General features: G+C 70.5%; 50 protein-coding genes (1 of these 50 cut by a window edge). 22 read left to right on the forward strand and 28 right to left on the reverse strand.

Annotated elements, in window-relative coordinates:
* Window positions 1-116 precede the first annotated feature (116 nt).
* The 4 genes from E0E30_RS00005 to ald form a co-directional block, all read right to left on the reverse strand.
* Window positions 117-1,481: a GntP family transporter gene (locus tag E0E30_RS00005; RefSeq protein ID WP_130864541.1), complete on the reverse strand. Its 1,365-nt coding sequence runs from the start codon at window positions 1,479-1,481 to the stop codon at window positions 117-119.
* A 5-nt stretch (window positions 1,482-1,486) separates the two neighbouring features.
* Entirely contained in the window at window positions 1,487-2,374 is an 888-nt protein-coding gene (locus tag E0E30_RS00010) for an NAD(P)-dependent oxidoreductase (RefSeq protein WP_130864542.1), read from the reverse strand.
* A 29-nt stretch (window positions 2,375-2,403) separates the two neighbouring features.
* Window positions 2,404-3,831, reverse strand: a complete 1,428-nt coding sequence (locus E0E30_RS00015; RefSeq protein WP_130864543.1) for a four-carbon acid sugar kinase family protein — start codon at window positions 3,829-3,831, stop codon at window positions 2,404-2,406.
* A gap of 166 nt (window positions 3,832-3,997) precedes the next feature.
* Window positions 3,998-5,113, reverse strand: coding sequence for an alanine dehydrogenase (gene ald, locus E0E30_RS00020; protein ID WP_130864544.1), 1,116 nt, complete (start codon window positions 5,111-5,113; stop codon window positions 3,998-4,000).
* Between the two features lie 610 nt (window positions 5,114-5,723).
* Between ald and E0E30_RS00025 the strand changes: the two genes are divergently transcribed.
* Window positions 5,724-7,241 carry an amino acid permease gene (locus tag E0E30_RS00025; protein WP_130866633.1) on the forward strand — a complete coding sequence of 506 codons (1,518 nt, stop codon included), beginning with the start codon at window positions 5,724-5,726 and terminating at the stop codon, window positions 7,239-7,241.
* A 22-nt stretch (window positions 7,242-7,263) separates the two neighbouring features.
* Here E0E30_RS00025 and E0E30_RS00030 read toward each other — a convergent pair whose 3' ends face one another.
* The 3 genes from E0E30_RS00030 to E0E30_RS00040 form a co-directional block, all read right to left on the reverse strand.
* Complete coding sequence (locus tag E0E30_RS00030) at window positions 7,264-9,528, reverse strand: 6-phosphofructokinase (protein ID WP_130864545.1); 2,265 nt, start codon at window positions 9,526-9,528, stop codon at window positions 7,264-7,266.
* An 80-nt stretch (window positions 9,529-9,608) separates the two neighbouring features.
* Window positions 9,609-11,699 (reverse strand): NAD(+) synthase, encoded by a 2,091-nt coding sequence (locus tag E0E30_RS00035; RefSeq protein WP_130864546.1) that lies wholly within the window; start codon window positions 11,697-11,699, stop codon window positions 9,609-9,611.
* A gap of 74 nt (window positions 11,700-11,773) precedes the next feature.
* The gene (locus E0E30_RS00040) at window positions 11,774-12,733 is read right to left on the reverse strand and encodes a carbohydrate kinase family protein (protein WP_130864547.1); all 960 of its coding nucleotides are present in this window, start codon (window positions 12,731-12,733) and stop codon (window positions 11,774-11,776) included.
* Window positions 12,734-12,891: 158 nt separating this feature from the next.
* Here E0E30_RS00040 and E0E30_RS00045 point away from each other — a divergent pair, with 158 nt between their 5' ends.
* From E0E30_RS00045 to E0E30_RS00080, 8 genes are all read left to right on the forward strand, one after another.
* Window positions 12,892-13,629 (forward strand): L,D-transpeptidase, encoded by a 738-nt coding sequence (locus tag E0E30_RS00045; RefSeq protein ID WP_245306443.1) that lies wholly within the window; start codon window positions 12,892-12,894, stop codon window positions 13,627-13,629.
* Window positions 13,630-13,693: 64 nt separating this feature from the next.
* On the forward strand, window positions 13,694-14,560 hold the full coding sequence (locus E0E30_RS00050) for a PIG-L family deacetylase (RefSeq protein WP_245306444.1): 867 nt from the start codon (window positions 13,694-13,696) through the stop codon (window positions 14,558-14,560).
* Complete coding sequence (locus E0E30_RS00055; protein WP_130864549.1) at window positions 14,557-15,129, forward strand: hypothetical protein; 573 nt, start codon at window positions 14,557-14,559, stop codon at window positions 15,127-15,129. Before E0E30_RS00050 ends, E0E30_RS00055 begins: the two co-directional genes overlap by 4 nt.
* Before the next feature lie 48 nt (window positions 15,130-15,177).
* Entirely contained in the window at window positions 15,178-15,558 is a 381-nt protein-coding gene (locus E0E30_RS00060) for a hypothetical protein (RefSeq protein WP_130864550.1), read from the forward strand.
* A 61-nt stretch (window positions 15,559-15,619) separates the two neighbouring features.
* A complete protein-coding gene (locus E0E30_RS00065) occupies window positions 15,620-16,639 on the forward strand; it encodes a LacI family DNA-binding transcriptional regulator (RefSeq protein WP_167853842.1) in 1,020 nt (339 codons plus the stop codon).
* Window positions 16,640-16,684: 45 nt separating this feature from the next.
* The gene (locus E0E30_RS00070) at window positions 16,685-17,137 is read left to right on the forward strand and encodes a hypothetical protein (protein ID WP_130864552.1); all 453 of its coding nucleotides are present in this window, start codon (window positions 16,685-16,687) and stop codon (window positions 17,135-17,137) included.
* Window positions 17,138-17,278: 141 nt separating this feature from the next.
* On the forward strand, window positions 17,279-17,590 hold the full coding sequence (locus E0E30_RS00075; RefSeq protein ID WP_130864553.1) for a type II toxin-antitoxin system RelE/ParE family toxin: 312 nt from the start codon (window positions 17,279-17,281) through the stop codon (window positions 17,588-17,590).
* A complete protein-coding gene (locus E0E30_RS00080) occupies window positions 17,587-17,880 on the forward strand; it encodes an addiction module antidote protein (RefSeq protein WP_130864554.1) in 294 nt (97 codons plus the stop codon). The genes E0E30_RS00075 and E0E30_RS00080 overlap by 4 nt, the downstream gene beginning before the upstream one ends.
* 127 nt (window positions 17,881-18,007) lie before the next feature.
* On the opposite strand, the gene E0E30_RS00085 is transcribed toward E0E30_RS00080, so the two are convergent.
* Window positions 18,008-18,463: a MarR family winged helix-turn-helix transcriptional regulator gene (locus tag E0E30_RS00085; RefSeq protein WP_130864555.1), complete on the reverse strand. Its 456-nt coding sequence runs from the start codon at window positions 18,461-18,463 to the stop codon at window positions 18,008-18,010.
* Between the two features lie 67 nt (window positions 18,464-18,530).
* Between E0E30_RS00085 and E0E30_RS00090 the strand changes: the two genes are divergently transcribed.
* Window positions 18,531-20,459: an ABC transporter ATP-binding protein gene (locus tag E0E30_RS00090; RefSeq protein WP_245306445.1), complete on the forward strand. Its 1,929-nt coding sequence runs from the start codon at window positions 18,531-18,533 to the stop codon at window positions 20,457-20,459.
* 96 nt (window positions 20,460-20,555) lie between these two features.
* Here the strand turns inward: E0E30_RS00090 and E0E30_RS00095 are convergent, their stop codons facing one another.
* From E0E30_RS00095 to E0E30_RS00135, 9 genes are all read right to left on the reverse strand, one after another.
* Entirely contained in the window at window positions 20,556-20,921 is a 366-nt protein-coding gene (locus E0E30_RS00095; RefSeq protein ID WP_130864556.1) for a YciI family protein, read from the reverse strand.
* A gap of 102 nt (window positions 20,922-21,023) precedes the next feature.
* Window positions 21,024-21,410 (reverse strand): VOC family protein, encoded by a 387-nt coding sequence (locus tag E0E30_RS00100; protein WP_130864557.1) that lies wholly within the window; start codon window positions 21,408-21,410, stop codon window positions 21,024-21,026.
* A gap of 54 nt (window positions 21,411-21,464) precedes the next feature.
* On the reverse strand, window positions 21,465-22,784 hold the full coding sequence (locus E0E30_RS00105) for a glycoside hydrolase family 32 protein (protein WP_130864558.1): 1,320 nt from the start codon (window positions 22,782-22,784) through the stop codon (window positions 21,465-21,467).
* Window positions 22,781-23,662, reverse strand: coding sequence for a carbohydrate ABC transporter permease (locus tag E0E30_RS00110; protein ID WP_130864559.1), 882 nt, complete (start codon window positions 23,660-23,662; stop codon window positions 22,781-22,783). The genes E0E30_RS00105 and E0E30_RS00110 overlap by 4 nt, the downstream gene beginning before the upstream one ends.
* Before the next feature lie 8 nt (window positions 23,663-23,670).
* The gene (locus E0E30_RS00115; protein WP_130864560.1) at window positions 23,671-24,603 is read right to left on the reverse strand and encodes a carbohydrate ABC transporter permease; all 933 of its coding nucleotides are present in this window, start codon (window positions 24,601-24,603) and stop codon (window positions 23,671-23,673) included.
* A gap of 2 nt (window positions 24,604-24,605) precedes the next feature.
* Entirely contained in the window at window positions 24,606-25,985 is a 1,380-nt protein-coding gene (locus E0E30_RS00120) for an ABC transporter substrate-binding protein (protein WP_130864561.1), read from the reverse strand.
* Between the two features lie 160 nt (window positions 25,986-26,145).
* Complete coding sequence (gene ybaK, locus E0E30_RS00125) at window positions 26,146-26,643, reverse strand: Cys-tRNA(Pro) deacylase (protein ID WP_130864562.1); 498 nt, start codon at window positions 26,641-26,643, stop codon at window positions 26,146-26,148.
* A gap of 10 nt (window positions 26,644-26,653) precedes the next feature.
* On the reverse strand, window positions 26,654-27,613 hold the full coding sequence (locus tag E0E30_RS00130) for a PfkB family carbohydrate kinase (protein ID WP_130864563.1): 960 nt from the start codon (window positions 27,611-27,613) through the stop codon (window positions 26,654-26,656).
* Window positions 27,601-28,500, reverse strand: coding sequence for an aminodeoxychorismate lyase (locus tag E0E30_RS00135; RefSeq protein WP_130864564.1), 900 nt, complete (start codon window positions 28,498-28,500; stop codon window positions 27,601-27,603). Before E0E30_RS00135 ends, E0E30_RS00130 begins: the two co-directional genes overlap by 13 nt.
* Before the next feature lie 298 nt (window positions 28,501-28,798).
* Between E0E30_RS00135 and E0E30_RS00140 the strand changes: the two genes are divergently transcribed.
* Both E0E30_RS00140 and E0E30_RS00145 read left to right on the forward strand, forming a co-directional pair.
* Window positions 28,799-29,392, forward strand: coding sequence for a TetR/AcrR family transcriptional regulator (locus tag E0E30_RS00140; protein ID WP_167853843.1), 594 nt, complete (start codon window positions 28,799-28,801; stop codon window positions 29,390-29,392).
* Window positions 29,389-30,714 (forward strand): MATE family efflux transporter, encoded by a 1,326-nt coding sequence (locus E0E30_RS00145; protein ID WP_130864566.1) that lies wholly within the window; start codon window positions 29,389-29,391, stop codon window positions 30,712-30,714. Before E0E30_RS00140 ends, E0E30_RS00145 begins: the two co-directional genes overlap by 4 nt.
* A gap of 7 nt (window positions 30,715-30,721) precedes the next feature.
* On the opposite strand, the gene E0E30_RS00150 is transcribed toward E0E30_RS00145, so the two are convergent.
* The 3 genes from E0E30_RS00150 to E0E30_RS00160 form a co-directional block, all read right to left on the reverse strand.
* Window positions 30,722-33,436 (reverse strand): AAA family ATPase, encoded by a 2,715-nt coding sequence (locus tag E0E30_RS00150; protein ID WP_130864567.1) that lies wholly within the window; start codon window positions 33,434-33,436, stop codon window positions 30,722-30,724.
* Complete coding sequence (locus E0E30_RS00155) at window positions 33,433-34,563, reverse strand: metallophosphoesterase family protein (RefSeq protein ID WP_130864568.1); 1,131 nt, start codon at window positions 34,561-34,563, stop codon at window positions 33,433-33,435. The genes E0E30_RS00150 and E0E30_RS00155 overlap by 4 nt, the downstream gene beginning before the upstream one ends.
* Window positions 34,564-34,874: 311 nt before the next feature.
* Window positions 34,875-35,420, reverse strand: coding sequence for a YceI family protein (locus tag E0E30_RS00160; protein WP_130864569.1), 546 nt, complete (start codon window positions 35,418-35,420; stop codon window positions 34,875-34,877).
* Between the two features lie 44 nt (window positions 35,421-35,464).
* On the opposite strand from E0E30_RS00160, the gene E0E30_RS00165 reads away from it, so the two are divergent.
* A complete protein-coding gene (locus E0E30_RS00165) occupies window positions 35,465-35,950 on the forward strand; it encodes a MarR family winged helix-turn-helix transcriptional regulator (RefSeq protein WP_130864570.1) in 486 nt (161 codons plus the stop codon).
* 148 nt (window positions 35,951-36,098) lie between these two features.
* A complete protein-coding gene (locus E0E30_RS00170; protein WP_130866636.1) occupies window positions 36,099-37,463 on the forward strand; it encodes an amino acid permease in 1,365 nt (454 codons plus the stop codon).
* Between the two features lie 36 nt (window positions 37,464-37,499).
* On the opposite strand, the gene E0E30_RS00175 is transcribed toward E0E30_RS00170, so the two are convergent.
* Window positions 37,500-39,266 carry a chloride channel protein gene (locus tag E0E30_RS00175; RefSeq protein ID WP_245306614.1) on the reverse strand — a complete coding sequence of 589 codons (1,767 nt, stop codon included), beginning with the start codon at window positions 39,264-39,266 and terminating at the stop codon, window positions 37,500-37,502.
* A 388-nt stretch (window positions 39,267-39,654) separates the two neighbouring features.
* Between E0E30_RS00175 and E0E30_RS00180 the strand changes: the two genes are divergently transcribed.
* From E0E30_RS00180 to E0E30_RS00195, 4 genes are all read left to right on the forward strand, one after another.
* Window positions 39,655-40,620, forward strand: a complete 966-nt coding sequence (locus E0E30_RS00180) for a 2-hydroxyacid dehydrogenase (RefSeq protein ID WP_130864571.1) — start codon at window positions 39,655-39,657, stop codon at window positions 40,618-40,620.
* Between the two features lie 193 nt (window positions 40,621-40,813).
* Window positions 40,814-42,448 carry an anaerobic glycerol-3-phosphate dehydrogenase subunit GlpA gene (gene glpA / locus E0E30_RS00185; protein WP_130864572.1) on the forward strand — a complete coding sequence of 545 codons (1,635 nt, stop codon included), beginning with the start codon at window positions 40,814-40,816 and terminating at the stop codon, window positions 42,446-42,448.
* On the forward strand, window positions 42,445-43,782 hold the full coding sequence (glpB, locus tag E0E30_RS00190) for a glycerol-3-phosphate dehydrogenase subunit GlpB (RefSeq protein WP_130864573.1): 1,338 nt from the start codon (window positions 42,445-42,447) through the stop codon (window positions 43,780-43,782). Before glpA ends, glpB begins: the two co-directional genes overlap by 4 nt.
* A gap of 2 nt (window positions 43,783-43,784) precedes the next feature.
* A complete protein-coding gene (locus E0E30_RS00195; RefSeq protein ID WP_130864574.1) occupies window positions 43,785-45,035 on the forward strand; it encodes an anaerobic glycerol-3-phosphate dehydrogenase subunit C in 1,251 nt (416 codons plus the stop codon).
* Between the two features lie 171 nt (window positions 45,036-45,206).
* Here E0E30_RS00195 and E0E30_RS00200 read toward each other — a convergent pair whose 3' ends face one another.
* Window positions 45,207-46,448, reverse strand: coding sequence for an aminotransferase class I/II-fold pyridoxal phosphate-dependent enzyme (locus tag E0E30_RS00200; RefSeq protein ID WP_130866637.1), 1,242 nt, complete (start codon window positions 46,446-46,448; stop codon window positions 45,207-45,209).
* A gap of 66 nt (window positions 46,449-46,514) precedes the next feature.
* Here E0E30_RS00200 and E0E30_RS00205 point away from each other — a divergent pair, with 66 nt between their 5' ends.
* The gene (locus tag E0E30_RS00205; protein ID WP_210115735.1) at window positions 46,515-47,216 is read left to right on the forward strand and encodes a peptidase T; all 702 of its coding nucleotides are present in this window, start codon (window positions 46,515-46,517) and stop codon (window positions 47,214-47,216) included.
* Window positions 47,217-47,361: 145 nt separating this feature from the next.
* Here the strand turns inward: E0E30_RS00205 and E0E30_RS00210 are convergent, their stop codons facing one another.
* The 6 genes from E0E30_RS00210 to E0E30_RS00235 form a co-directional block, all read right to left on the reverse strand.
* Entirely contained in the window at window positions 47,362-48,531 is a 1,170-nt protein-coding gene (locus tag E0E30_RS00210) for a glycosyltransferase family 4 protein (protein WP_130864576.1), read from the reverse strand.
* Between the two features lie 158 nt (window positions 48,532-48,689).
* Window positions 48,690-49,727: an alanine racemase gene (locus E0E30_RS00215; RefSeq protein WP_130864577.1), complete on the reverse strand. Its 1,038-nt coding sequence runs from the start codon at window positions 49,725-49,727 to the stop codon at window positions 48,690-48,692.
* On the reverse strand, window positions 49,724-50,893 hold the full coding sequence (locus E0E30_RS00220; RefSeq protein ID WP_130864578.1) for a peptidoglycan bridge formation glycyltransferase FemA/FemB family protein: 1,170 nt from the start codon (window positions 50,891-50,893) through the stop codon (window positions 49,724-49,726). The genes E0E30_RS00215 and E0E30_RS00220 overlap by 4 nt, the downstream gene beginning before the upstream one ends.
* A 124-nt stretch (window positions 50,894-51,017) precedes the next feature.
* Window positions 51,018-51,500 (reverse strand): GyrI-like domain-containing protein, encoded by a 483-nt coding sequence (locus tag E0E30_RS00225; RefSeq protein ID WP_130864579.1) that lies wholly within the window; start codon window positions 51,498-51,500, stop codon window positions 51,018-51,020.
* A complete protein-coding gene (locus E0E30_RS00230; protein WP_130864580.1) occupies window positions 51,497-52,315 on the reverse strand; it encodes a lysophospholipid acyltransferase family protein in 819 nt (272 codons plus the stop codon). The genes E0E30_RS00225 and E0E30_RS00230 overlap by 4 nt, the downstream gene beginning before the upstream one ends.
* Before the next feature lie 3 nt (window positions 52,316-52,318).
* Window positions 52,319-53,125 carry an SDR family NAD(P)-dependent oxidoreductase gene (locus E0E30_RS00235; protein ID WP_130864581.1) on the reverse strand — a complete coding sequence of 269 codons (807 nt, stop codon included), beginning with the start codon at window positions 53,123-53,125 and terminating at the stop codon, window positions 52,319-52,321.
* 303 nt (window positions 53,126-53,428) lie between these two features.
* On the opposite strand from E0E30_RS00235, the gene E0E30_RS00240 reads away from it, so the two are divergent.
* The 3 genes from E0E30_RS00240 to E0E30_RS00250 form a co-directional block, all read left to right on the forward strand.
* Window positions 53,429-54,598, forward strand: coding sequence for an ATP-binding protein (locus tag E0E30_RS00240; RefSeq protein ID WP_130864582.1), 1,170 nt, complete (start codon window positions 53,429-53,431; stop codon window positions 54,596-54,598).
* A gap of 62 nt (window positions 54,599-54,660) precedes the next feature.
* Window positions 54,661-55,464, forward strand: a complete 804-nt coding sequence (locus E0E30_RS00245) for a deoxyribonuclease IV (protein WP_130864583.1) — start codon at window positions 54,661-54,663, stop codon at window positions 55,462-55,464.
* Window positions 55,465-55,549: 85 nt separating this feature from the next.
* Window positions 55,550-57,406, forward strand: partial view of an AMP-dependent synthetase/ligase gene (locus tag E0E30_RS00250; RefSeq protein WP_130866638.1) — the 5' portion only. It continues 156 nt past the right edge of the window; the window shows 1,857 of its 2,013 coding nt (coding positions 1-1,857); it begins with the start codon at window positions 55,550-55,552; its stop codon lies off the right edge, out of view.

Here is a 57,406-nt window from a genome sequence, read left to right on the forward strand (position 1 = left end):
GCCTGACCCCACCCCGACAGACCCCACCAGAGCCTGCCGACACACACCACACCGTGAGGATTCACCCCCGGAACCCCCGAGAGTGAATCCTCACGGCATTGCTGCGAGCGGACCACTCAGGACACGATCGCCCACAGTACGCAGGTGATGAGGAATCCGGTGAGTCCGCAGATTGTCGACAGGACGGTCCAGGTCTTGAGGCCGTCCTTGACGGTCAGACCGGTGTACTTGGTGACGATCCAGAACCCGGAGTCGTTGATGTGCGACAGGCCGAGCGCGCCGAAGCCGATGGCCATGAGCACGAGGGCCACCTGGAGCGAGCTGTGACCCCCGGTTGCCACGGAGTTCGACAAGAGGCCGGCGGTCGTGAGGATCGCCACCGTTGCAGACCCCTGGCTGGCTCGCAGGGCGAGTGAGATGACGAAGGCCGTCAACAGCAGGGGCAGGTGGGCGGCCACGAGCGCGTCAGACAGCGCCTTGCCGACGCCGCTGGCGACGAGCACTGAGGCCAGGACGCCGCCGGCGCCGGTGACGAAGACGATGACCGCGACATTGGGCAGGGCGGAGTCGAGGATCTGCCCCCGGGTACCCAGGTCCCAGCCCTGTTGGTGACCGATGACGAGGTAGGCCAGCAGGACGGCGACCATGAGGGCCACCAGGGGTGACCCGACGAGGCCGAGGACGTCGGCGGTCAGGGTCCCGGCGGTGGAGAACTGTTTGCCGACCGTCCCGATCATGATGAGCAGGATCGGCGTCAGGATGAGTGCAACGACCGTCCCAGTTCCGGTGTGGCCACTCGCGTGCGTGTCGATGGTCGTCACGTCATGATCGGCTACCTGATTGCCGATCGGGGTGTCCCCTAGGACGATCTCGTCGGTCTTCATGACCTTGGAGGCGAGGTAGCCGACGACGCCGACCACCGCACACACCGGCAGCGCCACGAGGGTGACCAGGCCCACGTCGCCATTGAGGGTCGCGGCAGCTGCCACCGGCCCGGGATGTGGCGGGACGACGACATGCACCGTGAGCATGACGGCGGCCACCGGAAGCGCGATCCGCAACAGCTTCGTGCCGGTCACCGCTGCGAAGCCGAAGACGATCGGCGCGAGGATGATGAAGCCGACGTCGAAGAAGATCGGGATGCCGAGGATGAAGGCGGCGGCCGTGATCGCTGCGGCGACCCGATGGCGACCCAGGACGGCAGTGAACCGCTCGGCGAGCGTCCGGGCACCGTCAGCCGCCTCGATGACTGCGCCGAGCATGGCGCCGAGGCCGACGACGATGGCGACTGAACCCAGCGTCGATCCCATCCCGTCGGTCAGGGTCTTGACGACCTTTCCCAACGGCACTCCGGTGACCAGGGCCAGCAGGAGGGACACGAGCAGCATCGCCACGAAGGCGCTCATGCGCGCCTTGATGACGAGAACGAGCAGCAGGGCGATCGCGGCGACCGCCAGCAGGAGGAGCACCGTTGTCGACACAGCCCTCACCCCTCGTCGGGGGCGACCACCTTGATGACCTGGGAGTCGTCGATCCCGGCCATTCCGCGGCTCGCACCCTGCAGGTAGAGCTGCTCGGCGGCAGCGGCGACCGGGGTCGACAGCCCCACCGACTTCGCGGCCGAGGTGACGATGCCCATGTCCTTGACGAAGATGTCGAGGCGGCTGCGCACCTCCACCTCGGAACCGTCGTAGGCGTGGAGCATCCGCGGCCCCCGGTCGCCCAGCATGAACGACTCGGCCGCGCCGGCCATGAGGGCCCCGAGGGCCTGCTCCGGGTCGAGCCCCAGGGCCCGGGCCAGGGCGAGCGCCTCGCCGGCGGCGGCGATGTGCACCCCGCACAGCAACTGGTTGACGGTCTTCATGGCCTGCCCGGCACCCGGCTCGTCACCCACCCGCACGAGGGTGGACGCCATGGCGTCGAGGACATCACTGGCCCTGTCCCAGGCCGAGTCGTCGGCGCCGACGACGACGAGCAGGTCACCCTTGCCGGCGCGGGTCGGGCCACCCGAGACGGGGGCGTCGACGATGCCGATGCCGCGCTCCTCGAGCCGACGCGCAGCGGAGACCACCGGGTCGCGTCCCACCGTGGAGGTGAGCAGGACGGTGCTGCCGGGGGCCATGACCTCGGCGACCCCGTCAGGCCCGAAGAGCACGTCCTCAAGCTGGGCCGGGTTGCGCACGGCCAAGAGGACGACCTCGCTGGCGGCCGCGGCCTCGCGGGCGCTGGTGGAGGCGAGGACCCCCTCGGCCACGGCCAGGGCGGTGCGGTCGGGGTTGATGTCGTAGCCGTGGACGGTGAAGGTCCTCGACAGGTGGGTGGCCATCTGGAGCCCCATGGCTCCAAGACCGAGGATGGCGACAGTGCTGGTCATGATGATCTCCTTCGATCGGGTTGGATGGGTCAGTCCTGGAGGGTCGCGACGACCGTGGCCAGGGAGGTCTCGTCGCCGACGTTGCCGGCGAAGACGATGTAGGGGATGCCCCGGGCGGGGCCGTCGACCGGCTCCCACATCGAGACGATGCCGGGCAGCATGGGTCCGCGGACCAGGGCGTGACGGACCTGCAGGCCCTTGGAGGCGACGTCGGACGAAGTGATGCCACCCTTGGCAATGACGAACCGTGGCGGACGGGTGGCGAGGATGGTCCGGACCGTCTCGACGAGCGCGTCGGAGACAGACCGGGCGATACGCAGGGAGTCGTCGGCGTCGACCCCGACGACGAGCTCGCCACCGGCCCGGACGATGACGGTTCCCTCGAGCAACCGCTGGGCGGCCTCGGCGGCGACGCGGGCGATCTCCGCCGCGCGGGTCGTCGGCTCGAGGATGGTCGGCACGTCGAGGAGCAGTTCGGGCGTACCGAACTCGTCCTTGAGGGTCTGGACCTGGCGCTTGGTGAGGCCGACGTGGGACCCGACGGCGACGAGGCCGCCCCGGGCGCCGGTGGTGTCCTGGGTCGCGCCGGCCTGCGGGGCGCACTCGGCCGCCGTGAGCGGGGCCCGTGCCTCCTGACCGATGCGGGCGCGCACGAAGGGAGGACCGACGCGGTGCACGTACCTGCGTCCGTTGGCCTCCGCGCCGGCGAGTCCGAGGGCCAGCAGACGCAGGTCGTTCTCCTCGAGACAGTCGACGACGATCGGCTGACGGTCGTGTGCCGATGACAGCGCCGCGACGAGGTCCTCCCGCGGACCGCGCAGGGTGCCCAGGGTGATCGGCAGGACGTCGTCGGCCTTCCATCGGCCCGAGGACTTCTCCTCGACCCACTCGGCGAGGTTGGAGGACCGGTACCCGAAGGAGGCGTCGGCGGCGAACTCGGTCTGCCCGACCGGGACGTAGCCCGTGGCCGGGTTGCCGGCGTAGTGCACCGAGTCGATGGTGATGCGCCCGGCGTCAGGGAAGGCAGGAACGACGACGATTCCGTCGACCTCGATCCCCTCGACGGCGAGGAGGTCACAGATGGTGTCCGGCTCGAGCGGGAAGTGACCGCGCAGGGTCGAGTCGGAGCGGGAGACGAAGGCCACCTCGGCGCCGGTACGGCGAGCGGCCTCCAGACCGTTGCGGACGACCTCCTCGTTGACCCGCTTGGCGTCGCCGGGGGCGAGGCTGCGCGAGTTCGTCATGACGTAGACGGCGCGGGCTCCGGTACCCAGCGCCCAGGCCAGGTCGTCCACCGTCCACCCGGTGATGACGGGCAGGTCATGGACGGACTGGGTCCCGGTGGGGTCGTCGTCGAGGACGACGAGCACCGGGCAGGCGGTCTCCGCCACCTCCTCGGCGGTGACGCGGGGAGCGGTCGGAAGGTTGGCGGTGAGTTGGTCCAGTGGGATGGTCATGTGAGCACTCCTGCGTGATCAGACCTCTGATGACTTCTTCAGAGTAGCTCACGGGATCCTCGTCGTCCAGACACAGCCGTGAGGATTCACTCTCGGGGGTTCCGGGGGTGAATCCTCACGGTGTGGTGTGTGTCGGCAGGCTCTGGTGGGGTCTGTCGGGGTGGGGTCAGGCCATGACTTCCTGGGGGGTGGTGGTGTCGATGCCGAGGGCTTCGCCGACGGGGGCGGACAGGAGCTTGCCGTCGTGGGTGGTCAGGCCGCGGAGCAGGTCGGTGCGGTGCTGGCAGGCGGTTGTCCAGCCCTGGTCGGCCAGGAGGGTGCAGTAGCGCATGGTGGCGTTGGTCAGGGCGAGGGTCGAGGTGTGGGGGACCGCGCCGGGCATGTTGGCCACGCAGTAGAACACCGAGTCGTGGACCTTGAAGGTGGGGTCCGAGTGGGTCGTGGGGTGGGAGTCCTCGAAGCAGCCGCCCTGGTCGATGGCGATGTCGACGAGCACGGATCCGGGCCGCATCGTCGCGACGGTCTGGTTGCTCACCAGGTGCGGGGTCCGGGCGCCGGGCACCAGGACCGAGCCGATGACCAGGTCGGCGCTCCTGCAGGCCGTCTCGACCGCGAGCGGGGAGGAGTACTCGGTGCGGATCCGGCCGCCGCTCATCTCCTCGATGTACCTCATTCGGGCGACGTTGACGTCGTAGACCGTCACCGTGGCGCCCATGCCGTCGGCCACCCGGGCGGCACACAGGCCGGCGGTGCCGCCACCGAGGACGACGACCTCACCCTTGTGGACTCCCGAGGCCCCACCCAGCAGGGTGCCGTTGCCGCCGGCGGGCTGCATGAGGCAGTTCGCCCCGACCTGCACCGACAGGCGCCCGGCGATCTCCGACATGGGAGACAACAACGGCAAGGAGTGATCGTCCAGCTCGACGGTCTCGTAGGCGATCGAGGTGACCTTGCGGTCCAGCAGTTCCCGGGTCAACGGTTCGTCGGCGGCCAGGTGCAGGTAGGTGAACAGGAGCAGTCCCTCATGCATCCGGTGGTACTCGGCCTCGATCGGCTCCTTGACCTTGAGGATCATCTCGGCGTCGTCCCACACCTTGTCGACATCATCGACCATCGTCGCACCCGCGGCCACATACTCCTGGTCCGCAATGGACGACCCCAAACCGGCACCAGCCTGCACGAACACCTCATGGCCATGCGACACCATCGCATGAACACCAGCCGGCGTCGCCGCCACCCGGAACTCATTGTTCTTGATCTCGGTCGGAACACCAATCCTCATAATGCCCTTCTCCCTTGATGAGCGTTCTCCGACAACAACGTCGGCAAGTCACTCGACTCAGCTTCATGCTAACCGCCGCCGTGACGACGGCCAACGCGGCCCCGTCGGCCCCGACTGACATCTTCGTGTTGGCGCTGACAAGCATCGACGTCTGGGTGCGCGGTGTTCCTGGGTCGGGTGGGCAGGCAGAGGACCCCCGGAAACTCGAGACCCTTTCGTCAGGCGAAAAATCCAGTCCATGATATGTGGACACCACCCCACGGAATGTCACGATTCAATATCTTCCATGGCGTCGTTCCGTGGTGCGGAAAGTGTGTCGTCATTCATCGTGACATCGCGAATCCGGGAGTTACAGTGATGAAAAGTCGGGCGTCCTGGCATGGGTTGCATCCCAGGGAGAAAGTGGGCGACGTCCACATCTCAGGGTGTGTCGATGGGTGCCAGGACGAGCGGTCTGGACGTGTTCGTGACCTCACATCGTCGCGGACGCGCCAGTCACCTCATCGTGGAGGGATTCATGAGCACCAACATCAGGGAATCGGCCCCGGACGAGTCGGACGGGTCGGCGTCGACCGAGACTGCGGAGTACTGGACGGCGGAGACGAGTCAGATGATTCGGCCCCACTGCACGGTGGGCCACGAGGCGAAGGAACTGAGCCGGGGGCTCAAGAACCGTCACCTCCAGCTCATCGCCATCGGCGGAGCCATCGGTACCGGACTCTTCCTGGGGTCGGGTCGGACCATTCACCTGGCCGGACCCTCGATCCTTCTCGTCTACCTCATCATCGGGTTCTTCCTGTTCTTCGTCATGAGGGCCATGGGCGAACTCCTGCTGTCCAACCTCGCGTACAAGTCGTTCGCGGACTTCGCGACCGACCTCATCGGGCCGTGGGCCGGCTTCTACATCGGGTGGACCTATTGGATGTGCTGGGTCGTCATCGGCATCGCGGACACGACGGCCATCTGCGGTTACCTGGCCCTATGGTTCCCGAACCTTCCCAAGTGGATTCCCGCGCTCTGCGTCGTCCTGTTGCTGACGACCCTCAACATGGTCGCGGTGAAGCTCTTCGGTGAGATGGAGTTCTGGTTCGCGATGATCAAGATCGTCACGATCATCGCGCTCATCCTGGTCGGCGGCTACCTGGCCGTCACGGGGTTCACGCCCCCGAACGGCGCCCCGACGTCGAGCGTCACCCACCTGTGGGATCGCGGCGGGTTCTTCCCGACCGGGTTCACCGGATTCATCGCCGGATTCCAGATCGCGATCTTCTCGTTCCAGGGCATCGAGATGGCCGGTACGGCCGCCGCGGAGACCGCCGACCCGGAGCAGAACCTGCCCAAGGCCATCAACTCCATCCCGGCCCGCGTCATCATCTTCTACGTGCTGGCCCTGGGGGTCATCATGTCGGTGCAGCCGTGGGACCTCATCGACCCGAACAACTCACCCTTCGTCGAGATGTTCAGCTTCATCGGCGTCCTCATCGCCTTCCACGTCATCAACTTCGTCGTCCTCACCTCGGCGGCGTCGTCGGCCAACTCGGGGGTCTTCTCGACGTCTCGCGTCATGTACGGCCTGGCGAGGGAGAAGAATGCCCCGGGACGATTCGCCTTCCTGTCGGATCGGCACATCCCGCGCAACGCGCTCATCCTCACCGCCTTCTGCATCTCCCCGGCCATCGTCCTCGTCATGCTGTCGGACTCGGTGATGGACGCCTTCAGTCTCGTCGCCGGCGTCTCATCGGTGCTCTACATCTCGGTGTGGGGCCTCATCCTCGTGTGCTACCTGCAGTACCTGCGCAAGTACCCGCAGCGGCATGCCGAATCGGCCTTCCGCATGCCGGCGGGGCGGTTCATGTCCTGGGCCGGCCTGGTGTTCTTCGTCGTCATCCTCATCATCCTCGGATTCGACGAGGAGTCGCGGATCGCGCTCATCGCCGCACCCATCTGGGTGGCGTTCCTGGCCGTCGTCTACCGGATGCTTCGGGAGACGCGCGCCGGCGCCACACCGATCGACTTCGACGCGCAACGAGCCATCGCCGCCGAACGGGTCCGCCAGCACGTCGACGAGTTGAGGTCGTCCGGAGCATCGTCGACGTCACGCCGCGGCCGGCGCCGGCCACGCACCTGAGGGGCGGTGAGGATCTCGCCGCTCAGCGCACCTCGTCGGAGACCGTCCGGGCGATGTCGCGCAGCTGGAGCCACCACTGGTCGCGAGGACGCCGATGCACCGAGTCGACCAGGCCGGGCATGAGGAGCATGTCGCCGGTGCGCACCTGACCGTCCTGGAGCCCGATGAAGGACGCCCCATCGGTCCCGGCGGCGAGTTCGTCGTCGATGAGGTTGAGCGCCCGGTAGGCGAACCGGGTGGCCAGCAGCCGGTCGAAGGGGGAGGGGGACCCGCCCTGCTGGATGTGCCCCAGCACCACCTGACGGACGTCGTAGGCCCCCTGCGACTCCTCCTCGAGCACCTTGGCGATGAAGTCGGTCGTGTAGTTGGCCGACGCCTTCTCGTTGCGCACCGCCAGGAACAGACGCCGGCCGTTGGCGAAGGACTCGCGCAGCCAGTGGACGTCGGCGGCGAGCTTGTCGAGGCTGATCCCGTCCTCGTTGAGGTAGATCCGCTCGGCCCCCGCCGCGATCCCCGACATCATCGCCAGGTAGCCGCAGTTCTTGCCCATGGTCTCGACGACGAAACAGCGCCGTGAGGCGATGCCCGACTCCTTGATCTTGTCCATGGCCTCGACGATGACGTTGAGGGCGGTGTCGGCCCCGATGGACAGCTCCGAGCCGGGCAGGTTGTTGTCGATGGACGCCGGGATGCACACCGTCGGCATCCGGAAGGCGGGGTAGCGGTCCCGCTCGGTCGTCATGAGATGGACGGCGTCATAGGCCGAGTAGCCGCCGATGACGATGAGCCCGTCGACCCGCTGGTCCTCCAGGGCCCGACTCATGGCGTAGAGGTCCGCGGTCGTCGGCACCTCGCGGCGAGTGCCGAGTTCGGCGCCTCCCTCGCCGGTCCAGCCCTCCACGTCGGACCAGCCCAGCTCGGAGATGTCGGCCCTGGCCAGCCCGACGAAACCGTTGTGGATCCCCAGCACGGTGTGCCCGCGCGAGATGGCCAGCCGCGCTGCGGCCCGGGCGGCGGTGTTCATGCCCGGTGCGGGACCGCCGGCGTGCATGATCGCGATGCGCCGGTGATCGCGCGGGTCGGTGCCCTCGGTGGACGTGCGGGCCGGCTCGGCGAGCTCGGTGAAGATGGCGTCCATCTCGGTGAACGACCGTCCGCGCATGCGCATGGCCTCGGTGTACCGGCCGGCCTCGATGAGTCGCGGCACCTCCTGGGTGTCGTGGACCGCTCCCATGAGATCGACCCGGCACACCCGGTTGCCGCGGGTGCCGATGACCCTCCCCTCGGACTGCGGGGTGGCGGTGAGCACCTCGTGGACGGCGTGGTAGCCCAGCCAGGTCGACGCCCACCGGTCGTAGGCCGACGGCGTCCCGCCGCGCTGGACGTGCCCCAGGATCGTCACCCGGGCGTCCTCGCCGAGCCGGTCGGTGAGGACCTGGCGGACGTACGCGGAGCTGATGGGGTTGCCCTGGCGATCGGTCGCGCCCTCGGCGACGACGACGATGGAGTCGCGGCGTCCGGCCTGACGGCCCCGTCGCAACTCGGCGCACATGAGGTCCTCCCAGCCCGGCTCGGGCGGGCACTCCGGGACGAGGACGTAGTCGGCGCCACCGGCGATGGCCGACATGAGCGCCAGGTATCCGCAGTGACGCCCCATGACCTCGACGACGAAGGACCGCTGGTGGCTGGCGGCGGTCGAGGTGAGGTCGTCGATGGCGTCGACGATGCGGTGCAGGGCGGTGTCCGCGCCGATCGTCATGTCCGAGCCGACGAGGTCGTTGTCGATCGACCCGACGAGCCCGGCGATCATGAGGCTGGGGTGGGCGGCGGCGACGTCGGCGTCGAGGTCACCGGTCGCCACGAGTTCCTCGAGCAGCCCCGACCACTCGCTGCGCAGGAGGTTGAGCCCGGTGAGCGACCCGTCACCGCCGATGACGACGAGCCGGTCGATGCCGTGCTCCATGAGGTTGCGCACGGCCTTGAGCCGGCCCGAACGCTCGCGCATGTCCTTGGACCGGAAGGTCCCGATGACGGTGCCGCCGCGGTTGAGGATCGAACCGACGTCGTCCCACCCGAAGGGGCGGATCCCGTCACCGCCGTCGATCATGCCTTGGTAACCCTCGAAGATGGCGAAGACCTGGGCGCCCACCGACAGGGCCGAACGCACGACGGCCCGGACCGCGGCGTTCATGCCCTGGGCGTCGCCGCCGCTGGTGAGGATGCCGATGCGCACCCCCGGGGACTGGGGAAGGTCAGGAGTGATGTCAACCGTCTGCGGAGAAGTCACGGGTCCATCTTGCCGCGACCCGGCTCGGGACACCCCGGCCGTGCCCGAGGAACCCGCCGCGCCTCGACTCGACGTCCCCCTCAGCTCTCCGGGACGGTCGCCAGGTCGTCGAGCCAGGCGCGGGCCACGGCGTCCGAGGGCATCCGCCAGTCACCACGGGGGCTGAGCGACCCACCGGCGACGACCTTGGGCCCGTTGGGCAGCGTCGAGCGCTTGAACTGGTTGGCGACGAACCGCTTGAGGAACAGCCGCGTCCACTCGGTGATGGTCGCCAGGTCGTAGGAGTGCCGGTCCTCGTCGCGGAATCCCGGTGGCCAGGCACCGGTGGCGGCGTCGGCCCAGGCATGGTGGGACAGGTAGACGATGCGACTGGGCGACATCCCGCGACGCAGCAGGTGGTACAGGGTGAAGTCCTGGAGCTCGTAGGGTCCGATCCTCGCCTGGGTCGACTGGATCTGCTCGCCGGGCCTGGCCGGGACGAGCTCGGGGGAGATCTCGGTGCCCAGCACCGACTCGAGGACCTCGTCGGTGGCGGCGTTGAACTGCTCTGAGGAGATGCACCAGCGGATGAGGTGCTGGATGAGCGTCTTGGGCACCCCGGTGTTGACGCCGTAGTGGCTCATCTGGTCACCGACGCCGAAGGTGCACCAACCGAGGGCGAGCTCGGAGAGGTCGCCGGTGCCCAGGACGATCCCGCCGCGTTGGTTGGCGAGGCGGAAGAGGTAGTCGTAGCGCATTCCGGCCTGGACGTTCTCGAAGGTGACGTCGTAGACGGGCTCCCCGTCCCCGGCCGGGTGGCCCATGGCCTTGAGCATGGCGGTGCAGGCCGGACGGATGTCGAGCACCTCGCACGGCACACCGAGGGCCCGACACAGGGCCAGGGCGTTGTTCTTCGTGTGATCGGTCGTGGCGAACCCCGGCATGGTGTAGGCGAGGATGTCGCTGCGAGGGCGTCCTGCCTGGTCCATGGCCTTGGCGGCCACGAGCAGGGCATGGGTGGAGTCGAGCCCGCCCGAGACGCCGATGACGACCTTGGCCCCGCCGATGGCCTCCAGACGGCGTCGCAGCCCGTAGACCTGGATGTTGTAGGCCTCGTAGCAGTCCTGGGCGAGCAGGTCGGGGTCGGCCGGGACGAAGGGGAAGCGGCTCACCGGGCGTTCCAGACCGATGTCGGTGCGCGGCGGGTCGAGCTCGAAGTCGACGGTGCGCCAGGCGAGCGGGTCGATGCCCAGGGCCACGGCGTTGTCGTCGAAGGACCCCTGCCGGGTCCGCTCCTGGCGCAGGGCGACGAGGTCGACGTCGGCGAGCGCGACATTCGGCCCGGTCGCGAACCGCGCCGTGGCGGCCAGCAGGGACCCGTTCTCGTAGATCATCGTCTGTCCGTCCCAGGACAGGTCGGTGCTCGACTCGCCGGGACCGGCGGCGGCGTAGACGTACGCCTGGAGGTTCTTGGCCGAGGCGACCTGGCACAGGTCGTGCCGCTCCCGGGACTTGCCGACGGTGATGGGCGACCCGGAGAGGTTGAGCTCGACGGTCGCCCCGGCCAGCGCCGCCCGGGACCCGGGCGAGACGGGAACCCAGAGGTCCTCGCACACCTCGACGTGGACGACGAGCCCCGGGATGTCGACGGCCCGGAAGAGCAGGTCGTCACCGAAGGGCACCTCGGTGGGCTCGGTGCGCGCGTCGGTGGGGCCCGTGCCGGCCGGCAGGTCCAGGGTGATGACGCCGATCCGGTCGCCGGCGTCGGCCCCCGAGGCGAAGTGCCGCTTCTCGTAGAACTCACGGTAGTTCGGCAGGTACGACTTCGGCACGGCGCCGAGCACCACCCCGCGATGGATGAGGACGGCGCAGTTGTAGAGCCGGTTGGACGCCCGCAGCGGGGCCCCGACGACGATGACCGGCAGCAGCTCGCGGGACGCCTCGCGGATGGCTCCCAAGGCGGCCAGGACGGCGTCGAGGACGGCGTCCTGGAGGAGCAGGTCGTCGATCTGGTAGCCGGTGAGGCACAGCTCGGGGAAGACGGCCACCCCCACGCCTCGCTCCGACAGCTGTCGGGCGGTCGCGATGATGCCCTCGGCATTGCTCATGGGGTCGGCGATGTGGACCGTCGTCGTGCACGCGGCCACCCGCGCGAAACCCTGGTCGTAGCAGGAGTGGAAGTTGCCGTTCACCCCGTCAGTCTTGCAGACCCGGCGGCCACGGGGGACCGGTCCGGGCCGCCGCGCAGCGCCCCCGGCCGGGGCCCTCAGCCCAGCTCGGCCAGGGTGGGCGGGTTCGCCCCGGCCCGTGAGACCGTGATCCCGGCGATGCGCGTGCAGCGTTCGAGGACCGCGCGCAGGGTCGCGCCGTCGATGCGACCCAGCTCGTCGCGGTGCTCGACGCCCAGCAGCCCGGCGCTCCACAGGCCGTCGATGAGCCCGGACATGAAGGAGTCGCCGGCCCCGACGGTGTCGACGACGTTGACGTGAGCGGCCGGCACCCGCACCTCGAGGCCGTCGCTCGTCATGGCCACGACCCCCTGACCGCCCCGGGTCATGACGACGATCCGCGGTCCCAGGCTGAGCCAGCCGCGCTGGACCTCCTCCGGGTCGGCGCCCTCACCGAGCCAGGCGAGGTCCTCGTCGGAGGCCTTGACGACGTCGGCCAGCCGGACGCACTCCTCGACGAGGCGGCGTCCCCGGGCGGGATCGCCGAGCAGGTCGGGACGGATGTTGGGGTCGTAGGTGACGGTGGCGCGATGTCCGGCGGCGCCCAGGGCCGCCAGGACGGCGTCACGCCCAGGAGCGAGGACCGAGGCGATCGATCCGCTGTGGACGACGACGTGGTCCTGGGTGAGGGCTGCCCGGGGCAGGGCCCACTCGAGGTCGAAGGAGTACGTGGCCTGCCCGTCGGCGGCCAGCGTGGCGGTCGCGGTCGCGGTCCGCACGGCCTGCCGCGACTGCTCCTGGACGATGACGCCGTCGCGCTCCAGGTGGGCGTCGATGGCCCCGCCGTGCTCGTCGGTGCCGTACCAGGTGGCCAGCTCGACCCGCCGTCCCAACCGCGCCAGGCCGATGGCGACGTTCATGGGAGACCCGCCGGGATGCTCGGCGACGCTCGACCCGTCGACGACGACATCGATGAGGGCCTCGCCGATGACGAGCGCCGAACCGGGCTCACCCTGCGGGGCGGTGGTCCGGGACTGGGGTGCGGGGGTCTGGGACATGGGAACTCCTGCCGTCGGGGTCGTGGTCCCAGTGTGCCCCGTGTCCACCCGGAGCGGACGAGGCGGGTCGGAGGCTGCTGCTGGTGCCGTCGCGGGAGTGTCGACCGGCGCGTCGAGTCCCCTCGTGGTGGGCGACCGCATGTCCTAGTGTGGATGACGTGCGTGGTCCCGCTCGGCTCCGGCGGTCCGGCTCCCGTGCCCTGGCCGTCACGTTGATCCTGCCCCTCGTCGGATGTGCGACGGCGGGGCTGTCGGCCACGCCCTCCTCCTGTCTCGACGCCGTCCCCGGGGCCGGCGACGCCCGCGCCAGGTCCCTCGTGGGGACCGAGGCCTGCCAGGCGGGGCCGGCCGGTCCTTCCACCGCGGCCGCAGCGCGTCAGGCGGGGATGGCCGTCGACCCACCCGCCGCCACGGCGTCAGCCCCTGTCGCGGCACCAGGGGGGCCCTCGGTCGCGGCGGTTCCGGCGGCGTCGCTGGCGGTCGGTGAGCCCTCGAGTGCGGGCCGGGGAACCTACGTGTTGTGGATCAAGGCCGAGAACCACGTCTACCTCGTGCGCTCGGGGCGGGTGGCGCGTGTCATGGCGACCACCGGTCTGCCGTGGAAGACACCCGTGGGCGACTACAAGGTGCAGTACAAGGAGCGGAAGGCGGCGTCCTTCGAGGACGGCGTCCACTGGACCCTGCCGTACTTCATCGCCTTCTACCGGCGTCCGGGTGCCAGCGGCGACATCGCCTTCCATCAGATCCCCACCGACCCCCGGGGGGCGCCGGCCCAGACGGTGGCCTCGCTCGGGCAGCCCGGACTGGCCAGCCACGGCTGCGCCCGCCTGGCTCCGGCCGACGCCCGGGCGGTGTGGGACTTCACCCGCGAGGGGACGCAGGTGCGGGTCCGCTGAGCCGGGCAGCCCGCCCCGCGGTCGATCCCGGCGTCGGGAACAGGGTGCGGACATAATGGCCCCCATGGCCACCATCGTCTTCTTCCACGCCCATCCCGACGACGAGTCCTCCTCGACCGCCGGGACGATGGCCATGGCGGCGCGGCGCGGGCACCGGGTGGTCCTCGTCACCGCCACCGGAGGGGAGTGCGGGGAAACCCCCGACGATCTGCGCCCGGGTGAGTCCGTCGCCGAGCGTCGCGCCGCGGAGCTGCGCCGGGCGGCGTCGGTCATCGGCGTCCACCGGGTGGTGGGGCTCGGCTACCGCGACTCCGGCATGACCGGATGGCCGCAGAACCACCTGTCGGGCAGCTTCCTCGACGCCGACCTGGACCGGGCCGGGCGCAGCCTGGCCGACGTCCTCGACGAGGAGGACGCCGACGCCCTCGTCGGCTACGACTGGCACGGCAACTACGGCCATCCCGACCACATCAAGGTGCACCAGGTCGGGTGGCGGGCAGTCGAACTGGCCGCGCGCCCGCCGAGGGTGCTCGAGGTGACGATGAACCGTGACCACCTCAACCGGGTCATCGACGCCGTCACCCCCGAGGTCGGTCCGATGCACCTGCCCGACGCCCGCGTCCCCGGTGACGACGGCAACCCCCTGGGCACCCCGGAGGACGAGGTGCGCTGGGCCGTCGACGTGCAGGACCTGCTCGACGTCAAGCGCACCGCCCTGGCCTGCCATGCCAGCCAGCGCACCGACATCGAGGGGTTCACGTCGCTGCCGCCGGAGATCTTCCGCCAGACCTTCGGCTGGGAGTTCTTCCGCGAGCCGGGCCTCGAGGGGGCCCTCACCGTCGGCTGGCCCTTCGAGGGCGGTCCGTGGCCCGGCACGACCTTCCACTGCAGTTGCCTGGGGCACCGTCAGGACGAGGGGTTGGCCTCGTGAGCCGCGGTCGACGCCGCCCGCCGCGTCCGGTGGGGCTGGACCGGATCACCGGTCACGGCGGGGACGACGTCGCCGGAGCCCATGACAAGGGCGCCGCGCGCCGGTGGAATGACGATCCGGGGGCGGAGTCGGCCCGGGTCGGACGCGCCGCCGTCGCCCTGGCCTGCGCCGGAGCCGGGATCGGCCTGGTGTGGGGGCTGTCGTGGGTGCTGTGGGCGTTGTCGGGAACGGGCCCCTCCGTCCCGGTGACCGGGATCCTCGGCGGGGTCCTCGTCGGGATGCTCGCCGGACTGGGGGTGGCCGCCGTGCTGCTCGTCCCGGTGCTCGTGGCCGCCGCCCTGGGTGGACGCCGTCTGGCCGGGCGGCATCGGGCCCAGCGCCTGTGGGGTGGCGGAGTCGGCCTGCTGGCCGGGTTCCTCGGGCTGTGGGGGGCCGTCCTCGTCCTGGCCTCCTGGGGGCAGGTGGCCCAGTTCACCTGGCCGGCCTGGGTGCTCGCGGTGGCCGCCGGAGCGCTCGTCACGCCGTGGGTCATCGACGGCCGGGCGGGGCGGAACTCTCCCCTTCGCTGAGAGCGTCGCGATGCGCGGAGACGGTGTCGCCTCGCCTAGAGTGGCCCCATGAGTCACACCCCTGCCAGCACCGATGTGCCCGCCCTCCTGCGCTGGTCGGCGTGGATCGCCGTGGGATCGGTCGTCGTCCAGGCCGCCATCGCCTCCTTCATGCTCTCGGGGGTGCACCACCTGGGTCAGGCCCACGCCGGCTTCGGCTACCTCACCCTGGCCTCGGGCATCGTCGCCGCCGTGGCCGCCGTCCTCTGGAAGCGTCGTGGCGGTCCGGCCGGGGTCATGGGCCATGCCCTGGGCATGGCCGTGCTGCTCGTCATCCAGTTCGCCCTGGGAGAGATGGGACACCCGGTCAAGTGGGTGCACGTCGCTCTGGGCGTCGTCATCGTCCTGGGACTCGTCGGACTGCCGATGAGCCTGTCGCGCAAGAAGTGAGTCGTCCTTCCGTGGGCACCCGACCGTGAGCGCCACCAGACCGCCCAGGTCGCGCCGTCGGGTGACCTCCTTCGACGTCGCCGAACTGGCCGGGGTCTCCCGCAGCGCGGTGTCGCTCGTCCTCAACGGGCGGGCCGAGGGACTCATCTCCGCCGAGAACCAGGAGGCGGTGCGCCGGGCCGCCGCCGAACTGGGCTACCGACCCAACCGTGTCGCCCGCTCCCTGCGTGACAGGTCGACGCACACCATCGGGGTGGTCACCGACACCATCGTCTCGGGAGCCTTCGGTGGAGCCATGATCACAGGCGCCGGGGTGCGCGCCGCCCGCGACGACTACCTCCTGTTCGTCATGGGCACCGAGGGACGCGCCGAGCGGGAGGACGAGGTCATCGGTGCCCTCCAGGCCCGTCAGGTCGACGCCCTCGTCTACGCCGCGGAGGGCCTGCACTCGTGGACCCCGCCGCAGGCCTTCCGGGACGAGCCGAACATCCTGCTCGACGCCTTCGACCCCACCGGGACGAGCCTGTGCGTCGTCAGCGACGAGGAGATCGGCGGCTACCGGGCCACCAGGATGCTGCTCGACGCCGACCACCGTCGCATCGCCTATCTCCACGGCACCATCTCTGTCACCGCCACCGGGCGACGGATGGTCGGTCACGACCGGGCCATGGCGGAGGCCGGCCTGCGGGCCGAGAAGGTCGAGTGTGGTTGGGAGATCGACCGCGGGCTCGAGGACGGAACCCGGGTGCTCGACCGGCCCGATCGGGCCGTCGGCGGGCAACCGGTGCGACCCACGGCCGTCCTGTGTGGCAACGACCGGGTGGCCGCCGGGGTGCTGCTGGCCGCCGCACGGCTCGGGCTGCGAGTGCCGCAGGACGTCTCCGTCGTCGGCTACGACGACGACCCCAACGTCGCCCCCCAGTTGGGGCTGAGCACCGTCTGCCTGCCGCACCGGGCCATGGGGGAGCGGGCCATGGACCTGCTCCTCGAGCGGCTCGCGGGCAGGACCCACGAGCCCGGTGAGGTGCGTGTCGACTCGCCGGCGGTCGAGCGGGCCTCGGTCGCCCCGCCGGCACGGTGAGATCATCGCCGGCCGTCGAGGTCGGCCTGACGGGAGGAACGCATCATGACGTCCCGCCGATCCGCTGACGCGATGGGGCTGGTCGGTGCCCTGGTGTACCTGGCATTCGTCGTCGTGGCCGTGTCGATCCCCATGCTGCTCATTCCCTTGGCGCTGTGCCACGTGTTCGAGGAGTGTCAGCTGACGTTCCGGTGGACGATCGGGACGATCGTCCTCACCTCAATCGGGTTCTTCGTCCTCGCCGTCGGTGTGTCACTGTTCATGGGACTTCTCGTTCGAGCGGTGCCGAGACTCGGCCATCCTGCGATCAACGGAGCTGTCAAGGGCCTGGTCGAGGTCGGGCTTCTGTGGTGGTTCTACGGGTTGCTCATCGAACCGTCCGGTCATGCTCTGCTCGCCAGTGTGGTCCTCACCGTCTTCTGCCTTGTGACGGAGCCGATCCTGGATCGTGCGCTCGATCGGCAGCGGCGAGGCGGGGTCGGCCCCAGCGACACCTGACATGAGGGCATCGAGGTCGTGGCGAACCGCCGGCTGCTCGCGTTTGAGGAGTTGGGTGAGCACCGGGTGCGAGCATGTGGAGGCCTACGTTGTGGGCGGATGGGTCGAGGACCTCGATCATGTGTCGACTAGAATCGACACATGATCGAGGTCCTCACCACTCAGGAGTTCGATCGATGGTTGCGTAGGCTGAAGGACAGGCAGGGTCGACTTCGGATTCTGTCCCGACTCGATCGCCTCGCGACTGGCAACCTCGGCGACATCAAGCCAGTGGGTGACGGGGTTCTGGAGCTTCGTCTGACGTTTGGTCCCGGTTACCGGATTTACCTGACCAAGCGGGATGGCCAGATCGTTCTGCTGCTGTGCGGCGGCGACAGGTCGAGTCAAGCCGCCGACATCGTCCGGGCCCGCCAGCTGGCGGCTCGATGGAACCTGGAAGGAGGGCAACGATGAGTGAGGCCTACCGACATTTTGACGCCGCGGACTATCTCGAGAACATCGAGGATGTCGCAGGATATCTACAGCTTGCGCTCGAGGAATCGGGTGAGGATCCGGCGGCGGTGCCGCGCGCCCTGGGCGTCATCGCCCGTTCCGGGAACATGAGTGAGCTCGCTCGTCGCGTGGGCATGAGTCGCGACGGCCTCTACAAGGCGTTGTCCGACCAGGGCAATCCCACCTGGTCGACCGTCTGGAAGGTCTGCGAGGCGTTGGGCCTCAAGGTGTCCGTCCACGCAGTGGCTTGAGGCGTCGCGCAAGGGTCCACTCGATGGTGGGGTGCCGTCGCGCCGTGGCGCGGGTTCCTCAGGGGGCCAGCCACATCGGTCGGCGGTTGTGTCGTGCGCGGTGCCCGCTTGTGCGTTTCCCGCAGGCTCAGCGGTCCGTGCCGTGCCCGTCCGCGTCATCCTCCAACAGGAGGGTGAGGAGGCGATGGAGCTCGGCGCGGTCCTCCTCGCCGAGGCGGCCGAGCCACTCGGCGCTCACCCGCCGGCGCTCGCGCAGGACGTCGGCGCTGATCTGTCGCCCGTGGTCGGTGAGCGAGACGAGGGTGGCGCGCCGGTCAGTGGGGTCCGGTGCACGTGAGACGAGCCCCTGGGTGACGAGCGCGTCGATGACCTCGGTGGCCGAGCGGGGCGTGATGTGCAGGCGATCGGCGACCTGCCCGGGGCGCGCCGACCCCTTGGACAGCACGCGCAGGGCCCGCACCTGGTGGGGCAGGAGGCCGAAGCGCGCGGAATCGGCCATCCAGCGGTGTCGTAGCGAGCGGAAGGCGCGGGCGAGCAGCTCGCCGGTGCTGTCGGGCTCGTCACGTTCCGGGGAGGGGGCCATGCGGGAATACTAGCGAAGTCGCTGCGGCTGCCAGATAATGAGGTAACCACAAGACATTGGAGGCGACATGCCAGGACCCATGCAGATGTCCCTCGGCGGAGCCCCGCGCATGGGGTTCGACCGCCCCGGGCTGGGCGCGTCCGGGCGCGCACCCGGACACCTGCCCGACGGTGGCCGATCCGGACCGGACGTCCGCCGCGAGGAGGACCGGCGACGCATCGCCGAGCACCCTGTCCCCGCGCGCCGCGTCCTCGCGCTCTTCGCGCCCCACCGTGGAGCGCTCGCCGTCGTCCTGGGGGCCATCGTCGCCACGTCGCTCATCTCGATGGTGCAGCCCTTCCTCGTGCGCGCCATCGTCGACGAGGCCATCCCACGCCAGGACGTGCCCCAGCTCCTCCGGCTCGTCGGCGCGATGCTCGCCGTCGCCGCCACCACCCAGGTCCTCGGCGTCGTCCAGACCTGGTACGCCACACGCACCGGCCAGCGCATCATGCACCGCCTGCGGACGTCCCTCTTCGACACCCTCCAGCGCCAGCAGCTCGGCTTCTTCACCCGCACCCGCTCCGGCGAGATCCAGTCGCGCCTGTCCAATGACATCGCCGGCATGCAGGACGTCGTCACCTCGACGGCGACCTCCATCGCCTCCAACGTCACGACCCTCGTCGCCACCGCCGTCGCCATGTGCGCACTGTCCTGGCGGCTCGCCCTCCTCAGCGCCGTCATCCTGCCGCCCGCGATCGTCCTCACCCGGCGGGTCGCCCTGCAGCGCCGTGAGATCACCGGCCGACAGCAGGAACGCCTCGCCGAGCTGCAGCAGCAGATCGCCGATGGTCTGTCGGCCAGCGGCATCATGCTCACCAAGACCCTCGGTCTCGGGCCCGCCCGCTCCGCGCGGTTCCGCGCGGACTCCAGCTCCCTCATCGAGCTCGAGCTCGAGTCCCAGATGGCCGGGAGACGCCGCATGGCCCTCATGCAGATCGTCTTCGCCGCCATCCCGGCGGCCGTGTACCTCGTGGCCGGGCTGCCTGCGACGAGTGGCGGCATGAGCATCGGCACGCTCATCGCCTTCTCCACCCTCCAGGCCTCGATCTTCCGACCCGTCATGGGCGTGCTCAACACCGGCGCCCAGGTGGTCGCGGCCGAAGCGCTCTTCAGCCGGGTCTTCGAGTACGTCGACCTCGACGACGAGCTGCCCGTCGCCGAGCATCCCGTCCGCCTGCCGCGTGCGGCGGTCCGCGGCGAGATCGCCCTCGAGCACGTCACCTACCGCTACCCCGGCTCGGCGGTCGACGCCCTCACCGACGTGAGCATGGCCGTCCCGGCGGGCGGCTCGCTGGCCCTCGTCGGCACCACCGGTTCGGGCAAGACGACGGTGGCGAGCCTCGTCTCGCGTCTCATGGACCCGACCGGCGGCCGCGTCACCCTCGACGGCGTCGACCTGCGCGACCTCGACCCCACCGAGCTCACCTCGCTCGTCGGCGTCGTCACCCAGGAGACCTACCTCGTCCACGACACCATCCGCGCCAACCTTCTGCTCGGGCGGCCGGACGCCACCGACGACGAGCTGTGGGAGGCGTTGCGCACCGCCCAGGCCGAGGACCTCGTCCGCGCCCTGCCCGACGGGCTCGGTACGGTCGTCGGTGATCGTGGTCAACGCTTCAGCGGGGGTGAGAAGCAGCGCCTGGCCGTCGCCCGCACCGTCCTTCGCGACCCCGCCGTCCTCATCCTCGACGAGGCGACGAGTGCCCTGGACAACGTCACCGAGCGGCACCTCCAGGCGGCACTCGACGCCCTCGCCGAGGGGCGCACGGTCCTCACCATCGCCCACCGACTGTCCACCATCGAGGACGCCGACCAGGTCGTCGTCCTCGAGCACGGTCGGGTGGTCGAGACCGGCGGCTTCGACGAGCTCGTCGCCCGTGGGGGAGCGCTCGCCCGACTCGCCGGTGCCCAGCCCGACGCCGACGCGGACCGGGCCGCCGTCGCCGCGGCCTGACCGGGCGGAGGAGTCCGGCGACGCGGCATGGCGGAGGTCCGGGGGGCCGCCCCACGCCATCACCTGAGCCGCGCTGATCGCGTCAGGACAGGGTCTTCACCGAGGTAGCCGCGCGAACGGGCGCACCTCGACCACGCCGCGGCAGGCCTTGGAGCCCTGGGCGGCGAGACCGAGGGCCACGTCGAGGTCAGGGACATCGATGACCCAGAAGCCGCCGACGTACTCCGCGGCCTGCGCGTGCGGGCCGTCGGTGATGATCGGGCGTTCGCCCTGGCCGTCGACCGTGGTCGCAGCGGCGATCGGGGCCAGTCCGCCGGCGAACACGAAGTAGCCCTCGCGCTGGAGCATGGAGTTGAAGTCGGCGGTGGCGGCCAGTGCTGCCGACATCGACTCGGCCGACTCGTACGGTCCATACGGTCCGGGTTGCGCGGGCGCGAAGACGGACAACAGATACCGGGCCATGATCACTCCTCGGATACCGACAACTGGAGGGCCGGAGCTCGCGCCCCGGTGGCGACCCTCCAACCCGTCCACGGACACGGCGCTCCCGGAGTGTCCACGAGTTCAGGGGCCCCGATGAAGGCCGAAGTCGACGAGGTGGCCGGCGGGGCTGGCGTAGGTCGCGAAGAGTTCGTCGCCCTCAGGGTTGTCGACGGGTCCGCGGGCGGAGACGACCAGTCGGCCACCGGCGGCCACGGCCTGTCGACCGGCGGCCTCGAGGTCGTCGACGTGGACATCGAGGTGGATCTGTTGTTGCTGGGGCCCCTCCGGCCAGTGCGGGGGCTGGTGGTCGGGCGCGTGCTGCACGCCTGCGATCCAGCGACCGTCCACGATGATGCTCTGCCAGTGGTCGTCGCCGGTCGCCTCGCCACCCAGGACGCTCGCCCAGAACCGAGCCTCGCCGACGACATCCCGGGCATCGAGGACGATGACCATGTTCACGATCCTCATCGGATCTCCTCGTCTCCCTCATCATCCCCTCGCGAGGACTGTGGCCGGGTGCGATCAGCGCAGTTCGGTCACCGTCCCGGGCCCCTCGAGGGACCACCGGGAGGTGGCCGTCGGGTAGATCCGGGTCGTTGCCGGGACGCCCTCGACGAAGACCTCGACGAGTGACCCGTCGATGAGGACCTGCGCCCCGGCCGGCAGCTCGAGGTGGTCCAGGCCCCCGTCGACCTCGCTGCAGCGCAGCATCGCCGGCCCCTGCGCGCGCACCCGCACCCACGGGTGGTCGAGGGCCGACCACGACGGGTCGAGGGCCGCGCCGGTGGCGGCGTCGAGTTCGGGCACCGGGTCGGCGACGAGCCTGCCGTCGCGCAGGTGCAGCTCGCGGGCCGTGGTGATGACCCCGGACCAGCCGTGCTCGTCGAGCCAAGCGTCGTCGCGCCCGAGCTCCCAGGACCATCCCCACAGCACCGCTCGCTCGCCGACCTGGGCAACCTGGGGGGCATAGAAGGCCGGCCCGGCATCGACGGTGCCGCCGTCACGGGGGTTGAAGCGGGGGACGGCGTCGACGATCTCGAGGTCACCGACCATCCATGCCACTCCCGCCAGGTCGGAGTCACCGCCGTCGCGACGCCACAGGGACACGAGCAGGACCCACTGGCCGTCGACTCGCACGAGATTGGGGCACTCCCAGATGTCGGCCGGGGCCACCCGGGCGGCGACCGGGTCGTCGACCCGCAGCAGGGTGCCCAACGGCTTCCAGTCGGACAGGTCGGTGGCGTCGAGGACGACGACCTGGGCCAGGTGGCGTCGATCCCCCGAGACATCGGGGCCGGGCTGGCCGAACCCCTCGATGACGTAGCGGTGCCCGTCGACGGTGACGACGAAGGGATCGCGGGTCTCCGGGGCGGGGCCGTCGTGCCCGGGCTCCGGGCTCCCAGCGACCGGCTTCCCGTTCCCGGCGGCCCCAGGGGCTGTGCTATCAGCGCCCCAAGGGCCGGTGCTCGCCGTGGCGGCCGCCCGAAAGGTGCGCAGGCCGTCCTCACTGCGGGCCGTGAGGCCCACCGCTGCCGCCGGGGTGGTGGCGACCGCCGTGTAGCAGGCGGTGGGGACCCCCTCGTCGAGGGTCATCGACCCTGACCAGCAGCCGACGGCGTCCAACCCGCCCGGGGTCGGGGCCAGGGCGACCGGCTGCTCGCTCCAGTGGACGAGGTCCTCGGAGGTCGCGTGGCCCCAGTGAATGTTGCCGTGCCTCGGCTCGGCGGGGTTGTACTGGAAGAAGACGTGCCAGGTGCCGTCGATCCGACACACCCCGTTGGGATCGTTGAGCCAGCCGTGCGCGGGCCGGATGTGGTGGGCGGGGAGGGCGGCGTCGATCACTTGACTGCTCCTGCGGTAAGGCCCTCGCGCAGCGGACGCTGGCCGATGATGAAGACGATGAGGGCCGGGATCATCGACAGGACGACGCCGGCGAGGATCGTCGACATGGACCCGGTGCCGAGCTGCCCCTGCAGCGAGACGAGACCGAGCGGAAGGGTGAAGTTCTCCTCCGAGATCGTCAGGATGAGGGGCCGGAAGAACTCGTTCCAGATGCCGTTGAAGGCAAGGATCCCGACGATCGCCATGCCCGGGGTGGCCAGGGGAAGGTAGATGCTGCGGAAGATCGTCCACGGCGAGGCACCGTCGACCTCGGCCGCCTCGGCCAGGGTGTCGGGGATACCCATGAAGTACTGCCTCATGAGGAAGGTGCCGAAGGCGGTCGGGATGGCGGGCAGGATGAGTGCCAGCAGGGTGTCGGCCAGGTGCATGCCACGGATGAGCATGAACACCGGGACGATCGTCACCTGCATGGGGATCATCATCGTCGCCAGGATGATGCCGAAGAGGAGGTTCGAGCCGCGGAACCGCAGTCGGGCGAAGGCGTAGCCGGCCAGGGCCGCGGTGAGCATCTGACCGATGGCGCACAGCCCGGTGACGAGCGTCGAGTTCCAGAAGAGTCGGATGACGTCGACCTTGCTGAAGACGTCGCGGAAGGCGGCCAGGGAGAGGGTCCGGTGACCGGCGGCGTCGGTCGGGGTGAGGGCCGTGACGAGGGTCCAGACGACCGGGCCGAGGGTGAGGAAGAGGGCGATGAGCAGGACGATGATCTTGGCGGTCATCGACAGGCTCGAGGTGACGCGGTGGCGGGCCAGGGCACGGTCCTGATGGTTGGCCGGCTCATGGTTGGCCGACCGGGGGGTGGCGGTGGTGGTGGACATCTTCGGCCTCACATGTAGAAGACGAGTCGCTTGGACAGACGGAACTGCAGCCAGGTGGCGAGCATGATGATGAGCATGAGCACCAGGCCGATGGCTGCCGCCAAGCCGAAGTGGAGCTCGGTGAAGGCCGACTGGTAGATGACCATGACGGCGGTGCGCGTCGAGTCGCCGGGGCCGCCCCGGGTGAGGACGTAGGGCTGGTCGAAGATCTGCAGGGCCGAGATGATCGCCATGACCGAGGCGACGAGCATCGTCGGGCTCACCAACGGCAGGGTGATCCGGGCGAACCTGCTCCAGCCCGAGGCGCCGTCGATGTCGGCGGCCTCGTAGACGTCCTTGGGGATCGACGACAGCCCGCCGATGAAGAGCAGGAAGGTGAACCCGAAGTTCTGCCACACGTACACCAGGACGGTGACGACCATGGCTCCGGCGGCCGTCGACAGCCACTTGACCGGGGCGATGCCGACGAGGGCCAGGAGCTTGTTGACGGTGCCGAAGTCCTCGTTGAAGAGGAAGCTCATGACCAGCGACACCGACGCCGCCGAGAGAATGAGCGGGAAGAAGAACGAGGACCTGAAGAAACTGCGTAGCCATCCGGGCATCCTCGACTGGACGAGGACGGCCAGGGTGAGGGCGACGATGATCTGCAGGATGACGGTGACAATGACGAATCCGAAGGTGTTGAGGAAGGACACCCGGATCGTCCGGGAGGTGGCCATCGTCACGAAATTGTGGACGCCGACGAACTTCGGCGTCGAGATGATGTCCCAGCTGCAGAAGGCCAGGAGGATCGAACCGATCATGGGCACGAGGGTGAACAGACCGATGCCCAGGACGGTCGGCAGGAGGAACCAGAAGGCCAGACGCGACTCCCGGCGCTTGCGGGACGAACTCTTGACGACCGACTGGACGGAGGCGGGTGCGGGGGTGGAGACGGCCATGATCAGTCCTTCGCGACGGCGAGCTCGAGGTCACGTTGGAGATTGCCCAGGGAGTTCATCATCGTCGCGTGGGAGCCGGTGACCGCGGCCAGGACGTTCTTGATGAGGGCGGTCTCGACGGCGGCCTCCTGCGGGGGAGCAGGCACGGGGGCGGTCGTCGGGAATCTGTCGAGGGTGTCGTAGAAGAGCTTCCAATGGGCCGGACCCGTGTTCTCATAGAGCTCGACGTTGTGGGAGCGTCGGGCGGAGTTGGAATCGGGGTTCTTCTGGGCGATCTTCATGCCGTCCTTGGAGACGCAGAACTTGAGCCACTCCCAGGCGGCGTCCTTCTGCTTGGAGGAGCGCATGATGGCGTAGCCGGCGGTGCCGAACTGGTGCTGCTGGGTGCGTCCCTTGGGGAAGTACGCGACGTCGTAGTCGGTTTTCTTCATACCGGCCTGGGACAGGCCATACACCCAGTATCCGCCGGCTGGCGTCATGCCGATGACCCCGGACCCGAAGCGACTGACGAGTTCGTTGCCGCCGCCCTGGACCGGTGAGGAGCCGAGGTTCTCGGCGATGATCGAGCGCATGAACTCGAAGGCTTCGACGACCTTGGGGTCCTCCGCATTGGGTTCGGTCCACTTGTAACCGCCCGAGCGTCCGGTCTGGGTGGGGTAGAACTCCTTCCACAGCCACTGTCCGCCGCCGTAGCGGCTGGGTTTGAGGAAGCTCGTGTCGTTCGTGTAGAGCCACGGGACGATGCCGCCCCAGAGGCGGTTGGTCCAGAAGAAGGGCCGGAAGGTGCCCTTCGCGTGCTTGCTCATGGTGCGCAGGTAGGTGTGGAAGTCGTCCCAGGTCCAGTCGTCGGCGGGGCGATCGAGGCCGGCCCTCACCATGGCCGCCGCCGAGTAGTAGATGTTGGCGGCGTTCCAGCTCAACGGCAGCTGGTAGAGGCTGCCCTGGTACATGAAGGCCTCGATGAGCGAGGGGTGGACGTCGTCGAAGAACTCCTTCATCTCGGCCTTGTCGCGCAGGACGAACTCGTCGAGCGGGTGGGCGAGGCGGTCGGCGAAGAGCTGGGTGCCCTCGGTGGCGACCATGACGACGTCCGGCGCGGTGCCGGCGGCGACGAGGGTGAGGATCTTGGCGAAGAAGTCGCTCCAGTCCGCGCCCTGGATGGGGACGATGCGGACGGGGATGTCGGGGTGCACCTTGCGGAAGGCGTCGATGAGTCCCTGGTTGGCGGCGGCGTCCTGGGCGGTGCCGTTGATGGCGATGGACAGGTCGTGGGACCCGCGGCCGGGGATGTCCAGGCCGGTGAGGCGTCTGGCCGACAGCGCGGTTCCCAGCGCTGCGGCACCACCCAGGCCCAGCAGGCCTCGGCGTGTGAGTTCAGCCATGTCATTCTCTCCTCGATGAGTGACCTAACACGTGTGAGGTTAGGTCGTGCGGGGAGTGATGTCAAGACCTTCGGGATGTTTCTCGACCGATGGGTGTCGAGCTCGGGATCGCCTGCGTCAGGAAAGGGCCGGCGGTGACGGCGCCCGAGCGGCGTCGTCCTCAGTCGGCGATGGCGGCGGTCCTCGCCCCGGTGACCCGCACCAGGTCGGCGGGGGCGAGCTCGACCGACAGACCACGGCGTCCACCAGAGACGAGCATGGTCGGGTGGTCGAGGGCCGACGAGTCGATGCACGTCGGCAGGGCCTTGCGCATCCCCAGCGGGGAGATGCCGCCGACGACGTACCCGCTCGTCCGCTCCGCCAGCGAGGGGTCGGCCATGGCGGCCTTCTTCGCCCCCATGGCCGCCGCGAAGGCCTTGAGGTCGAGCTGATGGCTCACCGGCACCACCGCCACCGCCAAGGGGTGTCGCACCCCGCCGCCCTCAAGCGTGACGACGAGGGTCTTGAACATGAGGTCGGGGTCGAAACCGAGTTTGGCCGCCCCCTCCTGGCCGAAGTGCCGATTCTCCGGGTCGTGATCGTAGGAGTGGAGGGTGTGGGCGACCTTGGCCCGAGCCAGGGCGCGGGTGGCGGGGGAGGCGGCGTCGGTGTGGGGCATGGGCCCAAGGTTAGGCCTGTGCCCGGTGCCCGGTGCCGGGTGTTCGAGGCGCTGACTGGGCGAGCACCTGCCGCACCTCGTCGGCCGCGGGGGCCGTTCCGGGACCTCGTCGGGTCACCTTGAGGGCCGCTGCGGCGTTGGCCCAGCGGGCGGCGTCCGGCCAGGTCGCTCCGCTCAGACGGGCCGCCAGCAGGGCCCCGGTGTGGGCGTCACCGGCCCCGTTGGTGTCGACCGGACGCTGCGGGAAGCCCGGCACGGCGGTCGCTGCCCCGTCAGCGAGGACGGCGCAGCCACGTGGCCCGTCCCGGGTGATGACGACGGCTCCGGCCGGCAACCGGGCGGCGCACGCCGACAGCGATCCGACCATGTCGTCGACCCCGCCCAGATCGGCGGACTCCTCGGCGTTGCCGGTCCACACGGTGGTGAGTGCCAGCATTCGGGACCGGACCTCGTCGTCGAGATCGGCGAAGGCCGCGCCGGGGTCCAGGACGACGTCGACACCGGCTGGCAGCCGCTCGAGCCAGTCGAGCAGCGGGTCGCGGGTCGACGGCAGGGCCAGCGAGTAGCCCGTGACGCAGACGGCGTCGCCCGCGACGGGGGCACTGGTCGACAGCGACGCGACGCTGATCCGCCGCTCGGCGCCGGTCGTCGTCACGAAGGTGCGCTCGGCGCTCGGCTCGACCAGGACGATGCAGACGCCGGTGTCGACACCCATGACGGCCGGGGACGACACCTCGACCCCGTCGGCGGCCAACGCGGACCGGATGAGGTCGCCGTTCGGGCCGGTCCCGATGGCCCCGGCGTGGACGGCCCGGGCCCCGCTGCGGGCCGCGGCCAGCAGGATGTTGACCGCCCCTCCGGCGTGTCTGGTGAACGAGGTGGCCATGGTGTTGCCGCCGCGACGCGGCAGGGACGGCACCTCGGCGACGGCGTCGACCAGGGCCTGGCCGGTGTGGATCAGACGTCCCACGACGGTCTCCCCATCTCCTCGCCGAAGCCGGCCCAGGAGCGCATCCTGGCGGTCATCGCCTCGTCGGTGGGGATCGGGACGCCGTCGACCGTGCGCACCGGAACCACCCCACGGACCGAGGAGGCGAGCCAGACTCCCTGCGCCGCGGGGAGCTCGGCCGGTCGCATGAGCCGCGACGCCGTCGGGACCCCCTCCTCGTCGGCCCGCTCGAGGACGGTCTCGACGGTGATGGACTGGAGGATGCCGGTCGCCCCGGTCGGCGTCGTCCACAGGCTGCCTCCGGCCTCGACGAGCAGGCCGGAGGTCGGACCCTCGAGGAGGAACCCGTCGGTGCTGGTGAAGATGACGTCGTCGGCCCCCCGGCGGGACGCCTCGCGCAGGGCGGCGACGTTGACGGCGTAGGCCAGGGTCTTCACCCCGCCGAGCAGCCACGGGCATCCGGAACAGGAGGTGCTCGTCACCCCGCGGGACAGGCAGACGACGTCGATCCCGTCGCGTTCCTCGAGGGCGTGGTCGCTCAGAGGCGCGATGGTGAGCAGGCCGACCGGGAGCCCGGGCATGACCTCGGGGCCGTTGGTGTGGATGATCTTGAGGACGGCCTCCCCGGGGAACCGCCAGGCGGCGACCGCCTCGTCGATGAGACGTCGCCAGGCCTCGAGATCGGGGGTGGGCCCGTCGACGCCGGCGATGGACCGGGCGAACCGTTGCAGGTGCGCATCGAGCTGGTCGACGCGGGACGATCCGTCGGGCGCGGTGACGACCCTGGTGGCGTCGAAGACGCCGTCACCCCGGGTGAGGCCGAGGTCGTCGGCGGTGACGACCCCACGGTGGTCGCGCAGGACGCCGCGGCCGAGGACAGCCACGAGAAGCTGGTGCTCCGGGTTCATGACCTCAGGCTACCGGCCCCGTCCCTTGTCGCTGCGCGATGAGCGGGCCGGATGCGCGGGGATCCCTGTGTGCAGCGAAGGTGAGCGCTCGCCCCCCGGTCTGGCAGGACCGTGGGTGACAAGGCATGATGGACCTTCGACGGATGCAGACCGAGGCGCCGGGCCGGTGGGGCGCCGGGCCGGCGCGGAGGGTCCGCGCCATGTCCGCCACGGAGGGGGTAGTGGAATGAAGGACGAAGGCGGTGCGCCGGGTCGCAGGCGTGACACCTACCATCACGGCGACCTTCATCGCGCGTTGGTGGCTGAGGCGCTCGACCTGGCGCGGTCCGGGGGCACCAGTGCGGTCGCGCTGCGGGAGGCCACGAGACGCTCGGGGGTGTCGCCCAACGCGGCCTACCGTCACTTCGCCAACCGGGAAGCACTCCTGGACGAGGTCGGGCTGGAGACGGCGCTCATGCTGGGATCGGCCATGCGGGAGGCCGCCGACAAGGCCATTGACGCCCATGCCGAGGATGATTCCTGCACCCGCGCCATCGAGGCGCTGCTGGCCGCCGGCACCGCCTACGTCGACTTCGCCCTGTCCGAACCCGGCTGGTTCGACGCCGCCTTCTCGGTCTCGTCCAACGGGTGGCAGGCCACCTTGGAGTCGGTGCCGGGGGACGAGGGGCTGCCCACCGCGGTCCTGTCGGACCTCGTGCGACAGGACGGTCTCCACTGGCACTCCGGCATCGACTTCCGCGACATCCGGCTGCTCATGATGTCGACCCTGCACGGGTTCTGCATCCTGCTCAACACGGGGCCGCTGCGGACCGTTGACCGGGATGACGCACGACGTCGACTGCGGGCGATCCTGCGTCGCACGATCTCGGGGGCGGCCAGTCCGGTCCGGTGAGCTCGTCCACGCATGACTCGGTGAACCGTCAGATCCTCGATCTGGCGGTTCCGGCCTTGGGTGCCCTGGTGGCCGAGCCACTCTTCCTCATGGCCGACTCGGCGGTCATCGGCCACGTCGGCACCGGTCAGTTGGCCGGTCTCGGGGTGGCCAGCACGGCCCTGCTCACGGCGACCGGGCTCTTCGTCTTCCTCGCCTACGCGACGACGGCCTCCTCGGCCAGGCGGATGGGTTCGGGCGACCGGGCCGGGGCGGCGGCGGCCGGGGTCGACGGGCTGTGGTTGGCGGTCATCATCGGGGCCCTCGTCGCCGCCGTGCTCGTGGGACCGGCCGACACCGTCGCCCGGCTCTTCGGGGCCCAAGGGCAGGCCGCGGTCTATGCCGCCCAGTACCTGCGGATCGCCGGGCTCGGGGTGCCGGCCATGCTCGCGACGATGGCCGTCACCGGGGTGCTGCGCGGCTTCCAGGACACCCGTACCCCTCTCGTCGCGACGATCCTGGCCTTCTCGGCGAACCTCGTGCTCAACCTCGTGTTCGTCCTGGGACTGGGCTGGGGAGTGCGCGGCTCTGCGGCCGGCTCGCTCATCTGCCAGGTGGCGATGGCGGTCGGTCTGGTGCTCGTCTTCGTCTCGCGGACCCGTGGGCTGGGGTTCTCCCTGGCATTCCGGCCCGCGGGGGTCATGGGGTCACTGGCCGATGGCGTCCCGCTGCTCGTTCGCACCCTGGCCCTGCGCGGCGCGCTCGTGGCGACGACCTGGGTGGCGGCCCGGCTCGGCGAGGTGCCGATGGCGTCATATCAGGTGACGACGACGGTGTGGGGGTTCCTCACCATGGTCCTCGACGCCCTCGGCATCGCCGGTCAGGCCCTCACCGGGGCCGCCCTGGGGGCCGGTGAGGCCGACCGGGCGCGGCGTCTCACCGCGACGATGACATGGTGGGGGCTGTGGTCCGGGGTGGTGCTGGGGGTCGGCGTCCTGGCGGTCCACACGGTGCTGCCCGTGGCGTTCAGTCCCGACCCACAGGTGCGCGACGCCGTCGCCGCCGGGCTGGTCGTCGTCGCCCTCATGCAGCCGCTGTGCGGGCCGGTGTTCGTCCTCGACGGGGTGCTCATCGGGGCCGGGGACGGACGTTGGCTGTCGGGGGCTCAGGTCGTCATGCTCGTGGCCTACCTGCCGATGATCGCCGCGGTGCACCTAGCCTCGCCGGCCGGGGCTTCCGGGGTCGTGTGGCTGTGGGTGGCCTTCGGCGGGTTCATGGCGGTGCGCGGCGCCCTGCTCGGGTGGCGGGCCCGTGGGGACGGGTGGATGCGGCTGGGAGCCTGAGCCGGTCTCACCTGAACTCGATCCGGGTGGCCGCGGTGATCCGGTCGTAGCGCTCCGGGGCGCAGGTGAGGACGACGACCTGGGTCGCCCCGGCTCCGGCGGCCACCTGTTCGAGGAGCCGGCGGGTGCGCACGCGGTCGGAGTGGACGAGGGCGTCGTCGAGAACAACCGGGACCCCGTCCTCGGGGTCGACGAGGCGGGCGGCGGCCAGCCGCACGACGAGGCCGAGCTGTTCCCGGGCCCCGGTCGACAGCTGGTCCCACGGCACCGTCCGGCCGGCCAGGGTGCGCGAGACGAGAGACAGGTCATCGCCGATGTCCACCGTCAGGTCGGCGTCGAACACCTGTCGGCCGATGGCCTGCACGGCTTCGCGGAACGGAGCTACATAGGCTCGACGCTGCGCCTCCCGGGCGCTGGTGAGGGCTTCCCGGAGGACGCGCGCGGCCTCGGCTCGCTGTCCGGTGCCCTCGACGTCGAGTTCGAGCCGGTGTCGCCGCGCCCCGAGGCGGTCGGCCCGGTCCTGGCGGTCCTCGCGGCCCAGACCCTTGAGTTCGCCCTCGAGCCGGGCCCGGCGCGCCCGGGCGTCGGTGAGGCGCCGCTGTGCCCCGGCCAGATGCATCCGGGCCTCCTCGTCGGCGGCGTGGACCTCCTCGGGCGACAGTTCACCCAGTTCCCGGCTCGCCCGGTCGACGGCGGCGCTGGCCCGGTCGAGCTCCTCACGGCAGCGGGCGAGGTCCTCGTCCAGGGACTCGTCGGAGGCGTCGGCCCGAGCGGCGGTGAGGCGCTCGGTGAGCCCGGCCAGGTCGGAGCGTCGGGCCGCCAGGGTTGACGACGTCATGAGCGCCTCCTCCCGGGCCGCGGACCATCGCGTCGTCACGGCCTCGAGCTGGGTGGCCAGACCGTCGCGGGCGATCTGGGCCTCGTCGCGCGCCTCGCGGGCCGAGCGTGCGGCCGCCCGGGCCGCCGCGGCATCCGGGGGAGTGCCAGCCGCCTCACCGGCCTCCGTCCCGGCGCCGGTGGCACGGGCCGTGGCGGCGAGCCGGCCCAGGTCGGAACTCAGCGTGCGCCGCTCCTCCCGCAGGTCCTCGAGCCGGGCACCGGCCAGCGCCCGGTCGAGGTCCTCGCGCAGACCGCGCAGCCGATCCTCCCGGGACATGCGCTCGGCCAGTCGCTGGCGTGCGGCCCCGACGTCGTCGACCCCCAGCTGGGCCAGCACGTCGGCCAGTTCGCTCTCGGCCCGGCGGGCGCGGGCGGCCAGGTCCTCGACCGACTGGTCGGGGGTGAGCGTGAGGGCCCAGGCACCGGCCACCTCGATGCGTGTCGGTCGCTCGAGCGGGCGGGTGAGATCGCCGGTGACCTGGTCCCCGTCGATGGTCAGGTCGACCCCGTCACCGAGCCGCTCGACGGCGAGGGTGGGACTGGCCAGGGTGAGCCGGGTCCGGGCCGCCGACACCGTGTCGGCGGCCTCCTCGGCCCGGGCGAGGTCGGCCGCCGTGATGGGACGGTCCGCGATCTGCTCCTCGAGGGCCTCGATCCGCTCGGACAGGGCACCGGTGCGGGCGAGCCGTGAGTCCAGACGGTCAAGGCTCTCACGTGCCTCGAGCAACTCGACGAGGTCGTCGGCCCGCTCGGCCCGGCCCCGGGCCTCGGTGAGCCGTTCGTCGGCCCGTCCCAGATCCTCACGTACCGTCCGCCGTTCGGCCTCGACCTCGCCCTCCCGGAGTGCGAGGTCCGCCACCTGGCCGGCGAGGTCGTCGACCTGCTGGGTCAGCGCGGTCACCCGGGCGACGAGATCGGCCCTGGTCGACGCCGTGAGCTCGGCCTGGCGCACCGCCCGGTCGGCGTCCTCGCGCAATCGTCGCGCCCGGGTCAGGGCCTCCTCGAGCCCACGGACGGCCTCGGTGCGGCGGGCGGCCTCCTGCGCCGTGTCGGTGGCCTCGTGCAGCTGGACGGTGAGCTCGGCGATGTCCTCGTCGGCCCGGGCCAGCTGGGCGACGACCTCGTCGACCTGCGCCAGGGCCGCGGTGGCGCGATCGTGCTCGGCGACGACCTCCTCGAGGTCCTTGGCGGGCCCGGTCTGGACGGTGGTGCGCTTGCCGGTCGGCGTCCAGTAGATGCGGTACTCGCGCTCGACGGCGTCGAGCAGCGGCGTCCCCTCGTCCGCGCCGGGACCGATCCCGGACAGCCCGCCCGACGCTGACCCCTCACCCGAACCGGTGAGGCCGCCGGAGTTGGAGGTGGCGTCGAGGGCCCGTGCCAGTGAGGTCGAGGACTGGAGCGCCAGGTCTGCCAGGCCGCTGCCCTCGAGGAGGTGGAGGGCGTCCCACAGGGTGCGGTCGACGCGCTCCCAGAGGGTCGCGATGGCGTCGATGGCCTCGTCCCCGGCGAGCCGCTGGCCGGCGCGCGGGCCGGCCAGGAAGTGCAGGCTGGCGGCAGGGGAGGAGAGGAACTGCTTGCGGTGCACCACCCGGTGCGGCCCGATGGTGAACTCGGCCTCGACGACCACGGGTCGCTGGGTGCCGACCGGCTGGGTGGCCAGGACGCGGCGGTGCTTGGAGGTGTGCTTGACCTTGGCATCGAGGACGAGGTCGAGAGCCTCGATGAGGGAGGACTTGCCGATCTCGTTGGGGCCGGAGGCGATGACCAGGCCCGACTCGGGCACCTCGAGGGTCCGGTCGTCGATGCCCTTGAAGTTCTCGACGTGGATGCGGTGCACCTTCATGAGTCGGCTCCCGTCGTGAGGGTGAGGCGGTGCAGCAGGGTGAGGGCGTCGACGGCGGCCCGGTCGCCGGCGCGGGCGGACTCGGCCAGGTGCTCGGCGGCGTCCCGCGCCCACGACGGCAGGTCGGCCTGCGCGAGGTCGCTCCGGTCGGGGACGACGACGAGGTCGCTGCGGTGCTCGCTGGGTTCCAGGCTGGCGAAGGCCTCCCCGTGGGAGGCCAGGAGGGCGTCGAGCCTGGCCTTCTGGGCGATGGTCAGCTGCCCGTGCAGGTCGTGGCGCACGATGGTGCGGTCGCGGCGGGGGAAGGCCGACAGGTCGGCGTCGAGGGCGTCGATGTCGGCGTCGGAGGCCATCCGACGGCTCACCCGGGTGTGCAGCCAGGTGCCGACCTCCACGGTGCGGGTGGCGACGCCGTCGGAGGTGAGATCGACGATGACGACGGTGCCCCGGCCCGGTTCGGTGAAGGACGTCGTCTCCTGCGTGCCGCTGTAGCGGATGGTCGCGTGTGGGTCGTCGGGCCAGGCGATGTGGCGGTCGCCGAGGGCGACGTAGTGCAGCGCGCCGCGCGCGATGGCCTGTCGCAGGGGTTCGGGATCGATGAGGGCGTCGGAGACGGTGTCGCCGGTGAGTCCGGCGAGCTGCCCGTGGCCCAGGAGGATGCGGGTGGCGCCGTCGGCGTGCAGGCCGCGGGCCACCTGGGCCAGCGGGTCGGTGTGCACGTGCCGGGCCCGCAGTGGAGCGCCGATGAGTTCGATGCCCTCGGGCAGGTGGAGGGGGGTGTCGTCGCGGACGACGATGGCGTTGGGGGGAAGGGTGAGACGGTCCCAGATGGTGCCCGGTTCGAGGGAGTCGTGGTTGCCGGGCAGGAGGTAGGTCGGCAGAGCGATGGAGGCGATGGCGTCGAGCGACCGGGTGACGACGGACGCGGGCACGTTCTGGGTCTCGAAGACGTCGCCGGCCACGAGGACGAAGGCGCAGCCCTCCTGGCGGGCCAGCCGTCCCAGCTCGCGGACGGCGTCGATGCGCGCCGAGGTGTAGCGGGCCTGCGGGTCGTCGTCACCGCGCGGCGACAGGTAGTCGCGGGTGCGTCCGAGTTGCCAGTCGGAGGTGTGGAGGAATCGCGTCATGGGTGCTCCTCGATTGGGTGGGCACCACTCTAGGGACGGGGTGTGACAGGAATCCCGGGATCGGCCCGCGGGCCGACGGGGGAGACGGCGTCCAGGGCCCCCGACCGCCGTCGAGGACCCACGGGACCTCGGCTGTTGACCCCACCTGCTCGGAGTGGTTGAGGGTCTGGTCGCCGGTTCTCGCCCGGGCGACCCACCTCATGAAGTACCTTCCGGGACGATGAACGACGCCCCCGGACCGTGGGGTCCGGGGGCGTGGCTGGCGTCGAGTGTGGGGGGCTCGGGCGTCGGTTCCCTTCGTGGGGAGCCGATCAGGCGTTCTTGATGGCGCTGATCTCGAGCTCGAGGGTGACGTCGTCGGAGACGAGGACGCCACCGGTCTCCAGGGCGGCGTTCCAGGTGAGGCCGAAGTCCTTGCGGGAGATCTTGGTGCGGCCCTCGAAGCCGATGCGGTCGTTGCCGAAGGGGTCGGTGGCCTCGCCGCCGAACTCGAAGGGGATGGTCACCGAGCGGGTCTGGCCGTGGATGGTGAGGTCACCGGTGAGCTCGAGGACGTCGCCGGAGATGGCGGCCGAGGTCGAGGAGAAGGTGACGGTCGGGTACTGCTCGACGTCGAGGAAGTCGGCCGACTTGACGTGTGCGTCGCGGTCGGCGCTGCCAGTGGTGAAGGAGGCGGCCTGGGCGGTGACCTCGACCTTGACCGAGGAGGGGTCGGTACCGTTGCCCGAGGCGGTGCCGGAGAAGTCCTCGAAGGCTCCGCGGACCTTGGTCACCATGGCGTGACGGGTGACGAAGCCGAGTCGGGAATGGGAGGCGTCGAGGGTGAAGGTGCCGTTCACAGCGGTGATGTCGGTCATGGGTGCTCCTGTCGTGGTTGACGTGTCACCAATTATGGACGATGATGAATGACATGTCAACCACCTCGATGGAGCAGACTCCCTGGCTCGACGACCACCAGCAACGGGTGTGGCGACTGTGGCTCGACGTGACGACCCGTCTGCCGCAGGTGCTCAACCGTCAGCTCAGCCGGGAGACCGACCTGTCCCTGCAGGACTTCGAGGTGCTCGTCATGGTCTCGGAGGCCCCCGATCGGCGGATGCGCGTCGTCGCCCTGGCCGACCTCATGGGGTGGGAACGGTCCCGGCTGTCGCACCACCTCACCCGGATGGAGGGCCGCGGCCTGGTGATGCGGTCGACCTGCGCCGAGGACCGACGCGGAGCCGTCGTCACCCTCACCGACCGGGGCATGGACGAACTCGTCGACGCCGCTCCCGGGCACGCCGCCCTGGTGCGCCGGGTCGTCTTCGGAGGTCTGGACTGCGACCACCTCGACGAGCTCGAGACGATCCTCGGGCACATCGCCGCCAGCCTGGATGCCGAGGACTGATACGGCCGGACGAATGGTGGACGCCCGGGTCTAGCATCGCGGCACCGGACGAACCCAGGAGCCCATCGTGTCCAGCACCCCAGCGCCGCCGAGCCCGGCATCGCTCACCCAGACCAGCACTGACCCGCAGGAGCCGACCCGCCCCGTCATGAAGGGCCGCCAGCTCGTCATGATGAGTCTCGGCTCGGCCATCGGTACCGGTCTGTTCGTCGGCTCCGGCAAGGGTGTCGCCGCCGCCGGGCCGTCGGTCCTCCTGGCCTACGTCGTCGCCGGCATCCTCGTCATCGCCATCATGTACATGCTCGGCGAGATGGTCGCCGCGCACCCTGACTCCGGAGCCTTCTCGGTCTACGCCGAGCGCGCCATGGGCCCGGCCGTCGGCTTCGCCATGGGCTGGGTCTGGTGGATCGAGCTCGTCGTCGTCGTGGCCGCCGAGGGCATCGCCGCCGCCGGCATCCTCACCGCGATGTGGCCGGTCGCGCCGCAATGGGTGCTCACCCTCGTCTTCATGGTGGCCCTCACCGTCATCAACCTCCTGGGCGTCGACCGGTTCGGTGAGTTCGAGTTCTGGTTCGCGTTCATCAAGGTCGCCGCCGTCGTCGCCTTCCTCCTCGTCGGCATCGCCCTCATGTGCGGGTGGACTGCGGTGCCCGCCCCGGGACTGGGCAACTTCCTCCACCACGGCGGTCTGGCCCCGCACGGGTCGGGCGGCATCGCCACCGCCCTGCTCCTCGTCGTCTTCTCCTTCGGTGGCATCGAGATCATGGCGGTGGCCGCCGCCGAGACCGAGGATCCCTCCCACAACGTCTCCCGGGCGGTGCGCACCATCGTCTGGCGCATCCTCCTGTTCTACATGGGGTCGGTGGCCGTCATGGTCTTCGCCCTGCCCTGGGACGACCCGAAACTCGCAGAGTCGCCCTTCGCGGCGGTCCTGGACCGGGCCGGGATCGGCGTGGCCGCCCAGATCATGACCGTCGTCATCGTCCTGGCCCTGCTGTCGAGCCTCAACGCCAACCTCTACGGAGCCGCCCGGATGCTCGGGTCGCTCGGCGAGCGTGGTCTGGCCCCGCACGGCGTCATGAAGGTCGGACGGCGCGGGGTGCCGGTCGTCGCGGTGCTGGCGTCGGTGTCCTTCGGATTCGTCTGCGTCCTGCTCACCTACGTCTGGCAGGGCAAGGTGCTCGACGTCCTCCTCAACGTCGTGGGATCGACGATCATCGTCACCTACGTCCTCACCATCTGCTCCCAGCTCATCCTGCGACGCCGCGCCGACGCCCGCGGGGAGCACCTGCCGATGCGGATGTGGGGCTACCCGGTCGTGCCGTGGGTGTCGCTGGCCGTCGTCGCCGGGGTCGTCGTGCTCGGCATGACCTCGCCCTCGGTGCGTGAGCAGCTGCTGTCGACCTTCGGGCTCGTCGTCGTCCTCCTGGTCATCGGGGCCCTGCGGGCCCGGCAGATCGGTCAGGCGCCGTTCACGGGGACCGACGAGGTGGTCGACCTGCCCGCTCGTTGACCGCCGCTCGGCGGGGCCGGCTCGGTCGGGCCGGTCTCAGTGGGGCCGGGAGTCCGCACGCGTCCCGACCCTGGCGAGCAGGGCGCGACGTCGTTCCCGGGCGGTGACGAGGACCGGCGCCGAGGGGTCGACGGAGGGGGACGCGGGTGTCGACGACTCGGCAGCCGGTTGGTCGGCGCCGACGCCCGGTACCCGGGAGGACGAGGTCGCCCCGGCGTCTCGGGATCGCCGGGCGATCTCCTCGCGGATGATGGGGATGCGGCCGGTGATGGCGGCCAGCGGCCCGGTCGTCTCGAGCACGGTGGGTTCGGGGCCTCGTGACCCGGTCGCGGGGCTCTCGGGGCTGGTGGACTCGGGCCGGGGGGCCTCGGGGGTCGGGCGCGAGGACGGGGTCGCGGCAGCGGGTCCGGTGGCCGTCGGTGGGGTCACCCGGCCCATGGCGTGCACCTTGCGTCCCTCGAGGCGGTCCTGGAGCTGCGAGGTGTAGATCGACACCTCACCGACGACCCGGGAGGCCACCGCGACCGCGATCATCCCGGGGGCCAGCAACGAGAGGTTCCCGGTCATCTCACCGACCATGAGCATCATCCCGAGCGGGGCGTGGGCCACCGACCCGAAGCAGGCGATCATCCCGACGATGACGAAGCTCATGGGGGAGGCGGGGATGCCGGGCAGGCCCTCGAGCAGGCGCCACATCGCCGCCCCGGTCGCCCCGCCGATGACCATGCCGGGGCCGAAGACGCCGCCCGACCCGCCCGAGCCGATCGACAGGGTCGTCGAGGCGATCTTCGCGAAGGGGATGACGAGGACGACGAGCAACGACATCCGGCTCAGGGTGTCGGCGTACATCTCCTGCTGGACGTCGCCGTAGCCGGTGCCCAGGGCCGCCGGGACGACGAGACCGAGCAGTCCGACGCACAGCCCGCCGACCGCCGGCGAGAGCCACCCGGGCAGCGCCAGCCGGGTGAAGAGATCGGAGCCCTTGTAGAAGACGGTGGCGTACAGGCGTCCCATGAGCCCGGCCGCCAACCCCAGGACGACGAACCACAGGAGCTGGAGGGGCTGGGAGAACTCGACCCCGGACAGCGAGCCGAAGATCGGCACGAAGCCGTACACCGAGCCGAAGACGACGAAGGCGACGATCGAGCTGATGAGCGAGGGCATGATGGCGTCCGACTCGAGGTCATCGCGGTAGAGCAACTCCGCTCCCAGGAGGGCTCCCCCCAGGGGGGCGCGGAAGATGGCGCCGATGCCCGAGGCCATCGCCGCCGAGACCGCGATCCGCGAGTCCGGCGTGGGGATGTGCAGTCGCTTGCACAGGGACGAGACGACGGTGGCGCTGATCTGGGCGGTCGGGCCCTCACGGCCGCCCGACCCGCCCGAGCCGATGACGAGGGACGAGGCGATGATCTTCACTGCCGCGACCTTGCCGCGCAGGCCGGTGGGGTCGTGGTGGACCGCCTTGATGGCGTTGTCGGTGCCATGACCCTTGGCCGAGGGGGCGACGAGGTGGACGAGGATGCCCGAGGCCAGGGCCCCACCGGTGACGACGAGGGGGATCGCCCAGGGCCGGGTCATGCCGCTGCCGGAGCCGCCGTCACCCTCGCCGATGGTGCCCGGCGGGGTGTACCCGCCCAGCCCCTCGAGGAGGAGTCGCGTGCCGGTGTGCAGGCAGAAATAGAAGATGATGGCGCCCACACCCGAGATGACCCCGATGACCACACCCATGAGCAACCAGCGATTGAGCGAGTCGCGGAAGGCCTTGGGGCGGTGGGGGACGAGGGCCCGACGGAATCGGCGCAGTGCCTTGCGACGTTCCTCGCGGGGGTCCCTCGACCGGGGGGTGTCGCGCTGCGCACCCCGCTGGGCGCCTGGTGTGCCGGGCGTCGCCGCTCGCGTCGATGCGCCCGCAGCGCCGGACCCGACCCCGTCGTCCGGCGCACCGGCGGTGCTGGGCCGGGGGGGTCGCTCGGGGGGAGTCACGGGCCGATTCTTGCACGCGGTCGCCGGCCCGGGGCCCGCCGACGGGTCAGCGACCCGGACCGGCCACAGGTCGGCCGACCCGGACCCACCGCCAGTCGGTCGACCCGATGTCGGGAGAATCCCCGGAGCGGGACAATCCTCCCCTCCAGGGGAACAATCCTCTCCTCAGGGGAATTTCCCGACGCCTCGGGCGGCTAGCGTGGGCCCCATGGCACGGATCATCGTCACCGCACCCCAACTCATGGCCGACGTCCTGGCCGAACTCCCCGGTCACGAGGTCGTCGGCGGCGACCACGCGATGTCCCGGGAGGAGCTCGCCGAGGCGATCGGCGACGCCGACGCCCTCTTGTCGAGTCTGTCCGACCCCCTCGACGCCGACCTGCTGTTCCGCGCCACCCGACTCAAGGTCATCGGCCAGTGCGCCGCCGGGTTCAACAACATCGACCTGGCCGCCGCCCACGAGCGCGGCATCGTCGTGACGACCACCCCCGGGGTCCTCCACGAGGCCACCGCCGACCTCGCCTTCGGCCTCATGCTCATGGTGACCCGCCGCCTCGGCGAGGCCGAGCGTCTCGTGCGCGCCCACACCCCCTGGCACTACGACCACACCTTCATGCTCGGCGCCGGCCTCCAGGGCGCCACCCTCGGCATCGTCGGACTCGGTCAGATCGGTGAGGCCATGGCCCGCCGCGGCGCCGCCTTCGGGATGGACGTCGTCTACACCGCCCGGCACGACAAGGACACCTCCGCCATCGACGCCACCAACCCGCGCACCGCCCCGACCCGACGCGTCGACCTGCCCGAGCTGCTGGCGACGAGCGACGTCGTCTCCCTGCACTGCCCCCTCACCGACGAGACCCGCCATCTCATCGACTCCGCCGCCCTGGCCGCCATGAAGCCCACCGCCTACCTCGTCAACACCGCGCGCGGGGCCTGCGTCGACGAGAAGGCGCTCGTCGACGCCCTCGAGGCCGGGCGGATCGCCGGGGCCGGGCTCGACGTCTACGAGGCCGAACCGACCATCGAGCCGCAGCTGTACGACATGGACAACGTCGTCCTGCTGCCCCACATCGGCTCGGCAACCCGCCAGACCCGCGCCGCCATGAGTCGTCTGGCGGCCCGGAACATCGCCAAGGTCCTCGCGGGCGAGCCTGCCGAGACCCCCGTGGGCTGAGCGTCCGGACATCCTCCTGCACCTTTGTGGCAGAGCCGTGCACGTCTGTTCCGGGGCGTGCACGAGGACGTGCACATTGGCGGAAACGTCTGGCCGGTCGTCGTACCCCTTCCGTACGCTGGAGTTCGTAACCTGGCAGTGACGCGGGCAGGGCCACCGAGGGCTCGAGCGGCGCACCCCGAAGGGAGCACGAATGAGATCCATGGACGCGGACGTCGTCGTCATCGGTGGTGGTGCCACCGGGGCCGGCGTCGTCCGGGATGTTGCGATGCGCGGGTACTCCGCGGTCCTGCTCGACAAGGCCGACCTCGGCCAGGGCACGACCGGTCGGTACCACGGCCTGCTCCACTCGGGCGGACGCTATGTCGTCTCCGACCCCGGCTCGGCCACCGAGTGCGCCGAGGAGAACGAGATCGTCACGAGGATCCACGCCGACGCCGTCGAGCGCACCGGCGGCCTCTTCGTCGTCACCCCCGAGGACGACCTCGAGTTCTCCGACCGCTGGACGGCGGGCGCCACGGCGTCGAAGGTGCCCTTCGAGGAGATCTCCATCGGCGAGGCGCTGCGTCGCGAACCGCGCCTCAACCCCGGGATCAAGCGGGCGTTCGCCGTCCAGGACGGCACCGTCGACGGCTGGCAGATGGTCTGGGGTGCCGCCCACTCGGCCATCGACCACGGCGCGAAGATCCTCACCTACCACCGCGTCACCGAGATCATCCGGGAGGGTGACCAGGTGACCGCCGTCATCGCCCGCGGGCTCAAGGACGGCGAGGACGTCACCATCAACACCCGGTTCGTCATCAACACCGCCGGCCCCTGGGCCGGACGGATCGCCGAGCTCGTCGGCTGTCACGACGTCGACGTCGTCGCCGGCCGCGGCATCATGATCGCGATGAACCACCGCCTGGTGAACACCGTCGTCAACCGGTGCATCTACCCGGCCGACGGGGACATCCTCGTGCCGGTGCACACCGTGTCGATCATCGGCACCACCGACGTCAAGGCCGACGATCCCGATCGTCTGGCGATCCCGCGCAACGAGGTCCAGCAGATGCTCGACTCCGGCGAGGCCCTGGTGCCCGGGTTCCGCGAGGCCCGCGCCGTGCACGCCTGGGCCGGCGCCCGTCCGCTGTTCAAGGACAAGCGGGTCTCGGCCACCGACACCCGCCACATGTCGCGCGGCATGAGCATCCTCGACCACGGCTCCCGCGACGGCGTCAAGGGCATCGTCTCGATCATCGGCGGCAAGCTCACGACCTACCGGCTCATGGCCAAGAACGTCGTCGACGTCATGGTCGAGCAGCTCGGTGAGGACCGTCCCTGCCGCACCGCCGACGAAGCCGTGCCCGGCTCCACCCCCGGCCACAACTACCTCATCACGCACGCCCTGGGCGCCAACGAGGAGCGTCGGGCCGCGACCGGGCTGGTGCGCGGGGGAGACCCGAGGAAGGTCGAGTCGACCCCCAAGATCGACGACCAGATCCTCTGCGAGTGCGAGCTCATGAGCCGCAAGGCCTTCACCGACCTGCTCGCCGACCAGCCCGACGCCACCCTCGACGACCTGCGTCGTCAGCTGCGGCTGGGCATGGGCCCGTGCCAGGGCGGGTTCTGCTCCATGCGCGCCACCGGCGTCGCCCTCGAGGAGGGTTCGATCGACGCCGAGCGGGCCACCGGACTGCTGCGGCTGTTCCTCAAGAACCGGTGGATCGGACTGTGGCCGATCCTCTACGGCGAGCAGGTGCGCCAGACCGCCCTCGACGACTGGATCTTCCAGGGGACCTTCGACGTCGAGCACCTTCCGGTCCCCGAGAGCGAGGTTGAACTGTGACCGCCACCGCAGCACCCGTGTCCACCACCGCCGCCCGCGCGGCGGCCCCCCACGTCGTCGTCATCGGGGCCGGTCTGGCCGGCCTCGTCACCGCCCTGCGGCTGCGTCGCGACGGAGCCCGCGTCACCCTGGTGACCAAGGGAGTCGGCGGCATCCAGCTCGGCCAGGGCACCGTCGACCTCTTCGGGTACAGCCCCGAGCGCGTCGACCGGCCCTACGAGGCCATCGAGGCCTACGCCGCCACCCACCCCGAGCACCCCTACGCCAGGATCGGGGTCGACGCCGTCCGCGAGGGCGTCCGGTTCCTCCAGGAGGTCGCCGGGGAGGACCTCGTCGGCGGCACCGGCGAGGCCAACGTCCTCCTGCCGACCGCAGTGGGTGCAGCCCGCCCGACCGCGCTGGTGCCCGCGTCGATGAGGGCCGGTGCCCTCGTCGACGGCGCCCGGATCGTCATCATCGGCGTCGCCCAGTACAAGGACTTCCACCCCGCCCTCATCGCCCAGAACCTCGAGCGCACCACCCTGCCGGGAGGCGGGCACGTCGCTGCCCGGGCGGTCATGGTCGACTTCGAGCCGCGCGAGGGCGAGTTCGACGCCACCGGGCTGACCTTGGCCCGATCCCTCGACGACCCCGCCACCCGGCGGACCTTCCTCGAGGGCCTCAAGGGTTTCGTCAACCCCGGCGAGGTCGTCGGTCTGCCCGCGGTCCTCGGCATCGACCACCACGACGAGGTCCTCGCGGACGCCCGCCGCATCCTCGGCGCCGAGGTCTTCGAGATCGCCTCGCTGCCGCCCTGCGTGCCGGGTATGAGGCTCAACAACCTCCTCGTCAAGGCCGTCAAGGACGCCCGGGTCGACTTCATGCTCGGCTCCAAGGTCGTCGGGTCGACGGTCGGTGAGGACGGCCGCCTCGAGTCGGTCACCGTCCACACGACCGGCCATCCGCGCACCCTCAAGGCCGACGCCTTCGTCCTGGCCGGCGGCGGGTTCGAGTCCGGGGCCCTGCGACTGGACTCCCACGGACACGTCCACGAGACGATCCTCGACCTGCCGGTGAGGCTGCCCGACGGCGTCGACGAGGACCACCTCGTCCACGGGGAGTACTGGGGACCGGCACAGCCGCTCTTCCTCGTCGGCGTCGACGTCGACGAGGACATGCGGGTGGTGTCCGAGGGCCGGCCCGTCCACGCCAACGTCCACGCCGCCGGAGGGGTCATCGCCGGGGCGACACGCTGGCAGGAGAAGACCGGGGAGGGCATCGCGCTCGGGTCGGCCGTCAAGGCCGCCGACGCCATCGCCGCCTCCCTGGGCGTCAACGCTGCGGAGAGGAACTGACCATGGGTGTCATCGAGGAGACCTTCGCCGGGCACGAGGCCTCGCGTGCGTCACTGGACGCGTGCGTCAAGTGCACGATCTGCGAGACGATGTGTCCGGTCGCCAAGGCGACGCCGCTCTACACCGGGCCCAAGTACAACGGGCCCCAGGGCGAGCGATTCCGTGACGGCGCGTCCGTCGACCACTCCCTCGAGTGGTGCAACTTCTGTGGCATCTGCACCCTGCACTGCCCGCAGGGGGTGAAGATCGCTGAGCTCAACGAGCAGGCTGCCGCCGTGATGAAGCACCAGAACGGGGTGCCGTTGCGTGACCGCCTCATCCCGCTGACGACCCTCGAGGGCAAGGTGCTCTCGCCCATCGCCCCGCTGGCGAACTGGGGCCTGAGGCAGCGTCCTATCCGGATCGCCATCGAGAAGGTCATCAAGGTGCACCGGGACGCCCCGATGCCGACCGCGCACACCGAGACCCTCGCCAAGTGGATGCGCCACCACAAGCCCGCCAAGCCTGCCACCAGGGGACCGGTCATCTTCTTCCAGGGATGTGCCGGAGGCTACTTCGAGACCGAGACCTCGAAGAAGTCCATCGAGGTGCTCGAGCACCTCGGCTACGAGGTGCACGTGCCCAAGCAGGGTTGTTGCGGCCTGGCCCAGCAGTCCAACGGGCTGTTCGAGGAGTCCACGAAGACCCTCCTCGACGTCTGCGACAAGATCATCGCCCAGGGCAAGGGGTTGCCGGTGGTGTCCTCCTCCGGCTCGTGCATCGGCATGATCAAGCACGAGGCGCACGAGATCATGGGGGTCGACGACCCGCGTCTGCACGACGTGTCGGTGCGCTCCTACGACTTCTGCGAGTTCCTCATGGAGGAGTACCGCAACGGCGAGCTCGACGCCTCGCAGTTCCAGCCCCTCGAGCTCACGGTGCCGTACCACCAGCCCTGCCAGGTCAAGAGCCAGGGCATGGGGTTCCCGGCGGTGCAGCTCATGGAGCTCATCCCCGGGGTCAAGGTGCTCGAGTCGAACGAGCCCTGCTGCGGCATCACCGGCACCTACGGCCTCAAGGCCGAGCGCTACGAGGTGGCGCAGAGGATCGGCGCCAAGGTCTTCGAGCACATGCGCGAGCACAACGAGGGGGTCGGGGTGTGTGACACCGAGACCTGTCGTTGGCAGATCGCCAAGTCCTCGGGAGTGAAGATCGTCCACCCGGTGTGGCTGCTGCACCAGTCGCTCGGGCTGTCGACCGACCTTCTCGACTGAGTCACCGGACCAGGCCGGGGTCTGCTGTGGGGGCGGGCCCCGGCCGCTGTGTGTCCGGGTGCCCTCCTTGGCGGGCACCCCTCCGTGGCGGCTGCCGGCGGGGGAGTGGGTGGATTTCTGACCTGGGGGCTCGTGAAACGCGCTTTTCACGTCCCGATCGGCCGTTCGGCGTCAGGAGTCCACTCGCGCCCGGGTCCGGGTGCCCAACTGGCGCAACCGCTCGGCGGCCTCCCGGGTCACCGAGGCCGACTTGCACTGGGCGAACCGCACGAGCCCGCGCATCTGCGGGTTGACCAGGGTGAACGCCTGGACCGGGATGGCGACGACGCCGATCTCCCGCGCCATGTCCAGGCAGAACTCGAGCCCGTCCCGTCCGCCAGGGGGAGCGGCCACGGTGAAGTAGCCGGCGTCGGGGACGATGACCTCGAACCCGGCCTCACCCAGGGCGGCGACGATGAGGTCCCGGCGCTCCCGCAGGCCGTCACGCTGGGCCCGGAAGAAGGCGTCCGGCAGTCGCAGTCCCGCCGCGACGCCGTACTGGAAGGGAGCCCCGCCGGCGAAGGTGAGGTACTGCTTGACGGTGCGCACCGCCTCGATGAGCCTGGGCGAACCGGTGGCCCAACCGATCTTCCAGCCGGTCACCGAGAAGGTCTTGGCCGCCGAGGAGATCGTCATGACGGCGTCCTCGGCGCCGTCGAGGGTCGACATCGAGGTCGGCGCGGTGTTGAACCACAGGTGCTCGTAGACCTCGTCGGACAGGACGACGGCGCGGTGCCGCACGGCGATGTCGACGATGCCCTGGAGGGTTCGGCGGTCCAGGACGGTGCCGGTGGGGTTGTGCGGGGAGTTGACGATGACCGCTCGGGTGCGCGGGCCGAAGGCGGCGTCGAGCTCGTCGAGGTCGAGGGCGAAGCGACGTCCTGCCACGCCATTGGCACCGTCCTGGAGCCGCAGCGGGACGCACACCTGACGTGCCCCGGCCAGCCCGATGATCGCGGCGTAGGCGTCGTAGAAGGGGTCGATGGTGACGACCTCGTCGCCCGCCTCGAGCAGCGCCAGGAGGGACGCCGCCATGGCCTCGGTGGCACCCATCGTCACCTGGACCTGGCTGTCGGGGTCGATGGTGCGCCCGTGGAACCGCTGCTCGTGCTCGGCGATGGCCTGACGCAGGATCGGGACCCCGGCCAGTGGCGGGTACTGGTTGTGTCCGGCCTCGATGGCCTCCGTCGCGGCCCGGTGCACCTCGGCGGGGCCGGGGTCGTCCGGGAACCCCTGCCCGAGGTTGAGGGCCCCGGTCGACGCCGCCAGGGCGCTCATCCGGGTGAAGATCGTCGGGACGACCGAGCCCGACTCGTCGAGCAGTCCGGCCGCTCGAGCCGTGCGCAGCCAGGATCCGGGAGGGGTCTCGTGCATCTGGGTCACGCTCACAGTCTGGCACCTCGTTCTGGCAGGTGGAACGGGCCCGGGTCGGTCGGCGACGTGCGGAGGGGTGCGCGGAGGGGGAACGCAGCCCGGTTCCCGGTCGAGTTGGCCTGGACCATCGACTCCTGCGAGGTCGGCGAGATCGTCGCGCAGACCTTCAACGCCGCCTCGGTGTCCGTCCTCGTCGAGGGCGTCCCGGCCCACCCCATGTCGGCCAAGGGCGTGCTCGTCAACCCGGTGCTCGTCGCCCACGACCTCATCGCCGAGTTCGACCACACCCAGACCCCCGAGTGCACCGACGGCACCGATGGGTTCATCTGGGTCACCGACGTCGTCGCCAACGAGTCCCGGGCCCGGGTCGACATCGTCATTCGCGACCATGACCTGGCCCGCTTCGAGGAGCGCAAGGAGACGGTCCGTCAGGCGGCGCAGGTGGCGCGCGAGCGGCACCCGCGCGCCAAGGTCGAGGTGACGGTCGAGGATGTCTACGGCAACATCGCCGACGCCGTGACGGCGGACAATCGTGCCGGGGTCGACCTGCTCTTCACCGCCATGGACAACCTCGGCATCACCCCTCGTCCCACCGTGATGCGTGGCGGCACCGACGGGTCCTGGCTGTCACGTCAGGGCATCCTCACCCCGAACTTCTTCACCGGCGGGATGAACTTCCACAGCTCGGCGGAGTTCCTGCCCCTGGGCTCCTTCCAGGCCAGCCACGACATGGTCCTCGAGCTGGTGCGGTTGGTCGCACTGGGCTGAGGGGGCATCGCCGGGGCTCCGGGGAGGGGCGCCGGCCCAGAGGTGTCAGGGGAATCCCCCCCAGCGCGGGTTCGTTCCTCTCCAGGGGAACATGTCGTCGCTGGGGGGATTCTCCTGACGCTGCGGGCACCGGGCGAGGGTCGTGTCAGCGGTAGAGGGCCTTGTCGAGCACCTTCTCGAGCCGGTCGACCGAGGCCTGGAGGCTGTAGCTGGTCGCCATGAGTTCGTGGGCGCGCGCGTGCCAGCGGGCCATGGTGGCCTCGTCGGCGTCACGGACCCGTTCGATCCCGGTGACGAGCTGCTCGGGGTCGACACAGGCCCCCACCTCGTCGTCGCTGACGACGTCGCGGATGGGCACCTTGGCGTTCGAGACGACGGCGAGCCCGGCAGCCATGTAGTCGTACAGCTTGTTGGGGCTCATCCCCTTGTCGAAGACCGCCTGGGGGGACACCGTGTGCAGGCCGACGTCGCAGGCCTTGAGGATCCGGACGAGCTCGGACTTGGGCACCTGGTCGTGGAAGGTGACGTTGGACAGACCCCGGCGGGCCACCTCGTCGACGGCCCACTGCTTGCGGGCCCCGGCGCCGACGAGAAGGAAGTTGACGTCGGGAAGCTGCTGTGCGGCGTCGACGATGAGGTCGAGCCCGACATAGTTGGCATGCGTGCCGGAGAAGACCGCGGTGAAGCCCTCGATGCCGTACTGGCGGCGCAGTTCCTCACGCGACTCGGCCACCTCGTACTCGGCCAGGTCTGCCCCGTTCGGCACGACGTTGACCTTGTCGACATTGATGCCGAGCTCGCGGAAGTGGTCCTCCCACCCCTTGGTGACGACGACGATCTGACGGGCATGCGCGTAGATGGTCCGCTCGAGCATGACGAGCACCCGGTGCAGGGTGGACCCCTCCGTGAGGGCCCCGCCGGAGACAAGGGACTCGGGCCACAGATCGCGGACCTCGACGACGAAGGGCTTGCGGCGTACCGCGGCGACCGCCATCGCGGCGGCCGGGGCGAGGATCTGCGGCGAGGAGGCGAAGATGACGTCGGCCGGACGCACGAGCGCCCGGGCACCTGCACCGGCGGCGAAGACCAGCCAGCCGAGCACCCGCTTGGCCCCGTTGCCCTCGTAGGAGGGGATGTGGACGAGGGTGTACCGGGGATCCTCGACGCTCATCCGCTCGCCGGAGGTGTGGTTGATGTCGGCGGCGAAGAAGTGCGGGGTCCAGCCCTTGAGGCGGCTGAACATGTCGAAGTTGCGGGTGATGCCGCCCGATCCCGGGGGGAACGCGTAGTGGTTGATGACCGTGACGCGGCGCATGAGGGCTCCTTCGGGTGGACGACGGGCCCAGCCTACCGAGGTGGCCGGGACGCGTGCCGGCCGACGTGTGTCAGGAAAATCCCCCCAGCGATGACATGTTCCCCTGGCGGGGAACGAACCCGCACTGAGGGGCATTTCCTGACATCGCGGTCCCGAGCTCAGTCGAGGACGACGACGTCGGGGGTGGCCGTGGTGGCCCGCATCGTCACCTCGACCTCGTCCCCGACCGTGACCGGGGTCTCCGCCGGCACCCACACCAGGCTCGACTGCATGTGCGGGGGCTCGACGAAGAGGCGCTTGCGTCCGGCCACGGTGAACGGTGACACAGCAACCTTGGAGGCCTTGAGGAACCCGTCGGCGAAGGCCACGAGCTGCTGCTTCATCGACGCGCCGGCGGTCGGGGCGCTCAGGGCGACCCCGTGCGAGGTTCCCCCGTCGACGACGACGACGAGGCCGCCCCGCAGGTCCTGCACCCGACGCTGCCAGTACCCGACCCGGTCGCCGAAGGCCACCTCGTGCACGTCGAGGACGGTCGCGGTGTACCGCACCGCCCCGGGTTCGCCGAGCCACAGCTCGGTGCCCACCCGGTGCCGCACCGGCACGGGAACCCGATGCCTCAGCACGGCGAGCTCGTCGGCGCCCAAGTGCGAGACCCACAGGGGTGCCGAGCACGCCGAGAGGGCCGCGTCGGCCAGTTCGGTCGCCTCGTCGAGATGGTCGCCGACCATGGGCAGGTGGATGGTCCACCCCATGATCTGCAGCCCCGTGGCCGCGTCGACCGCAGCCGCCAACTCGTCACGCCGCAACCCGAACCGCTGCATCGAGGTGAGCACCTCGAGGATGACCCGCGCCCCCGGGTGCGCTGCCGCGACGGCGCGGGCGTCCGACACCCGCGAGATCGTCGCGATGACCCGCGGGTCGGTGAGGACCTCCTCGGCGACCGGGTCACCCGGCCGCCACGGGGTGAGGACGACGACGTCGCCGGCGAACCCGGCCTGCCGCACCACCGTGACCTCGCCGGCGGTGCCGACGGCCAGGGTGTCCAGGCCCATCCGGATGACCTCGGCGGCCAGTCGACCGCGCCCGAAGCCGTAGCCGTTGCCCTTGACGACGGGGACGAGGTCGGGGTCGGCGGCCGCGACGGCGTCCTGGTGGGCGCGCCACCGGTCGGCGGCCACATGCATGACGAAGCTCATCGGTTCCTCCGGTTCATGTACAGGTCGAAGGCGGTGTAGAGGACGGGATCGATGACGAGGTCCCACTCGCCGATGTAGCTCACGGCCTCACCGCCCGACCCCACCTTGAACTGGATGAGCCCCAGTTCCGGGTCGTCGGCGGCCAGTCCCTCGGTGATGCCACGCAGGTCGTAGACGTCGGCGTCGACGGCCAGGGAGTCCTGGATCATCCGCCACTGGATGGCGTTCGACCCGCGCACGTCGCGCTTGGCGTTCGTCGAGGCGCCGTAGGAGTACCAGGTGTGACGCCCCACGTGGACCCAGGTCGTGGCGGCGACGACGTCACCCTCGTGGCGCGCCAGGTACAGGTGCATCCGGTCGGGGTCCTCGCCGTTGAGGGCGTCCCACATCGTCTCGAAGTACTCGAGCGGGCGGGGGGTGAACCCGTCGCGGGTGGCGGTCTCGAGGTACACCTCGTGGAAGGCGGGCAGGTCGTCGCGGGTGCCGCGGACCACCTCGACCCCCTTCTTGGCGGCCTTCTTGATGTTGCGCCGCCACAGCTGGTTCATCCCGGCGAGCACCTCGTCGGCGGTGAGCGGTGTACGGACCCCGCCGACCCAGTGCACCAGGGGCAGCTGGAAGTTGAACTTCGGCTGGCCGGCGGCGAACCCCTCGGCGTCCCTGGGCGGGCGCCACCCCAGATGACGCAGCTGGTTGGCCAGGTAGGTGGCACGGCGGTTGGTGACGTCGGCGGGGGCCTGGGACAGGGCGGTGATCCCCTCGTCGGCGATGGCCTCCTTGATGGTGTCCTTGCGCCACGTCCGGTGGGGCAGCGTCGGGCCGATGCGCAGGGCGAAGGCGCCGCGTCCCTTGACGTGGGCACGTAGCGCGGAGAGCACCTCGGGCAGGTCGGGGGTCGACCAGTCGAGCACCGGACCCTCGGGCAGGTAGGCCAGGTACCGACGCAGTCGGGGTACCTGGCGGTAGAGGACGAGTCCGACCCCGATGAGCTCGGAGTCGTCACGGACGACGCCGATCGACTCGCTGCGCCACTCCTTCTTCACCTGGCCCCAGGCGGGGGTCTGCAGGAAGCTCACCGTTTCGGCGGCGGTCGACCCTGGGGCGGACCAGTCCTCGAGGAAGGCGAGGTGCTGGGCTGCGGAGATCTGGCGTACCTGAATCGTCACGGGACCACCTTACGGTGCCGGTGGCGAGCCGGGGCCCGGTGCGGGTGGGGCGCCGATCCTCGGGTCCGCCACTCATGGCCCCGGTGGGGCCGCGGGCAGTGACCAGTGGCGAGCCGGGGTTGCCTCACATCTCGTCGGGGTGCGGGACGACCGGGAAGCAGACGTCGCAGGTGGGGTCGTCGATGGCGGCGTCGTTCCAGGAACCCCAGTACACCTCGCGCGGCGCGCCATTGCGCTGCCATCCGCGGGACCGCAGGTCGGCGTCGAGGTCGGCGTAGATGTCGTCGATCTCGGGGAAGGCCAGCTCGGCCCGACTCACCGTCACCCAGGCCTCGACGTGGGCCGGCTCGACCCGGCGCACGACCCCCTCGGGGGGGTCGAGCCGGCGGGCGTGCACCGGCTGGCACACCTCGACGGTGCCGGGGGAGCCCACGGTGAGTCCGTCGTGGTAGACGACGAACGGGTGCCCGGCCGGCGGCGCCATCCGCTCGAGGGTGCGCATGGTGGTGTCGATGAACTCGTCGAGCTCGTCGACGCTGATACGCCGGCTCACCGCCAGGACGTCCTGGTTGGGTACGGCGCGCCGCCGGGGCTCCTTGTGGGTCATGACCGCTTCCCGGGGTCCTCGCCCGGCGGACGCTGCTCGTCGGGCCGGTCGTCGAGCCGGGCCGAGGCCTTGTCGAGGGCCAGGGTACGGGCGTACTCGGCCAGGGTCCTCATGCCATAGGCCCGGGCGGTCTGGTCGTGCAGTTCGATGACCTGGCGGCGGACCCGCTCGGAGAACTCGTGGGCGATCTCGCCGGGGGCCGGGGCCATGGGGTGACCGTAGACGACGTGGACCGGGGGGCGCCCCTTGGGCAGGCCGCCGTCCGACGGCATGGCGGCGAAGGACCCGACGAGGGCCACCGGGATCATCGGCACGCCGCGGGAGATGGCCAGGGCGGCCGCCCCCGGCTTGAAGGTGCCCATCGCGCCGGTGCGTGAGCGCGTCCCCTCGGGGAAGATGAGCAGGGGGACGCCGTCGGTGAGCAGCGACCCAGCCATTCCGCGCATCCCGCCGTGGGTGGCGACCCGGGCCCTGCCCTTGCCGCGGTCGACCGGGAAGGCGTTGAAGAAGACGACCGGGGTGGCCGCCTTCCACCAGGCCGTGAAGAAGTGGTCGGCGGCGGCGCCGGTGGCCAGGTACTTCGACAGCCGCCGGGGCATCGACCCGAAGATGAGTGGGGTGTCCAGGTGCGAGGAGTGGTTGGCGACGACGACGTAGGCCCCGTCGAGCCCCTCGAGGTTGGCGATGCCGTGCACGGTGACGTTGGTGAGACGCCACACCAACGGTTTGAGCAACAGCATGTTCGCCGCCTGCCGGGTGACGGCGGTGAGGTCGTTGGTGTAACGACCCCGGTCCTTGCTCGGCTTGATGGCCATGGTTCAGGCCTCGCCCCCGTCCGTGACGGGGACGTCGTCCTTGTCGCGGCTCGACGAGAGGGTGCGCGAGACGAACCTCATCGCCCCCCGCGGGGCGTGGCTGGCCACGGCGATGAAGACCTTCCACAGCGGAGTCGGCACGCTGACGACCTTGCCGTGGTCGAGGTCGGACAGGGCATCGCGGACGAGGACGTCCGGGGCGATCCAGAAGAAGTCGGGCAGGTGGTTGGCGGTCACCCCGGCGCGCGAGTGGAACTCGGTGTGCACCCACCCCGGGCACAGGGCCATGGCCTTGACGCCGGTGCCGTGCAGCTCATTGGCCAGGCCCTCGGTGAAGGTGAGCACCCAGCCCTTGATGGCCGAGTAGTTGCCGGTGTTGATCCATGCGCTCGAGCTGGCGACGTTGAGGATGGCTCCGTGCCCGCGAGCCTTCATGGCGCGTCCGGCAGCGGCCGACAGGACGAGCACGGCCCGGACCATGACCTCGAAGGCGCGGTCCTGGAGCGCCAGGGCGGCGGGGTCGAGGATCTTGGCATGGACGGCGAAGCCGGCGTTGTTGACGAGCAGGTCGATGGGTCGGTCCGGGTCCTCGAGGCGGGCGGCGACGGCGTCGACGTCATCGCGGCTCGACAGGTCGGCCTCGATGGTCTCCACGTGAACCCCGTAGCCGGACTCGATCTCCTCCTTGATGGAGGCCATCCGTGCGGTGTCCCGGGCGACGATGACGAGATCGTCACCGCGGGCCGCCAGCTGGGTGACGAACTCCCGACCGATGCCGGAGGTGCCACCGGTGACCATGCTCGTTGCCATGGTGCCCAATGTACGGCACGGGGCACATGGTCGACAGGGTTGTGACGCCAGCTGGGCCGACGGCGACCTCCTGGTCGGTCAAGGGAGGCCGCCGTCTGGTCGAATGCTGACCTGATCGCCCGACTGACCACGTCATTCAGGACCGGAGCGCCGCCCGCGCAGCCGGATCGACTTGGCTCATGAGGAACTGCGACCTCGCCCGGACACCGCCGGCGGAGACACGCGGCCGGTGGTCGGGTGTAGCGAAGGATAGCGGGGTATAGCGATCTGCTACATGGCGCTAGATTTCACTACACTTGGGATGTGGAGAGGACACAGAACCCGTATTCGCCCGGGGCAGGGCGAACGCCGGCAGCGTTCGTGGGCCGTGACGCGCAGCTCGAGGCCTGGTTCGTGGGGTTGCAACGCATCGAACACAACCTGTCAGCCAGGCCGCTGGCCCTCTACGGGCTGCGTGGTGTGGGCGAGACGGTGCTGTTGAACAGGATGCGCCGCGACGCCGAGGGCCGCGGCTGGCTCACCGCGAAGGTGGAGGCCGGTGCCGGCAAGAGCCTGCGCGAAGCGCTCGGCGAGGCTCTCTACGGCCCCTTGGCGGACCTGGCGCGGCCCAGTGCCGGGATGCGGCTGCTCAAAGGGCTGCGGACCGCGCTCAGCTTCAAGGCATCCTATGACTCCACCGGAACCTGGTCCTTCGGGCTGGACCTGGCCGACGCGCCCGGGGGTGGCGCCAACAGCGGCGTGCTGGAGACCGACCTGACCAAGCTGGTCAAGGACCTGTCCGGTGCCGGCGCCGAGACCGGTCATGGGCTGGCGATCCTCATCGACGAGGCCCAGGACCTCGACCGCGACGAGCTCACTGCGCTGTGCGCCGTTGCGCACCAGGCCTCGCAGGACGACTGGCCCTTCCTGCTCGCGGTCGCCGGGCTGCCCAGCCTTCCTCGGGATCTGGCCGAGGCCAAGTCGTACGCGGAACGGTTGTTCGACTACCATCACATCGACACCCTGGCCGCCGACCAGGCCCGCCTCGCATTGCTCAGCCCCGCACAGGACGCCGGCGCCACATGGGACGGCGACGCCCTTGAGCTGGTCGTCTCGACCGCCGAGGGGTACCCCTATTTCCTGCAGCAGTACGGTGAGAGCGCTTGGAACCAAGCACCCCAGTCCCCCATCACCCTTGTCGATGCCCGCATCGGCGTCGCCGACGGCACCCTTGCCCTCGACACCGGATTCTTCCGCTCACGCTGGGATCGGGCCACCCGGGCCGAACGTGACTACCTGCGCGCCATGGCAATTGACGCCGGCGACAGCTCCACCAGCGACGTTGCCCGGCGATTGGGGCGCCACCTCAGTAGCCTGGGACCCACCCGCGCCAAACTCATCGACAAAGGCCTCATCTACTCCCCTGAACACGGTCGCATCGCATTCACCGTGCCCGGTATGCAGACCTTCATCAACCGTCAGTCCACCGAATAGCCCATCCTGAGTCCAGGCCGTCAACGACGACCTCGTGACCCGAACCGCCTACGCTCGGGACCATGACTGAACCGCTGATCGGTGCCCACGTCGACCTGTCCGACGCCATCGACGCCGCCCGGGCCCGAGCTGCCGACGTCGTCCAGGTGGTCCTCGGCGACCCGCAGTCGTGGCGCCGGCCGTCGGTGGACTTCCCCGGCGGGGCACCCGGGCTGCGGGAAGCCGCCGAGGCCGCCGGGGTCGCCCTGGTGGTGCACTCGGCCTTCGTCATCAACGTGGCCTCGCTCAACAACCGCGTCCGCATCCCCAGTCGCAAGCTCCTCCAGCAGACCCTCGAGGTCGCCTCGCAGGTCGGCGCGCTGGGCGTCGTCGTCCACGGAGGACACGTGCGCGCCGGAGAACCGGTCGAGCAGGGTCAGGATAACTGGCGCAAGGCCGTCGACGGACTCGACCTGCCGGTACCCCTGCTGCTCGAGAACACTGCCGGGGGAGAGCACGCCATGGCCCGCACCCTGGACCGTCTGGCCGGGACCTGGCAGGCCATCTCGACGGCGTCGGGAGCCGACCGCGTGGGGTTCTGCCTGGACACCTGTCACGCCTTCGCCGCCGGCCTCGACATGACCACCCTCGTCGACGACGTCCGTGCCGTCACCGGGCGGATCGATCTGGTGCACGTCAACGACTCCCAGGGTCCGGCCGGGTCGGGGCGCGACCGGCACGCCAACCTCGGGCAGGGCCAGATCGACCCCGACGAGCTGGCCCGGGTCGTGCGGGACGCAGCCGCACCGCTCGTCGTCGAGACCCCCGGGGACGCCGTCGGCCAGGCGACGGACGTCGCCTGGTTGCGGGAACGGCTGGCGGACTGAGGGGCGGGGGCGACGCCACTACCATGGGGTCGTCCGGAGGGTGTCCTCCGAGGAGGTGAGGAGCCACCCCATGCCAGCCGATCCCATGAGCACGTCAGCCGGGAGCACGTCAGCCGGTCCGAGCGGTGCGACCGTCGACCCCACGAGCGTGCTGCTCGGCGCCGCCGACCCGACGGAGGATCGGAGCGCCGTCCACCTGGCGCACATGTTCCGTCGGGTGTGCCGCGACCACGGATTCCGGCCGGCGGTGCGGGTGCGCGACGACGGTCGATGGGTCATCCGGACCTTCGCGCAGACCCGTCGTCGGGTCGACGCCCTGGCCAGATCCCTGGTCGAGCCGGGAACGGTGGTGCCCGACGGGCTGCAGCGCGGTGACCGGATCGCCATCCTCGCCCACAACCGACCCGAGTGGCTCGAGGTCGACCTCGCGGCGATGACGATCGGCGTCGTGCCGGTCCCGATCTACCCGACGAGCACCCCCGACCAGATCGTCCACATCGTCACCGACTCGGGGGCCAGGGCCGTCGTCGTGTCGGACGCCGGTCTGCGTGACCGGGTGCTCGGTGCCGCCGACCGGATGCCGACCCTGGCGGCGGTCGTCACCATGGACGACGCGGGTCCCGGGGACCCGGTCGACGAGCCGGGCGGCGGGAGTCCGGTCGCCGTGGTGAGCTTGGCGACGCTGCTGGCTCGCGGAGAGGTGGAACCCGGCGACGACGTCCGCGTCGTGGCGCTCATCGGTGTCGTCGAGGAGAGGATGTCCCGGTCGTCCGGGGACGACGTCGCCGGCATCATCTACACCTCCGGGACGACGGGCTCACCCAAGGGCGTCATGCTCACCCACCGCGGCACCATGGCGGAGATCGATGCCCTCGACGCCTTCTTCGACTTCAAGCCGACCGATCACTCGCTGTGCTTCCTGCCGCTGTCCCACGCCCTCGAGTGGGGCTGGACGATGGTCGTGCTCAGCCATGGTTGTCTCAACACCTTCGTCCCCAACCCCAAGACCGTCGGCGCGATGCTGGCGCAGGTGCGTCCGACCCTCTTCGTCAGCGTCCCCAAGCTCTACGAGCAGGTCATGTCGGTGGCCCGCGAGAAGGTGCAGTCCTCGCGGACGAAGACCCGGCTCTTCGACTGGTCGCTCGACATCGGTTCCCAGTGGTGGCGCTGTCAGGAGGAGGGCCGCCGGCCGGACCGGGGACTGCGGTGGCGTCACAAGGTGGCGGATGCCCTCGTCCTCAAGGCCATCCGGGACGCCATCGGCGGACCCAAGACCGCCCTGGCGGCCGGCGGAGCGCCGCTGCGCAGTGAGGTCGAGGAGTTCCTCGCCGCCTGCGGGATCCTCGTCAGCCAGGGGTACGGGCTCACCGAGGCCGGGCCGCTCGTGAGCTTCAACTGCCCCGGTGCGCACAAGTTCGGCACCGCCGGACGCCCCATCGTCGGGTCGCGGATCAAGGTCGGGGAGGAGGGGGAGATCCTCTACCAGGGGCCGAACATCATGAAGGGCTACTGGAACCAGCCCGAGGCGACGGCGTCGACCGTCGAGGACGGATGGCTGCACACCGGCGACATCGGGCACGTGGACGACGACGGGTACCTCGTCATCACCGACCGGCTCAAGGACATCATCGTCACCCTCAACGGCAAGAACATCGCACCGCAGCCCATCGAAGCGGAGTTGCTGCGTGACCCGCTGTTCGAGCACGCCGTCATCCTCGGTGACAACCGTCCGTGCCTCACCCTGCTCGTCAAGCCCTCCCTGCCACAGGTCGAGGAGCTCGCCGAGAGGTTGCACATCTCGGCCCTGTCGATGCCGGAGAAACTGCGCAGCCCCGAGTTGGCCGAGGAGATCCGCAAGCGGGTGGCGGCGATGACCGAGAAGCTGCCGCACCAGGAGCAGATCCGGGACCTGCACGTGCTGTGGGACGAGTTCACCACCGAC

The sequence above is a fragment of the Acidipropionibacterium timonense genome (assembly GCF_900605005.1).
GTDB classification, from domain to species: Bacteria; Actinomycetota; Actinomycetes; order Propionibacteriales; family Propionibacteriaceae; genus Cutibacterium; species Cutibacterium timonense.

Bases quoted from the DNA above. Each gene is read 5' to 3' on its own strand.
- E0E30_RS00095 (WP_130864556.1), bottom strand. From the start codon at position 20,921: ATGGCCCGGTATCTGTTGTCCGTCTTCGCGCCCGCGCAACCCGGACCG.
- ybaK (WP_130864562.1), bottom strand. From the start codon at position 26,643: ATGCCCCACACCGACGCCGCCTCCCCCGCCACCCGCGCCCTGGCTCGG.
- E0E30_RS00150 (WP_130864567.1), bottom strand. From the start codon at position 33,436: ATGAAGGTGCACCGCATCCACGTCGAGAACTTCAAGGGCATCGACGAC.
- E0E30_RS00085 (WP_130864555.1), bottom strand. From the start codon at position 18,463: ATGGCCCCCTCCCCGGAACGTGACGAGCCCGACAGCACCGGCGAGCTG.
- E0E30_RS00235 (WP_130864581.1), bottom strand. From the start codon at position 53,125: ATGGCAACGAGCATGGTCACCGGTGGCACCTCCGGCATCGGTCGGGAG.
- E0E30_RS00195 (WP_130864574.1), top strand. From the start codon at position 43,785: ATGGGTGTCATCGAGGAGACCTTCGCCGGGCACGAGGCCTCGCGTGCG.
- E0E30_RS00180 (WP_130864571.1), top strand. From the start codon at position 39,655: ATGGCACGGATCATCGTCACCGCACCCCAACTCATGGCCGACGTCCTG.
- E0E30_RS00135 (WP_130864564.1), bottom strand. From the start codon at position 28,500: ATGAACCCGGAGCACCAGCTTCTCGTGGCTGTCCTCGGCCGCGGCGTC.
- E0E30_RS00040 (WP_130864547.1), bottom strand. From the start codon at position 12,733: ATGTCCCAGACCCCCGCACCCCAGTCCCGGACCACCGCCCCGCAGGGT.
- E0E30_RS00225 (WP_130864579.1), bottom strand. From the start codon at position 51,500: ATGACCCACAAGGAGCCCCGGCGGCGCGCCGTACCCAACCAGGACGTC.
- E0E30_RS00165 (WP_130864570.1), top strand. From the start codon at position 35,465: ATGAATGACATGTCAACCACCTCGATGGAGCAGACTCCCTGGCTCGAC.
- glpA (WP_130864572.1), top strand. From the start codon at position 40,814: ATGAGATCCATGGACGCGGACGTCGTCGTCATCGGTGGTGGTGCCACC.
- E0E30_RS00155 (WP_130864568.1), bottom strand. From the start codon at position 34,563: ATGACGCGATTCCTCCACACCTCCGACTGGCAACTCGGACGCACCCGC.
- E0E30_RS00210 (WP_130864576.1), bottom strand. From the start codon at position 48,531: ATGCGCCGCGTCACGGTCATCAACCACTACGCGTTCCCCCCGGGATCG.
- E0E30_RS00075 (WP_130864553.1), top strand. From the start codon at position 17,279: ATGATCGAGGTCCTCACCACTCAGGAGTTCGATCGATGGTTGCGTAGG.
- E0E30_RS00120 (WP_130864561.1), bottom strand. From the start codon at position 25,985: ATGGCTGAACTCACACGCCGAGGCCTGCTGGGCCTGGGTGGTGCCGCA.
- E0E30_RS00115 (WP_130864560.1), bottom strand. From the start codon at position 24,603: ATGGCCGTCTCCACCCCCGCACCCGCCTCCGTCCAGTCGGTCGTCAAG.
- E0E30_RS00170 (WP_130866636.1), top strand. From the start codon at position 36,099: ATGAAGGGCCGCCAGCTCGTCATGATGAGTCTCGGCTCGGCCATCGGT.
- E0E30_RS00245 (WP_130864583.1), top strand. From the start codon at position 54,661: ATGACTGAACCGCTGATCGGTGCCCACGTCGACCTGTCCGACGCCATC.
- E0E30_RS00090 (WP_245306445.1), top strand. From the start codon at position 18,531: ATGCCAGGACCCATGCAGATGTCCCTCGGCGGAGCCCCGCGCATGGGG.
- E0E30_RS00050 (WP_245306444.1), top strand. From the start codon at position 13,694: ATGGCCACCATCGTCTTCTTCCACGCCCATCCCGACGACGAGTCCTCC.
- E0E30_RS00215 (WP_130864577.1), bottom strand. From the start codon at position 49,727: ATGAGCTTCGTCATGCATGTGGCCGCCGACCGGTGGCGCGCCCACCAG.
- E0E30_RS00160 (WP_130864569.1), bottom strand. From the start codon at position 35,420: ATGACCGACATCACCGCTGTGAACGGCACCTTCACCCTCGACGCCTCC.
- E0E30_RS00070 (WP_130864552.1), top strand. From the start codon at position 16,685: ATGACGTCCCGCCGATCCGCTGACGCGATGGGGCTGGTCGGTGCCCTG.
- E0E30_RS00015 (WP_130864543.1), bottom strand. From the start codon at position 3,831: ATGACCATCCCACTGGACCAACTCACCGCCAACCTTCCGACCGCTCCC.
- ald (WP_130864544.1), bottom strand. From the start codon at position 5,113: ATGAGGATTGGTGTTCCGACCGAGATCAAGAACAATGAGTTCCGGGTG.
- E0E30_RS00110 (WP_130864559.1), bottom strand. From the start codon at position 23,662: ATGTCCACCACCACCGCCACCCCCCGGTCGGCCAACCATGAGCCGGCC.
- E0E30_RS00080 (WP_130864554.1), top strand. From the start codon at position 17,587: ATGAGTGAGGCCTACCGACATTTTGACGCCGCGGACTATCTCGAGAAC.
- E0E30_RS00200 (WP_130866637.1), bottom strand. From the start codon at position 46,448: ATGCACGAGACCCCTCCCGGATCCTGGCTGCGCACGGCTCGAGCGGCC.
- E0E30_RS00060 (WP_130864550.1), top strand. From the start codon at position 15,178: ATGAGTCACACCCCTGCCAGCACCGATGTGCCCGCCCTCCTGCGCTGG.
- E0E30_RS00100 (WP_130864557.1), bottom strand. From the start codon at position 21,410: ATGAGGATCGTGAACATGGTCATCGTCCTCGATGCCCGGGATGTCGTC.
- E0E30_RS00010 (WP_130864542.1), bottom strand. From the start codon at position 2,374: ATGACCAGCACTGTCGCCATCCTCGGTCTTGGAGCCATGGGGCTCCAG.
- E0E30_RS00230 (WP_130864580.1), bottom strand. From the start codon at position 52,315: ATGGCCATCAAGCCGAGCAAGGACCGGGGTCGTTACACCAACGACCTC.
- E0E30_RS00025 (WP_130866633.1), top strand. From the start codon at position 5,724: ATGATTCGGCCCCACTGCACGGTGGGCCACGAGGCGAAGGAACTGAGC.